The 54,057-nt window shown below is 67.2% G+C and carries 60 protein-coding genes and 2 tRNA genes (1 of these 62 only partly in view); 30 read left to right on the plus strand and 32 right to left on the minus strand.

Annotated elements, in window-relative coordinates; translation table 11 throughout:
- The first annotated feature begins 141 nt into the window (after positions 1-141).
- From IAE41_RS05990 to IAE41_RS06010, 5 genes are all read left to right on the plus strand, one after another.
- On the plus strand, positions 142-2,031 hold the full coding sequence (locus IAE41_RS05990; RefSeq protein WP_200732455.1) for an MFS transporter: 1,890 nt from the start codon (positions 142-144) through the stop codon (positions 2,029-2,031).
- Between the two features lie 182 nt (positions 2,032-2,213).
- On the plus strand, positions 2,214-2,501 hold the full coding sequence (locus IAE41_RS05995) for a CD225/dispanin family protein (RefSeq protein WP_200732456.1): 288 nt from the start codon (positions 2,214-2,216) through the stop codon (positions 2,499-2,501).
- Positions 2,502-2,534: 33 nt separating this feature from the next.
- Positions 2,535-2,816, plus strand: coding sequence for a CD225/dispanin family protein (locus IAE41_RS06000; protein WP_079223850.1), 282 nt, complete (start codon positions 2,535-2,537; stop codon positions 2,814-2,816).
- 47 nt (positions 2,817-2,863) lie between these two features.
- The gene (locus IAE41_RS06005) at positions 2,864-3,289 is read left to right on the plus strand and encodes a DUF2752 domain-containing protein (RefSeq protein WP_079223852.1); all 426 of its coding nucleotides are present in this window, start codon (positions 2,864-2,866) and stop codon (positions 3,287-3,289) included.
- 130 nt (positions 3,290-3,419) lie between these two features.
- Positions 3,420-3,860: a hypothetical protein gene (locus IAE41_RS06010; protein ID WP_159095384.1), complete on the plus strand. Its 441-nt coding sequence runs from the start codon at positions 3,420-3,422 to the stop codon at positions 3,858-3,860.
- Positions 3,861-3,898: 38 nt separating this feature from the next.
- Here the strand turns inward: IAE41_RS06010 and ampE are convergent, their stop codons facing one another.
- The 5 genes from ampE to IAE41_RS06035 all read right to left on the minus strand — a co-directional run bounded on the left by ampE (position 3,899) and on the right by IAE41_RS06035 (position 7,582).
- The gene (ampE, locus tag IAE41_RS06015) at positions 3,899-4,786 is read right to left on the minus strand and encodes a regulatory signaling modulator protein AmpE (RefSeq protein ID WP_079223855.1); all 888 of its coding nucleotides are present in this window, start codon (positions 4,784-4,786) and stop codon (positions 3,899-3,901) included.
- A 144-nt stretch (positions 4,787-4,930) separates the two neighbouring features.
- Positions 4,931-5,836 carry an NAD(+) diphosphatase gene (nudC, locus tag IAE41_RS06020; RefSeq protein WP_200732457.1) on the minus strand — a complete coding sequence of 302 codons (906 nt, stop codon included), beginning with the start codon at positions 5,834-5,836 and terminating at the stop codon, positions 4,931-4,933.
- Between the two features lie 106 nt (positions 5,837-5,942).
- Positions 5,943-6,335 (minus strand): iron-sulfur cluster insertion protein ErpA, encoded by a 393-nt coding sequence (gene erpA, locus IAE41_RS06025; RefSeq protein WP_108747525.1) that lies wholly within the window; start codon positions 6,333-6,335, stop codon positions 5,943-5,945.
- A gap of 31 nt (positions 6,336-6,366) precedes the next feature.
- Entirely contained in the window at positions 6,367-6,834 is a 468-nt protein-coding gene (locus IAE41_RS06030) for a polymer-forming cytoskeletal protein (protein WP_200732458.1), read from the minus strand.
- A gap of 4 nt (positions 6,835-6,838) precedes the next feature.
- Entirely contained in the window at positions 6,839-7,582 is a 744-nt protein-coding gene (locus IAE41_RS06035) for a DUF6776 family protein (RefSeq protein WP_108747527.1), read from the minus strand.
- Positions 7,583-7,761: 179 nt separating this feature from the next.
- Between IAE41_RS06035 and IAE41_RS06040 the strand changes: the two genes are divergently transcribed.
- From IAE41_RS06040 to IAE41_RS06050, 3 genes are read left to right on the plus strand one after another with little or no spacing between them, the layout of a single operon-like run.
- On the plus strand, positions 7,762-8,379 hold the full coding sequence (locus IAE41_RS06040; RefSeq protein WP_200732459.1) for a DUF4126 domain-containing protein: 618 nt from the start codon (positions 7,762-7,764) through the stop codon (positions 8,377-8,379).
- A 44-nt stretch (positions 8,380-8,423) separates the two neighbouring features.
- Positions 8,424-10,295: an EAL domain-containing protein gene (locus IAE41_RS06045; protein ID WP_200732460.1), complete on the plus strand. Its 1,872-nt coding sequence runs from the start codon at positions 8,424-8,426 to the stop codon at positions 10,293-10,295.
- A complete protein-coding gene (locus IAE41_RS06050; RefSeq protein WP_200732461.1) occupies positions 10,296-12,509 on the plus strand; it encodes an ATP-binding protein in 2,214 nt (737 codons plus the stop codon).
- A gap of 60 nt (positions 12,510-12,569) precedes the next feature.
- Here the strand turns inward: IAE41_RS06050 and bfr are convergent, their stop codons facing one another.
- From bfr to IAE41_RS06065, 3 genes are all read right to left on the minus strand, one after another.
- Positions 12,570-13,040: a bacterioferritin gene (gene bfr, locus IAE41_RS06055; RefSeq protein WP_200732462.1), complete on the minus strand. Its 471-nt coding sequence runs from the start codon at positions 13,038-13,040 to the stop codon at positions 12,570-12,572.
- A 141-nt stretch (positions 13,041-13,181) separates the two neighbouring features.
- Positions 13,182-13,388: a bacterioferritin-associated ferredoxin gene (locus tag IAE41_RS06060; protein WP_200732463.1), complete on the minus strand. Its 207-nt coding sequence runs from the start codon at positions 13,386-13,388 to the stop codon at positions 13,182-13,184.
- 108 nt (positions 13,389-13,496) lie between these two features.
- A complete protein-coding gene (locus tag IAE41_RS06065; RefSeq protein ID WP_200732464.1) occupies positions 13,497-14,117 on the minus strand; it encodes an RNA pyrophosphohydrolase in 621 nt (206 codons plus the stop codon).
- A gap of 121 nt (positions 14,118-14,238) precedes the next feature.
- Here IAE41_RS06065 and IAE41_RS06070 point away from each other — a divergent pair.
- Positions 14,239-14,315 (plus strand) — tRNA-Met (locus IAE41_RS06070).
- Positions 14,316-14,373: 58 nt separating this feature from the next.
- Positions 14,374-14,447: transfer RNA gene (locus tag IAE41_RS06075), tRNA-Gln, on the plus strand.
- Between the two features lie 249 nt (positions 14,448-14,696).
- Here IAE41_RS06075 and rpsI read toward each other — a convergent pair.
- Positions 14,697-15,089, minus strand: coding sequence for a 30S ribosomal protein S9 (gene rpsI, locus IAE41_RS06080; RefSeq protein WP_079223875.1), 393 nt, complete (start codon positions 15,087-15,089; stop codon positions 14,697-14,699).
- Between the two features lie 2 nt (positions 15,090-15,091).
- Complete coding sequence (rplM, locus tag IAE41_RS06085; RefSeq protein ID WP_079223878.1) at positions 15,092-15,520, minus strand: 50S ribosomal protein L13; 429 nt, start codon at positions 15,518-15,520, stop codon at positions 15,092-15,094.
- A gap of 196 nt (positions 15,521-15,716) precedes the next feature.
- Here rplM and coq7 point away from each other — a divergent pair, with 196 nt between their 5' ends.
- The gene (gene coq7 / locus IAE41_RS06090; protein WP_200732465.1) at positions 15,717-16,361 is read left to right on the plus strand and encodes a 2-polyprenyl-3-methyl-6-methoxy-1,4-benzoquinone monooxygenase; all 645 of its coding nucleotides are present in this window, start codon (positions 15,717-15,719) and stop codon (positions 16,359-16,361) included.
- A 77-nt stretch (positions 16,362-16,438) separates the two neighbouring features.
- Here the strand turns inward: coq7 and sugE are convergent, their stop codons facing one another.
- Complete coding sequence (gene sugE / locus IAE41_RS06095; RefSeq protein WP_108747533.1) at positions 16,439-16,759, minus strand: quaternary ammonium compound efflux SMR transporter SugE; 321 nt, start codon at positions 16,757-16,759, stop codon at positions 16,439-16,441.
- 168 nt (positions 16,760-16,927) lie between these two features.
- Complete coding sequence (gene speD, locus IAE41_RS06100) at positions 16,928-17,722, minus strand: adenosylmethionine decarboxylase (RefSeq protein WP_006473908.1); 795 nt, start codon at positions 17,720-17,722, stop codon at positions 16,928-16,930.
- Positions 17,723-17,871: 149 nt separating this feature from the next.
- Here speD and crp point away from each other — a divergent pair, with 149 nt between their 5' ends.
- Positions 17,872-18,561 carry a cAMP-activated global transcriptional regulator CRP gene (gene crp, locus IAE41_RS06105; RefSeq protein WP_079225401.1) on the plus strand — a complete coding sequence of 230 codons (690 nt, stop codon included), beginning with the start codon at positions 17,872-17,874 and terminating at the stop codon, positions 18,559-18,561.
- A 117-nt stretch (positions 18,562-18,678) separates the two neighbouring features.
- Positions 18,679-19,440: a sulfite exporter TauE/SafE family protein gene (locus tag IAE41_RS06110; protein ID WP_200732466.1), complete on the plus strand. Its 762-nt coding sequence runs from the start codon at positions 18,679-18,681 to the stop codon at positions 19,438-19,440.
- 87 nt (positions 19,441-19,527) lie between these two features.
- On the opposite strand, the gene IAE41_RS06115 is transcribed toward IAE41_RS06110, so the two are convergent.
- The 5 genes from IAE41_RS06115 to IAE41_RS06135 all read right to left on the minus strand — a co-directional run bounded on the left by IAE41_RS06115 (position 19,528) and on the right by IAE41_RS06135 (position 23,527).
- Entirely contained in the window at positions 19,528-20,244 is a 717-nt protein-coding gene (locus IAE41_RS06115; protein ID WP_079223887.1) for a haloacid dehalogenase-like hydrolase, read from the minus strand.
- A complete protein-coding gene (gene trpC / locus IAE41_RS06120; protein WP_200732467.1) occupies positions 20,241-21,035 on the minus strand; it encodes an indole-3-glycerol phosphate synthase TrpC in 795 nt (264 codons plus the stop codon). Before trpC ends, IAE41_RS06115 begins: the two co-directional genes overlap by 4 nt.
- A 74-nt stretch (positions 21,036-21,109) precedes the next feature.
- Positions 21,110-22,141 carry an anthranilate phosphoribosyltransferase gene (gene trpD, locus IAE41_RS06125; RefSeq protein WP_200732468.1) on the minus strand — a complete coding sequence of 344 codons (1,032 nt, stop codon included), beginning with the start codon at positions 22,139-22,141 and terminating at the stop codon, positions 21,110-21,112.
- 16 nt (positions 22,142-22,157) lie between these two features.
- The gene (locus IAE41_RS06130; protein WP_046983686.1) at positions 22,158-22,745 is read right to left on the minus strand and encodes an aminodeoxychorismate/anthranilate synthase component II; all 588 of its coding nucleotides are present in this window, start codon (positions 22,743-22,745) and stop codon (positions 22,158-22,160) included.
- A 2-nt stretch (positions 22,746-22,747) separates the two neighbouring features.
- Positions 22,748-23,527 carry an SIMPL domain-containing protein gene (locus IAE41_RS06135; protein WP_200732469.1) on the minus strand — a complete coding sequence of 260 codons (780 nt, stop codon included), beginning with the start codon at positions 23,525-23,527 and terminating at the stop codon, positions 22,748-22,750.
- An 823-nt stretch (positions 23,528-24,350) separates the two neighbouring features.
- On the opposite strand from IAE41_RS06135, the gene IAE41_RS06140 reads away from it, so the two are divergent.
- Positions 24,351-24,857: a hypothetical protein gene (locus tag IAE41_RS06140; RefSeq protein ID WP_200732470.1), complete on the plus strand. Its 507-nt coding sequence runs from the start codon at positions 24,351-24,353 to the stop codon at positions 24,855-24,857.
- A gap of 35 nt (positions 24,858-24,892) precedes the next feature.
- Complete coding sequence (locus IAE41_RS06145) at positions 24,893-25,378, plus strand: hypothetical protein (protein WP_200732471.1); 486 nt, start codon at positions 24,893-24,895, stop codon at positions 25,376-25,378.
- Positions 25,379-25,464: 86 nt separating this feature from the next.
- Here IAE41_RS06145 and trpE read toward each other — a convergent pair whose 3' ends face one another.
- From trpE to IAE41_RS06170, 5 genes are all read right to left on the minus strand, one after another.
- Positions 25,465-26,940, minus strand: a complete 1,476-nt coding sequence (gene trpE / locus IAE41_RS06150; RefSeq protein WP_200732472.1) for an anthranilate synthase component I — start codon at positions 26,938-26,940, stop codon at positions 25,465-25,467.
- A 315-nt stretch (positions 26,941-27,255) separates the two neighbouring features.
- On the minus strand, positions 27,256-28,191 hold the full coding sequence (gene yegS, locus IAE41_RS06155; protein WP_200732473.1) for a lipid kinase YegS: 936 nt from the start codon (positions 28,189-28,191) through the stop codon (positions 27,256-27,258).
- A gap of 194 nt (positions 28,192-28,385) precedes the next feature.
- Positions 28,386-28,868, minus strand: coding sequence for a GNAT family N-acetyltransferase (locus IAE41_RS06160; RefSeq protein WP_108759048.1), 483 nt, complete (start codon positions 28,866-28,868; stop codon positions 28,386-28,388).
- 12 nt (positions 28,869-28,880) lie between these two features.
- The gene (rpe, locus tag IAE41_RS06165) at positions 28,881-29,558 is read right to left on the minus strand and encodes a ribulose-phosphate 3-epimerase (protein ID WP_200732474.1); all 678 of its coding nucleotides are present in this window, start codon (positions 29,556-29,558) and stop codon (positions 28,881-28,883) included.
- Between the two features lie 30 nt (positions 29,559-29,588).
- Positions 29,589-29,918, minus strand: coding sequence for a DnaJ domain-containing protein (locus IAE41_RS06170; protein WP_079223907.1), 330 nt, complete (start codon positions 29,916-29,918; stop codon positions 29,589-29,591).
- 141 nt (positions 29,919-30,059) lie between these two features.
- Here IAE41_RS06170 and IAE41_RS06175 point away from each other — a divergent pair, with 141 nt between their 5' ends.
- The 8 genes from IAE41_RS06175 to IAE41_RS06210 all read left to right on the plus strand — a co-directional run bounded on the left by IAE41_RS06175 (position 30,060) and on the right by IAE41_RS06210 (position 38,016).
- Complete coding sequence (locus tag IAE41_RS06175) at positions 30,060-30,986, plus strand: phosphoribosylaminoimidazolesuccinocarboxamide synthase (protein WP_079223909.1); 927 nt, start codon at positions 30,060-30,062, stop codon at positions 30,984-30,986.
- Between the two features lie 283 nt (positions 30,987-31,269).
- Positions 31,270-31,755, plus strand: coding sequence for an Mpo1-like protein (locus IAE41_RS06180; RefSeq protein ID WP_079225412.1), 486 nt, complete (start codon positions 31,270-31,272; stop codon positions 31,753-31,755).
- Between the two features lie 353 nt (positions 31,756-32,108).
- Positions 32,109-34,937, plus strand: coding sequence for a monovalent cation/H+ antiporter subunit A (locus IAE41_RS06185; protein ID WP_200732475.1), 2,829 nt, complete (start codon positions 32,109-32,111; stop codon positions 34,935-34,937).
- Positions 34,937-35,314: a Na+/H+ antiporter subunit C gene (locus tag IAE41_RS06190; protein ID WP_108770255.1), complete on the plus strand. Its 378-nt coding sequence runs from the start codon at positions 34,937-34,939 to the stop codon at positions 35,312-35,314. Before IAE41_RS06185 ends, IAE41_RS06190 begins: the two co-directional genes overlap by 1 nt.
- Positions 35,311-36,846, plus strand: a complete 1,536-nt coding sequence (locus IAE41_RS06195) for a monovalent cation/H+ antiporter subunit D (RefSeq protein WP_200732476.1) — start codon at positions 35,311-35,313, stop codon at positions 36,844-36,846. Before IAE41_RS06190 ends, IAE41_RS06195 begins: the two co-directional genes overlap by 4 nt.
- Positions 36,843-37,349 (plus strand): Na+/H+ antiporter subunit E, encoded by a 507-nt coding sequence (locus tag IAE41_RS06200; RefSeq protein WP_200732477.1) that lies wholly within the window; start codon positions 36,843-36,845, stop codon positions 37,347-37,349. Before IAE41_RS06195 ends, IAE41_RS06200 begins: the two co-directional genes overlap by 4 nt.
- The gene (locus tag IAE41_RS06205; protein WP_079223917.1) at positions 37,346-37,630 is read left to right on the plus strand and encodes a K+/H+ antiporter subunit F; all 285 of its coding nucleotides are present in this window, start codon (positions 37,346-37,348) and stop codon (positions 37,628-37,630) included. Before IAE41_RS06200 ends, IAE41_RS06205 begins: the two co-directional genes overlap by 4 nt.
- Positions 37,627-38,016: a Na+/H+ antiporter subunit G gene (locus IAE41_RS06210; RefSeq protein ID WP_200732478.1), complete on the plus strand. Its 390-nt coding sequence runs from the start codon at positions 37,627-37,629 to the stop codon at positions 38,014-38,016. Before IAE41_RS06205 ends, IAE41_RS06210 begins: the two co-directional genes overlap by 4 nt.
- 85 nt (positions 38,017-38,101) lie before the next feature.
- On the opposite strand, the gene IAE41_RS06215 is transcribed toward IAE41_RS06210, so the two are convergent.
- Both IAE41_RS06215 and IAE41_RS06220 read right to left on the minus strand, forming a co-directional pair.
- On the minus strand, positions 38,102-39,055 hold the full coding sequence (locus IAE41_RS06215) for a sodium:calcium antiporter (RefSeq protein ID WP_200732479.1): 954 nt from the start codon (positions 39,053-39,055) through the stop codon (positions 38,102-38,104).
- Between the two features lie 74 nt (positions 39,056-39,129).
- On the minus strand, positions 39,130-39,768 hold the full coding sequence (locus IAE41_RS06220) for a hypothetical protein (protein WP_200732480.1): 639 nt from the start codon (positions 39,766-39,768) through the stop codon (positions 39,130-39,132).
- A 124-nt stretch (positions 39,769-39,892) separates the two neighbouring features.
- Here IAE41_RS06220 and IAE41_RS06225 point away from each other — a divergent pair, with 124 nt between their 5' ends.
- The gene (locus tag IAE41_RS06225; RefSeq protein ID WP_200732481.1) at positions 39,893-40,456 is read left to right on the plus strand and encodes a hypothetical protein; all 564 of its coding nucleotides are present in this window, start codon (positions 39,893-39,895) and stop codon (positions 40,454-40,456) included.
- A 127-nt stretch (positions 40,457-40,583) separates the two neighbouring features.
- Here IAE41_RS06225 and hmgA read toward each other — a convergent pair whose 3' ends face one another.
- Together hmgA and hppD are read right to left on the minus strand one after the other, a co-directional pair.
- Positions 40,584-41,882 carry a homogentisate 1,2-dioxygenase gene (gene hmgA, locus IAE41_RS06230; RefSeq protein WP_200732482.1) on the minus strand — a complete coding sequence of 433 codons (1,299 nt, stop codon included), beginning with the start codon at positions 41,880-41,882 and terminating at the stop codon, positions 40,584-40,586.
- Positions 41,883-41,967: 85 nt separating this feature from the next.
- Positions 41,968-43,080 carry a 4-hydroxyphenylpyruvate dioxygenase gene (hppD, locus tag IAE41_RS06235; RefSeq protein WP_200732483.1) on the minus strand — a complete coding sequence of 371 codons (1,113 nt, stop codon included), beginning with the start codon at positions 43,078-43,080 and terminating at the stop codon, positions 41,968-41,970.
- A gap of 129 nt (positions 43,081-43,209) precedes the next feature.
- Between hppD and IAE41_RS06240 the strand changes: the two genes are divergently transcribed.
- Both IAE41_RS06240 and IAE41_RS06245 read left to right on the plus strand, forming a co-directional pair.
- Complete coding sequence (locus IAE41_RS06240) at positions 43,210-43,704, plus strand: MarR family winged helix-turn-helix transcriptional regulator (protein ID WP_079223924.1); 495 nt, start codon at positions 43,210-43,212, stop codon at positions 43,702-43,704.
- A gap of 487 nt (positions 43,705-44,191) precedes the next feature.
- On the plus strand, positions 44,192-44,431 hold the full coding sequence (locus IAE41_RS06245; RefSeq protein WP_079223925.1) for a hypothetical protein: 240 nt from the start codon (positions 44,192-44,194) through the stop codon (positions 44,429-44,431).
- 27 nt (positions 44,432-44,458) lie between these two features.
- On the opposite strand, the gene IAE41_RS06250 is transcribed toward IAE41_RS06245, so the two are convergent.
- From IAE41_RS06250 to IAE41_RS06265, 4 genes are all read right to left on the minus strand, one after another.
- The gene (locus tag IAE41_RS06250) at positions 44,459-45,586 is read right to left on the minus strand and encodes a hypothetical protein (RefSeq protein WP_079223926.1); all 1,128 of its coding nucleotides are present in this window, start codon (positions 45,584-45,586) and stop codon (positions 44,459-44,461) included.
- Between the two features lie 137 nt (positions 45,587-45,723).
- Complete coding sequence (locus IAE41_RS06255; protein ID WP_200732484.1) at positions 45,724-46,335, minus strand: thioredoxin family protein; 612 nt, start codon at positions 46,333-46,335, stop codon at positions 45,724-45,726.
- A gap of 16 nt (positions 46,336-46,351) precedes the next feature.
- Complete coding sequence (locus IAE41_RS06260; RefSeq protein ID WP_079223928.1) at positions 46,352-47,851, minus strand: oligopeptide:H+ symporter; 1,500 nt, start codon at positions 47,849-47,851, stop codon at positions 46,352-46,354.
- Between the two features lie 181 nt (positions 47,852-48,032).
- Positions 48,033-48,908, minus strand: a complete 876-nt coding sequence (locus IAE41_RS06265) for a tryptophan 2,3-dioxygenase family protein (RefSeq protein WP_200732485.1) — start codon at positions 48,906-48,908, stop codon at positions 48,033-48,035.
- Positions 48,909-49,246: 338 nt separating this feature from the next.
- Here IAE41_RS06265 and pdhA point away from each other — a divergent pair, with 338 nt between their 5' ends.
- From pdhA to IAE41_RS06285, 4 genes are read left to right on the plus strand one after another with little or no spacing between them, the layout of a single operon-like run.
- Positions 49,247-50,329, plus strand: coding sequence for a pyruvate dehydrogenase (acetyl-transferring) E1 component subunit alpha (gene pdhA / locus IAE41_RS06270; protein ID WP_200732486.1), 1,083 nt, complete (start codon positions 49,247-49,249; stop codon positions 50,327-50,329).
- Positions 50,322-51,389 (plus strand): alpha-ketoacid dehydrogenase subunit beta, encoded by a 1,068-nt coding sequence (locus IAE41_RS06275; RefSeq protein ID WP_200732487.1) that lies wholly within the window; start codon positions 50,322-50,324, stop codon positions 51,387-51,389. The genes pdhA and IAE41_RS06275 overlap by 8 nt, the downstream gene beginning before the upstream one ends.
- A 1-nt stretch (position 51,390) precedes the next feature.
- The gene (locus IAE41_RS06280) at positions 51,391-51,744 is read left to right on the plus strand and encodes an SH3 domain-containing protein (protein WP_079223933.1); all 354 of its coding nucleotides are present in this window, start codon (positions 51,391-51,393) and stop codon (positions 51,742-51,744) included.
- On the plus strand, positions 51,741-53,120 hold the full coding sequence (locus IAE41_RS06285) for a dihydrolipoamide acetyltransferase family protein (protein WP_200732488.1): 1,380 nt from the start codon (positions 51,741-51,743) through the stop codon (positions 53,118-53,120). Before IAE41_RS06280 ends, IAE41_RS06285 begins: the two co-directional genes overlap by 4 nt.
- An 86-nt stretch (positions 53,121-53,206) precedes the next feature.
- Here IAE41_RS06285 and IAE41_RS06290 read toward each other — a convergent pair whose 3' ends face one another.
- Positions 53,207-53,593: a VOC family protein gene (locus IAE41_RS06290; RefSeq protein ID WP_200732489.1), complete on the minus strand. Its 387-nt coding sequence runs from the start codon at positions 53,591-53,593 to the stop codon at positions 53,207-53,209.
- A gap of 207 nt (positions 53,594-53,800) precedes the next feature.
- A protein-coding gene (locus IAE41_RS06295; protein ID WP_200732490.1) for a YafY family protein crosses the window boundary here: on the minus strand, positions 53,801-54,057 show its 3' end. Its footprint extends 451 nt past the window's final position; the window shows 257 of its 708 coding nt (coding positions 452-708); its start codon lies beyond the right edge, outside the window; the stop codon is at positions 53,801-53,803.

The following is a 54,057-nucleotide window of genomic DNA, read 5'->3' on the forward strand; positions in this document are numbered from 1 at the left end:
GGGGGGGGCGTAAGGGGTTTTGGGGGGGGGGGGGGGGGGGGGGGGGCGCCCCACGGGCCCGCACCCACCGTAGAGTCGAGCTTGCTCGACTGCCCTGCCTGATAGGCAGGAATGCTAGGCTGCGCCGGTCAAGGAGATTCCATGTCCGGTCACAGCCAGTTCGCCCTGCTCCGCCAGCGCCGCTTCCTGCCGTTCTTCATCGTGCAGGCGCTGGGCGCCTTCAATGACAATGTGTACCGGCAGGCCATCATCGGCCTGTTGTTCTACCTGGGCGTATCGGACGAGCAGCGCTCGCTGTACACCACGCTGGCGCCGGCCATCTTCATCCTGCCGTATTTCCTGTTCTCGGCCCTGGCCGGGCAGATCGCCGACAAACTGGAAAAATCGCGGCTGATCGTGATCACCACCACCATGGAGATCGTGATCATGTCGCTTGCGGCAATCGGGTTCATCACCGAGAACCTGCCGTTCCTGCTGGTGGCGCTGTTCTGCACCGGCATGCAGTCGACCCTGTTCGGCCCGGTGAAGTACTCGGTGCTGCCCTCGGTGCTGAAACCGGAGGAACTGACCGGTGGCAACGGCCTGGTCGAAATGGGCACCTCCATCTCGATCCTGTCGGGCATGATCATCGGCGGCTCGGTGTTCCTGCTGGCCGGCAGCCATGGTCCGATCGTGGCAGCAACGGCCGTCATCGCGCTGGCGATCTTCGGCAATCTCGCCGCGCGCATGATTCCCCGGGTCGACGCCGGCGATCCGGACCTGAAGATCAGCTGGAACCCGCTGCCCGAGTCGCTGGTGGTGCTGCGCATGGCGCGGCAGCAGAAGGCGGTGCGCAACGCCATCCTCGGCGTGTCCTGGTTCTGGTTCGTCGGCACCGTGCTGACCTCGCAGCTGCCCAACTACGCGCTGGTCAACCTGGGCGGCGAGCCCAAGCTGTACCTGTTCGCGCTGGCGCTGTTCTCGGTGGGCACCGGCGTCGGTTCGCTGCTGTGCGAGAAGCTGTCGGCGCGCACGGTGGAAATCGGCCTGGTGCCGCTGGGTGCGTTCGGCATGACCGCCTTCCTGCTGGACCTGTACTTCGCCCGCACCGGCGAAGCGACCGTGCAGAACCTGGGCGTGCTGGCGTTCCTGCAGCAGCCGGGCAGCGTGCGCATCGTCATCGATCTTGTAGGCATCGGCCTGTTTACCGGTGTGTTCGTGGTGCCACTGTTCGCGCTCATCCAGAGCCGCACGCCGAAGGCGCAGATGTCGCGCGTGTTCGCTGCACTCAACATCCAGAATTCCGGCTTCATCGTCGCCGCGGCACTGCTGTCGCTGGCCGCACACCAGCTGCTGCACTGGTCCATCCCGCAGCAGTTCCTGGCGCTGGCCATCGCCAATGCCATCGTGGCGATCTACATCTTCACCATCGTCCCCGAATTCCTGATGCGCTTCCTCAGCTGGCTGATGGTGCGCTCGCTGTACCGGCTGCGCCCGCATGGCATCGAGGCCAACGTCCCCGACGAGGGCGCCGCGCTGCTGGTCTGCAACCACGTCAGCTACATGGACGCGCTGATCCTGTCGGCGACGATCCCGCGCCCCGTGCGTTTCGTCATGTACTACAAGATCTTCAACATCCCGGTGATGCGCTGGATCTTCCGCACCGCCAAGGCGATTCCCATCGCCGGCGCGCGCGAAGACCCGGCGCTGATGCAGCGCGCGTTCGACGAGATCGATGCGGCCCTGGCCGAGGGCGAGCTGGTCTGCATCTTCCCGGAGGGCGCGCTGACCAAGGACGGCAGCATGGCGCCGTTCAAGTCCGGCGTAGAGAAGATCCTCGAACGGCGCCCGGTGCCGGTGGTGCCGATGGCCCTGCGTGGCATGTGGTCGAGCATGTGGAGCCGGCGCGACACGCGTCTGGGCCGCATGCGCGTGCCGCGGCGTTTCCGCGCCACGGTGCAGGTGGTGGCCGCTGCGCCCGTGGACGGCCACAGCGCCGATGCGCCCGCGCTGGAGGCGCAGGTGCGCGCCCTGCGCGGCGACCACGCCTGAGCGTTTGCACACCGAAGCAGGAACCCGGAAACCAATCCCGTACTCCCCCGTCTGCTGCCGAGCCAAGCGCGGCGGGCATGTAAACGCATACATGGGCCGCCGGTTGCGGTAGATTACGCACCCACAGGGGGGAGGTTCGGTCTGTTTGCGACAGATCGACCGCCAAGGAATGGAGTCTTGCTTTGAATCAACCACCACAACCCAGCCGCCCGGTCTACGTCCCCAACCATCTGGTCTGGGCGATCCTGACGACGCTGTTCTGCTGCCTGCCGCTGGGCGTGGTGTCAATCGTGTACGCCTCGCAGGTCGATGGTCGCCGCGCGGCCGGTGATCTGGCCGGGGCTTACGCTGCATCGCGCAAGGCGGGCTGGTGGGCGGCGGCTTCGGCCGTGGCGCTGCCGGTCCTGTTGCTGTTGTGGTTCGGGCTGTTCGGCGGCTTGGCCGTTCTGGGCGCTCTTTCCGACCATTGATTCACCACCACCACCCATCGAGGAGCTTGAACCATGAATACCGCTACCCCGCAGATCCCGAACCACCTGGTCTGGGCCATCCTGTCCACGCTGTTCTGCTGCCTGCCGGCCGGCATCGTGTCGATCGTCTACGCCGCACAGGTCAACGGCAAGCTGGCCGCCGGTGACATCGCCGGTGCTCAGGAATCGTCGGAGAAGGCCAAGAAGTGGGCCATCTGGTCGGCCATCGCGGCGCTGGTCGTCGGCGTGCTGTACTTCATCCTGATCATGGCCATCGGCGGCATGGGCGCCCTGAGCGGCGGCAGCAGCTACTGATGCCTGCTACGGGATCCGGCCGCGCGCCGGGTCCCGTATCTCCCTGCATGCCTCCACCTCCCGTTCCTTCCCGCCTGGGCCGCTGGTCCCCGCTGCTGGCCGCTTCCGGCCTGGCCGCCGGTGCTGCCGTGGTGCTGCGCCACGTCAACCCGTATGTGCCCGGCAATCCGCTGCCGAGCTGCCCGCTGTATGCGCTGACCGGCTTCTACTGCCCCGGCTGCGGCAGCACCCGCTGCCTGTACTCGCTGGTCCATTTCGACCTGCCCGGCGCGATGGCGATGAACCCCCTGCTGGTCATCAGCCTGCCCTTCCTGTTCCTGATGCTGCTGCACATGGCGGGCGTGCGCATGAAGGCGCTCGATCCGTTGATGCGGCTGCTGGCCAACCCGAAGTTCTGGCTGTGGGTGCTGCCGGGGTATGCGCTGCTGCGCAACCTGCCGTGGGCACCGTTCACTGCGCTGGCACCGGTGTAGGTAGCGTCGACTGTCAGTCGACTGGCACCGCGCCTGGCCCGGCCTCTGGCAGTTTCCGTGTGCGTCCACCACGGAAGAAAGAGAAGATCAAAAGCAGAAGCGGCTCGCTTCGCTCGGCTATGCTGGTGCGATGACTGATCGACGTGATGAATTGACCGCGGCCATGAAGGCTGCTGGCTGCACTGATCCGCGCAGCTGGGTGAACAGCGAACTGGGCGAGAACCTGCCGCAGTTCGCGCGCTTCCTGATGCTGCGCGATGTGCACACGCTGGCCGACGATGTGGACAGCGCGTTGTCCGAGGCGCTGTTTGATCGCCCGGAACTGGAGCAGACACTGGCGACGCTGCGCGGTGCGGTGGATCCGCAGGCCCTGCACGCGCTGCTGCGTGCGTACGGCAAGGCGCTGGGCAACAGCTTCGTGATGGCCGTGGATGAAGGTCCGGCGATGCGCGAAGACGGCATGCCCGGCTGGCTGCTGATGGAAACCGACGCCAACGACGAACCGACCGGACGCCTGGTGCAGGGCCTGCACGAGGATTACCTCGACTTCGACGATCGTTACACGCCGTAGCGCTGTGCAGCACCGCGCCATCCACGCATGGCGTGGATCTACGTCACCCAGCCGGCGATGACCAGCAGCGCCAGCACCGCCAGCCACAGCAGCAGCATCCGCCACACCAGGCTCATCGCATCGCGCAGGTCCGGCAGCCGCTGCCATACCGGCAACAGGCCCGCTTCGGTGTAGTCATGCGCCTCTTCGCGCAGCTCGGCATTCACGCTGGCCCGCGCCACTGCGCCGAGGAAGCCGATGCCACCGGCCAGGCGCTCGCCATGGGCCTGCCGCCACGCCTTCCACGCCGTATCGAAGTTGCCGACCAGCGCCATCGAGAACGCCATCAGCTGCGCCACCGGCCATTCGATCCAGGCCAGCAGGCGCTGTGCCAGCGCCAGTGGCTCCACCGGCACGCGTGCCCGCATCGGGCTCTCGGCCATCAGCGCCAGCAGGCGATAGGCCAATGCACCGACCGGGCCCAGCAGCAGGAACCAGAACAGCACCGCAAACCAGCGTCGCAGTGCATTGAGCACGGTCGCCTCGACCAGCGAGGGCACGTCCTCGCGCAGGCTGCCACCGGCGGCCTGCAGGTGGCGTACCGCCGCCTGGCGGCCCGCTGCGTCGTCGGCATCGATGATCGCTTCGATATCACGGTCGAGGTCGCGCGGGCCCCAGCACCAGGCCAGGACCGCCACGCCCAGCAGCAAGCCGGGCAGGCCGAACAGCACCCCGCGCAGCAACCAGGCCAGCAGTGCCATCAGCAGCAGCGGCGGCACGATCGCCAGCGCCACGCCGGCCGGCCCCTGCCAAGCCCGTCCGCCATGCCCGTCCAACCAGCCCAGCCAGCGCCGGAAGCCGTCGAAACGGCGCAGCGAGGCGGCAGCAGCCGGGGCAACGTGGCCCAGGGCCAGCGCCACCAGCACGGCGACCAGGGTGGTGAACATGGCAGGTCTCCCTACGAACAAGCGTTCTGCGCCGCTACCTTACCTGCCGCAGCGGCGCGTTCAGCGATGAACCCGACTGTAACCCGGCGCGTGTTCAGGTGGCGGCAATGCTGCCGCCGGCACCGGCCGGCACGGCCGCAGCGATCAGCCCTGCTGCTGCCGGTACCAGTGTTCGATCAGGCCGCGCGAGATCGAGATCGGCGGCGACAGGCGGATGCCTTCGCCATCGTCCTCGACGTCACGGGCCAGCGCCGCGCCCACCTCTTCAGCAGTGAACCAGCGTGCATCTTCCAGCTCGCCATTGACGGTCGGCACGTCGTCCTGCGCCTGCGCGCGGAACCCCACCATCAGCGCGCCGGGGAACGGCCACGGCTGCGAGCCGAGGTACTGGCAGGACGTCACCCGCACCTTGCTCTCTTCGTGCACCTCGCGCACCACGGTCTGCTCGAAGGTCTCGCCGGGCTCGACGAAGCCGGCCAGCACCGAATAGCGGCGCGGCGCCCAGTTGGACTGGCGGCCCAGCAGCAGGCGGCCCTGGTTTTCCACCGCCACGATCACCGCCGGGTCGACCCGCGGGTAATGCTCGGTGGAACACTGTGCGCAGCGGCCGACGAAGCCGCCGCGGGCGAAGGCCACCGCACCCCCGCACACACCGCAGAAGCGCGTGCGCGAATGCCAGTAGGACATGCCGCGGGCATAGCTGAAGGCGGTGGCATCGGCCACGCTCCACAACAGCGCCGCCTGGCGCAGGTCGAGCCGGCGCGGTGCGGCCTGGGCAACGCTGGCCGCTTCGACGGAGAAGCAGGCCTGGCCCGCGCGCAGGCCGAGGAAGATGGCCGTACCGGGGCCACCGCCGATATCGGCGCCGGTCAGGGCGACCGGCTGGTCGTCCTCACCGGTGAAGGCGGTGCCGTCCTGGTCCAGGACAAGAATGCGCGCATCCGGCCACAGGCGTGCCAGGGCATCGGCATCATCGCGCAGGGCATCGGCGCGCTCCAGCGGCTCGGCCACGAAGGCGAAACCGGAAAGCGGCGAAGGAGTATTGGGCATCCGACAAGCCTGCCGCCAATTGCCGCAGGTGGCAAGGTCGGCGCTGTGCGCAATCAGTCGGTCTTGCGCGCAACGGCAGCGCGAGGCCTCGGCCCCGCGCCCGGCATCACATGCTGAAGCTGCTGCCGCAGCCGCAGGTGGTCTTCGCGTTCGGGTTGCGGATCACGAACTGCGCACCGGTCAGGCTCTCGGTGTAATCCACCTCGGCGCCCATCAGGTACTGCAGGCTGAGCGGATCGACCAGCAGGGTGACCCCGCTGGTCTGCACCGCCAGGTCGTCCTCGGCGCGGTTCTCGTCGAACTCGAAGCCGTACTGGAACCCGGAACAGCCACCGCCCTCGATGTACACGCGCAGGGCCAGGTCGGGGTTGCCCTCGTCCTGGATCAGTTCCTTCACCTTGGCCGCAGCCGATTCGGTGAAGTTCAGCGGCCGCTCCAGCGACTGGTAGTCGGGAGCGGCGGCCGGCGTAGCGCCGGGCAGGGAAACTAGCGTGCTCATGGCCTCAGCATGGGGGCGCCGGGGATGGCTTTCAAGCCATCGCCTCGGCCAGCTTGCGGCGCGCGGCGGTGCCGCCCTTGCCTTCCACCGCTTCGCCTTCGCCTTCCGGCGCCGGCAGGGCCGCCACCGGGCTGCTGGCGTGGATCAGGCGGCCATTCAGCTGGGCACCGGCGTTCATTTCCACCACCTGGTAGTGGACGTTGCCGTTCACCCGCGCGCTCGGGGTCAGTTCGACCTTCTCGCTGGCGTGCACGTCACCGTCGAGGCGGCCACTGATGACCACCACCTGGGCGCGGATCTCGCCTTCGATCACGCCGTGCTCGGCCACCGTCAGGGTCGCGCCGCTGGCGCCTTCCTGGGCGATCACCTTGCCATGGATGCGGCCTTCCACGTACAGGCCACCGCTGAATTCCACATCACCGCGGATCACCACCTGGTTGCCGATCAGGGCATCCACCACCAACTGGCCATCACGGCTGGATTTGCTGTTTCCGAACATCTGCCTACTCCCCTTTGCTGGCCGGTGCGCCGGCCTGTTTCCAGTCGAATACCTGCGTGGTGCCCCCTGCACCACTCCCCAGTGTCACCCTCACCCGTTGCGGGGTGAAGTCCGTCGGCAGCATCACACTGCCGGTGAGCTGCTGGAAGTACCGGAACGAGTAATCCTGTCCCGGCACCTTGCTGCGCTGGTGCAGCTCATCCCAGCTGATCGTGGCCAGCTTGCCGTTCTTCACGCCTTCCACGGTGAAGCGCATCTGCCCCTGGCTGATGGCCCCGCGGTTGAGGTTCTGGGTCAGCACCACGGCGTACTGCCAGGTGCCGGCCGATTCGGGGCTGAACTCGATCGAATGGGTGTTCAGGCCCTTGCGCTGGCTGGTCGAGCCGACCAGGCGCTCGTAGAAGGCCACGTCGGCACGCAGGCCGGCGATCTCTTCGTCGCGCTCGGCCAGCGAGGACTGCACCTCGGTGTTGGCGGCGCGGCTGATGCGGTCGGAGGCTTCCAGCGTGGCCTGCTTCTGGCGCAGCTCGGTCAGCTGCGCCTGCACCGTGTCGGCGCGCTTCTCGGCCGCCTGCAGGCGCTGCCCCTGGGCATCGCGCGGCGCGCCCAGCCAGCAGCCGCCCAGCACCGCCAGCACCAGGCTCAGCAGCCAGATGCCGGCGATGACCAGCAGGCGGCGACGGTCGACCGGCGGCGGCTTGGCACCGGGCAGGCGGACCTGTACGCGCACGGGTGGGCGGTTGTTCATGGGTAGTCTCCGTGGACTCGCAATGGCGACACCAGCACGGCCCCTGTAGCAAACGACGGGCTAGTGTATGACAGGAACGGGGGCTTTCCCCGGTGCCGGCCGTCAGGGGCCGGTGGTGTTCAGCCACGTCATCGCCGATAGTGTGGCACCCCGCACAGTTCCGTCGCCGGAGCCCCGCCATGACCGAAGCCCACCTGTTCGTGATCGGCATCCTGCTGGCCTGGCTGGCCGGCATCCGCGTGTACCTCACCGTGTTCGGCGTCGGCCTGGCCGGCCTGCTCGGCTGGGTCGACCTGCCACCGGCCCTGCAGGCCACCGAATCGTGGTGGGTGCTGGGCACCTCGGCGGCCCTGGCCATCGCCGAATTCTTCGCCGACAAGATCCCTGGCGTCGATTCCATCTGGGATCTCGTGCATACCCTGGCGCGGGTACCGGCCGGCGCCTTCCTGGCCGCCGCCACGCTCTCGCCCGATGGCCAGCTGGGCACCGGCACCCTGCTGGCCGGCGCCGGCGTGGCCCTGGCCAGCCACGGCCTGAAGGCCGGCACCCGCGCCCTGCTCAACACGTCGCCGGAACCGGCCAGCAACTGGGTCGCCTCGGTCGCCGAGGACACCGTGGTGGTCGGCGGCCTGGCGCTGGCACTGGCCCATCCCTGGATCGCCCTGGTCGTGGTGCTGGCCTGCAGCCTGGCCGGCGCACTGCTGGTGTGGCTGGTCTGGCGCACCCTGTGGAAGGGCGTGCGATGGCTTGCATGTGCTGGCGGCACGGCCTCTGCAGGCCAACCACGCACCGGCTGACTGCCGGGCTTGGCGCATAATGGCGGCGAACACCAGGAGCTTTGATGTCCGCAAATGAATCCCCCGCGGGCGCACGCCCCGGACGCGCTGAAACCCCTCCGGCCGATCATTGGCAGCGCTGGGCCAGTGCCCCGGCCGCCGCCGCGCCCAGTCTTGCCGTGGTCCCCTCCGCACCGGCAGATGCGACCGACGGGCTGGCCACGCCGCCGCCGCTGCCGTCCGCGCCGATGGATGCAGACAACAGCAGTGATGCCCCGGCGCCGTCCGACTCGCCGTACCGCGTGCTGATCGTCGAAGACGACCGCGCCCAGGCCCTGTTCGCACAGAGCGTGCTGCACGGTGCCGGCATGCAGGCGGAGGTGCTGTCCGACGCCGATGGCGTACAGCAGGCGATCCGCGAACAGCGCCCCGACCTGATCCTGATGGACCTGCACCTGCCGGGCCTGGATGGCATGCGCCTGACCGCGATGATCCGCCAGCAGCCGGGCATGCAGCTGCTGCCGATCGTCTTCCTCAGTGGCGACCCGGACCCGGAGCGCCAGTTCGAAGTGCTCGACAGCGGCGCCGACGATTACCTGAGCAAGCCGATCCGCCCGCGCCACCTGATCGCAGCCGTGGCCAACCGCATCCGCCGCGCCCGCGCACAGGCCGCCACCCTGCCCGGCGCCAACGGTGCGCCGGCCACCAGCAACCCGGAAACCGGCCTGCCCACCCGCCACCACGTGCTGCAGCAACTCAACGCCGCGCTGGAACAGCGCGACCGTGGCGGCGTGTTCTTCGTGGAAATCTCCAGCGCGCTGGGCCTGCGCGAGCGCTATGGCTACGCCGCCTTCGAGCGGCTGATGGTGCAGGCCGGCCAGCGCCTGGCCGAGGCCGGCCACCCGCACCTGCTGGCACGCCTGAACGACAACAGCTTCCTGCTGCTGGCCCGCGGTGCCGACGAGGAAAGCCTGGAAGGCATCGCCGCCGCGCTGCGCGAACAGCTGTCCGCACGCGCCTTTGTCATCCGCGACGATGAATCGGTACACCTGCGTGGCGTGGTCGGCTATGCGCCGCTGTCGCCGGGCTTCGACGATGCCAACAGCGCGCTGGAAGCCATCGAACGCACCACCCTGCAGGCGCGCCTGCTCACCGCCGGCGTGGCCGGCCACGTGCATCGCCAGGCGATGACCGAGCAGGAACACCTGGCCCTGCTGGAAGGCCAGCTGGAACTGGCCTATCAGCCGATCGTGGCCGTGGCCGGTGGTGATACCGCGCAGTACCAGCTGCTGCTGCGCCTGCGCCAGGCCGATGGCACCGTGCTCACCGCCGGCCAGGTCATTCCGGCGGCCGAAGCGGCCGGCCGCATCGCCGATCTGGACCAGCAGGTGCTGGAGCATGCGATGGGCCTGCTCGACCTGTACCGCCACGCGACGCAGCCGCTGAACCTGTTCGTCTCGCAGTCGCTGCGCACGCTGCAGCGCGATGCCTTCACCGATTGGCTGCTGGAATCGCTGCAGCAGCGCGACCTGCCCGGCAGCGCGCTGGTGATCGACGTGCGCCTGCCCGACGCGCTCATCCATACCGTGCCGCTGCAGCAGTTCTGCCAGCGCATGGCCAGTGCCGGCGTGCGCTTCTGCCTGAGCCAGTTCGAGCCCGGCAGCGAAGCCGATGCCCTGCTCACCCAGCTGCCGCTGTCGTTCGTGCGCATGGCCGCGCGCTTCTCCAGCAGCCATTCCAACCCGGGCACGCGCGAGGAACTGCGCCGGGCGATCGATCGCGCGCATGCCGCAGGCCTGCAGATCATCGGCCAGCAGATCGAGGATCCGCAGGCAGCCGCGGCGATGTGGGTCGGTGGCGTGGACTACATTCAGGGCAACATGGTGCAGTCGGCGGGCAGCGACCTGAACTTCGACTTCCACAACGCGGTGCTCTGAGTGCCGCTGACGGTCACGCTGCTGGCGGCACTGGTGCTGGCCATCGGCGTGGCACTGGCCCTTGGCCTGCGCCTGCGGCAACGCGGACAGGCGCTGGCGGCACTGCAGCGCGAACGCACGGTGCTGGCCAGCGAACGCGACCAGCTGCGTCGCACCACCGAGCGCCAGGGCCAGCTGGAACAACAGCTGCTGCAGGCCAAGCAGGCCGCCGAAGCGGCCGCGCTGGCCAAGGGCGAATTCCTGGCCACCATGAGCCACGAGATCCGCACGCCGCTCAACGGCATCCTGCCGATGCTGGAGCTGATCGCACGCGGGCCGCTGGGCGACGACCAGCGGCAGATGCTGGCCACCGCATCGGTCAGCTCGCAGCAGCTGCTGCGCATCGTCGATGACATCCTCGACTACTCGCGCCTGGAAGCGCAGGCGCTGGAGCTGGAGATCACCAGCTTCAACCTGCGCGAACTGCTTGATGGCGTGGTGCAGCTGCTGCAGCGCGCCGCCGAATCGAAGGGCCTGGTGCTCGGCCTGCAGCTGGACCCTGCCGTGCGCCTGCCGGTGCGTGGCGATCCGGTGCGCCTGCGCCAGGTGCTGACCAACCTGCTGGCCAACGCCATCAAGTTCACCGCACGCGGCCAGGTCCAGCTGCGCGTGCAGCGCCTGGGCGAAGGCCCGGCCCAGCACCAGCTGCGTTTCGAAGTGGCCGACACCGGCATCGGCATCGACGCCCCGCTGCAGTCACGGCTGTTCCAGTCCTTCAGCCAGGCCGATGCGTCGACCACCCGCCTGTATGGCGGCACCGGCCTGGGCCTGGCCATCTGCAAGCGCATCATCGACCTGATGCACGGCCAGATCGGCGTGCAGTCCACGCCCGGCCAGGGCGCCACGTTCTGGTTCGAGATCCCGCTGCTGAAGATTCCCGGCGACCTGCCGGCACTGGCGCGCGCGCCCTCGCCGCTGCTGCTGCACAGTGCCGATGTGGCGCTGCAGGCGCGCGTGGAACGCATTGCCGCCCACCACGGGCTGCCGGTGCAGGTGCTGGCCGAACGCGATCTGCTGCTGGAGCGCCTGCGTGCGGCGCCACGCCCCGGCCAACCGCCGCCGGCGTGGCTGCTGGTGGACGCCCGCCAGCGCCGCGGCGGCGAAGCGACGCTGCTGCGCACGCTGGCCGAGCGCGGCACGGAAGACACGCTGCAGGTGCTGTGGCTGCAGGACGAGCCCGCGCCCACGCAGGCCCGCCAGCAGCAGTTGCCGGGCGGCTTCAGCGACGCCACCCTGCACGCCCTGCTGGCCACGCCCACCGCCAGCGTACGGCCGGCGGCCCTGCTGGCCACGGCCGAGCATGGCCAGGCACCGGCGATGCTGCCGCCCCTGGGCCTGCGCGTGCTGCTGGTGGAGGACAACGCGGTCAACCGCATGGTGGCCGAACAGCTGCTGCGGGTGTTCCAGTGCGAGGTGCGCAACGCCGCCGACGGCGAGCAGGCCCTCGTGGCGCTGCGCCAGGGCGGTATCGACGTGGTGCTGATGGATTGCCAGATGCCGGTACTGGATGGCTATGCCGCCACCGGCCAATGGCGGAGCGAGGAAGCGGCACAGGGCCGCGTGCGGCTGCCGATCATCGCCATGACCGCCAACGCCATGGCCGGCGACCGCGAACGCTGCCTGCAGGCCGGCATGGATGATTACCTGTCCAAGCCGATCAACCGCGAAACCCTGCATGCGCTGCTGCAGCGCTGGGGCGAAGCGCCTGTGGTTGTCGACCGTTGCGATGCTCCCGAAACCGTAGAGTCGAGCTTGCTCGACTGCCACCATACCCAAAACAGTCGAGCAGGCTCGACTCCACCTCCGCCGCCTGAAGCAGACACGCCGCCGCAGCCGGTGCTCGACCACAGCGTGCTCGAGGAACTGCAGGCGGTGATCGGAGCGGCCGCACTGCAGATCGTGGCCGTGTTCCTCGAAGATGCTCCCGCGATGGTGCAGGCCCTGCAGCAGGCCGCGCAGGGCAACGACATCGAGCGCCTGCAGGCGCTGTCGCACAGCCTCAAGTCATCCAGCGCCAATGTCGGCGCACTGTCACTGTCGGCCGTCGCCCGGCGCATCGAGCACGAAGCCCGCGCCGGCAGCCTGCAGCGCCCCGCCGTGGCAGTGGCGCTGCTGGTGGCCGAGTTCGCCCGCGCACGCGTGGCGCTGACCGGCTACCTGGCCCAGGAACGGTAGCGCCGAGCCGCTCGACTACCGCTTTGTAGAGTCGAGCCATGCTCGACTCCACATGTTGAATCAGTCTTCCAGCTTGCTCAGCAGGTACTTCGGCTCGCCGATGCGCTCGACCAGGTCCAGCTGGGTTTCCAGCCAGTCGATGTGCTCTTCCTCGGCATCGAGGATGCTGGTGAACAACGAACGGCTCACGTAGTCACCCACCGAATCGGCGTAAGCCACGGCGTTGCGCAGCACCACCACGCCGTCCTGTTCCAGCGACAGGTCACACTGCAGCATTTCCGGCGGGTTCTCGCCGATGCGCAGCTTGCCCAGCGCCTGGAAGTTCGGCAGGCCTTCAAGGAACAGGATTCGGTCGGACAGCGCGTCGGCGCGCTTCATCGCGTGGATCGATTCCTTGTACTCGTACTCCGCCAGTTCCTTGATGCCCCAGTTCTTGAACATCTTGGCGTGCAGGAAGTACTGGTTGATCGCGGTCAGCTCGTTGAAGAGGACCTTGTTGAGGAATTCGATGACCTTGGTGTCGCCCTTCATGGGAATGCTCCTGCACGCTGAAAACGCAGGCACTGTATCGCTTTGAAGGCGCGCGTGAAGGAACGCGAATCGTGCGCATTGGCCTGTGCGGCCAGCGGCGGAACGTCAGGGACGCGGCGTCATGGCGCCGCGGGGTACGGCTCAGGCAGCCTGCAGGCCCAGCACGGGCAGCGGCAGGTCGTGGGTGGCCATGGCCTTGGCCAGCAGGTCACCGGCCATGTCCAGGCAGGAACCGCAGGTCGCGCCACAACCGGTACGCATGGTCAGCTCGCCCACCGTGGTGACGCCATGGCTGGCGGCCTCGCGGATCTGGTGGTCGGTGACTCCGTTGCAGATGCAGACGTACACAGGCGGGAACCGGGCTGACAGGCCAGAAGCGGCCTGGTGCCCATTCCAATGGAAACGAGAATGGTTGTCAATCAGAGACCTGAACCATTCTCGCTACCGTTCATCCACTCAGCTGGCGGGCGCGTCGCCCTGCGCCTTGCGTGGCCAGTAACCCTTGCTGCGCGGGCGCTTGCGGGGGCGGTCGTGGCCTGCGGTATTGCCCGGCATCCAGGCCTCGGCCGCGGTCTTGGGCATGGCGGTCACCCCCTGCCCGGCCACCCCGCGCGCCAACGGCGCCAAGTGGCGCAAGGCACGCGCATAGACCCCCCGCTTGAACATCACCACGTGCTCGACCGGGTACCAGAAATCGACCCAGCGCCAGTTGTCGAACTCGGGCGAGTCGGTATGGTCCAGCCGCACATGCGATTCATCGCCGGTGAGGCGCAGCAGGAACCAGACCTGCTTCTGGCCGATGCAGACCTGCCGCTCGTTACGGCGGATGGCCCGGGCCGGCAGCTTGTAGCGCAGCCAGCCCGGTGTCGCCCCCAGCACTTCTACGTGCTCGGGCAGCAGGCCGGTCTCTTCCTGCAGTTCACGATACATGGCCTCGACCGGGGTCTCGTCGGTGTTCATGCCACCCTGCGGGAACTGCCAGCCATCCCGGCGCACGCGTCGTGCCCAGAACACCTGCCCGTCCTGCCGCATCAGCACGATGCCGACGTTCGGTCGATAGCCGTCCGGATCGATCACGATGCGGACTCCTAAGAAAATCTACTGGTCGGGACTATCCCATGCCGTCTGTCGGCCCACAAGCTCGGCACAAAAGTGTTGACAGGCCCGATACACATGAGCAGAATAGCTGGCTCACCGAGGCTATGTAGCTCAGCCGGTTAGAGCACAGCACTCATAATGCTGGGGTCGGTGGTTCGAGTCCACCCATAGCCACCACACTGAAAATCAAGTTGTTTTTCAGCGTGAAAAGTGACAAAATAGTTTTTCGTTACATTGCCCCTTAGCCAAGCGGTAAGGCACCTGACTCTGACTCAGGCATCGGTGGTTCGAATCCATCAGGGGCAGCCAAATTAAAAAGAAAAAGGCCTGATCGAAAGATCAGGCCTTTTTCTTTTTAATTTGGTCACGCATTCCACCTGATCCCCGCGCCTCTCTGGAGAGGAGTCCAGGGTCGGACATGCAAAAAGACGGGTAGTGCCGGCCGCTGGCCGGCAACCAGGGAATGCACTCCCCCGAAACGACAAAAGCCCGGCCGAAGCCGGGCTTTTGCTTTTCCAACCAGCGGGCTCCCGAAGGAGCCCAACCAGGCGCGGTAAATCAGCGCTTGGAGAACTGGGTGGCGCGGCGGGCCTTGTGCAGACCGACCTTCTTACGCTCGACTTCACGGGCGTCACGGGTCACGAAGCCAGCCTTGCGCAGCTCGGACTTCAGGGTTTCGTCGTACTCGACCAGAGCACGGGCGATGCCCAGACGGATCGCACCGGCCTGGCCGGTGGTGCCGCCGCCAGCGGCGGTGACCAGAATGTCGAAGCTTTCGGTGTTCTTGGTCAGCTCGAGCGGCTGGCGCACGATCATGCGCGCGGTCTCACGACCGAAGAACTCGTCCAGCGGACGGCCATTGACGGTGATGTTGCCCGTACCCTTGCGCAGGAACACGCGAGCGGTGGAGGACTTGCGGCGGCCAGTGCCGTAGTTTTGAGTGATAGCCATGATTAGATATCCAGAACCTGCGGCTGCTGTGCGGCGTGCGGATGCTCAGTGCCGGCGTAGACCTTGAGCTTGCGGTACATCTGGCGACCCAGCGGGCCCTTCGGCAGCATGCCCTTGACGGCAGTCTCGATGACGCGCTCCGGGTGACGCTCCAGCGCCTGGGCCAGGGATTCGGTCTTCAGGTTGCCGATGTAACCGGTGAAACGGTGATACATCTTGTCCTGCAGCTTCTTGCCGGTGACGGCAATCTTTTCTGCATTGATGACGACCAGGTAGTCGCCGGTATCAACGTGGGGGGTGTAGACCGGCTTGTGCTTGCCACGCAGACGGCGGGCCAGCTCGGTGCAGAGACGGCCCAGGGTCTTGCCCTCGGCGTCGACGAGGTACCAGTCGCGCTGGACGGTCTCGTTCTTGGCAGTGAAAGTGCTCATGAAGAACTCTAGGTTAGGTCGGGCTCATTGCGGCGAAAGGCTCGCCGGAACTCTGCCACGCGTTGTGAAAAGGTGAAGCGTAAGAGGCGGGATTGTACTCACCCCGGCGCCCCGGCGCAAGCCGCCCCCTGTACCGGGTTGGCAGGGGACCGGGGCCGGGCGAGAATCGGGGATCCCCCGCCCCACCCATGCCGCCATGACCGTGCTCCGCCAGACCACCCCGCTGGACCATCTGCTGACCGAGGCGCAGCGCGCCCTGGACACCGTGTTCGGCAACCCGCCGGCATCGCGCCCCTACCCGGCGGCCGAAACCGGCGAGCCGGGCATGGACACGGCGCAGCGCCGCCATGCCGCTGGCCTGATGCGGATCAACCACGTCGGCGAGGTCTGCGCGCAGGGCCTGTATTTCGGCCAGGCCGCGGTCGCCCTTGACCCCTCCACCCGCGAGCACCTGCTGGAAGCGGCGCAGGAAGAAACCGACCACCTGGCCTGGTGCGCCACCCGGCTGGCCGAGCTGGACAGCCGCCCCAGCCTGTTCAACCCGCTGTGGTACGCCGGCAGCTACACCATCGGCACCCTGGCCGGGCTGCGCGGCGATGGCTGGAACCTCGGCTTCGTGGTCGAGACCGAGCGCCAGGTGGAAGCCCACCTGGACGAGCACCTGGTCGACCTGCCGGCCGGCGACCTGCGCAGCCGCGCGGTCATCCGGGTGATGAAGGAAGACGAGGCCCGCCATGCCGAGCACGCCGAGCAGGCCGGCGCCCGCCGCCTGCCGTTCCCGATCCCGGGCGCGATGGCCCTGGCGTCGAAGGTGATGAAGCACATCGCCTACCGCATTTGAACGGCCGCCCCCACCAACGGTGAGGGCCTACCAAAGGTGCTGTGGGGCCCGACCGTTGGTCGGGCCGTCGGGTCGCCTTAATTGGGCGACACCAGCTTCAGGCCGATCACGCCTGCCACGATCAGGCCCACGCAGGCCAGGCGCGCCGGCGACGCGCTGTCGTTGAACAGGAAAATGCCCAGCACCGCCACGCCCATGGCGCCGATGCCGGTCCAGATGGCGTAGGCCGTGCCGACCGGAATCGACTTCATTGCCTGGCTCATCAGGTACAGGCTGATCAGAGCCGACACCACGGTGGCAGCGGTGGGCAGCGGCTTGCTGAAGCCTTCGGAGTACTTCATCCCGAGCGCGAAGCCGATTTCGAACAGGCCGGCCAGCAGCAGGTAGATCCAGGGCATGGGTGGGGGCTCCTCACCTTGTTGAAGAAAAACAAAACGGCCCGGTGTTTTCACACCGGGCCGTGGGTCGGTACATCACCGTGGAACTGCAAACTGCGCGAAAAGCGCGTTCCACGGGGCGGGTCGTCCCGCCTGGGTGGCGATGCCGGAGGGCATCGCGCACGGGTCTTACTCGGACAGGTTGCGGCCGTGGAACAGCTCTTCGATCTCGCGCTTGAGCAGCGCTTCGATCTTCATGCGTTCCTTGAACGACAGGTTCTTGGCCTTTTCCTCGAACAGGTACTGGTCCAGGTCGAAGTCCTTCAGGTGCATCTTCGTGTGGAAGATGTTTTCCTGGTAGACGTTGACGTCGAACATCTCGTAACGCGACTTGATGTTCTTGGCCAGGAAGTTCTGGATCGAGTTGATCTTGTGATCGATGTAGTGCTTCTTGCCCTTCACATCGCGGGTGAAGCCACGGACACGGTAGTCCATGATCACGATGTCCGATTCCAGGCTCTCGATCAGGTAGTTCAGGGCCTTCAGCGGCGAAATGACGCCACAGGTGGCCACGTCGATGTCGGCACGGAACGTCGCGATACCTTCCTGCGGATGGGTCTCCGGGTAGGTGTGGACAGTGATGTGGCTCTTGTCCATGTGCGCGACCACGGCATCGGAGATCAGCTCCTTGCCGGCCTGCTTCTTGTCGATCACCGGCTCTTCGGAGATCAGGATCGTCACCGAGGCACCCTGCGGATCGTAGTCCTGGCGGGCCACGTTCAGGATGTTCGCGCCGATGATCTCGGCGACATCGGTCAAGATTTGAGTCAGCCTGTCGGCGTTGTACTCTTCATCGATGTATTCAATGTAACGCTGACGCTCCTCTTCGGTGCGCGCGTAACACACGTCATAGATGTTGAAGCTCAGCGCCTTGGTGAGGTTGTTGAAACCCTGCAACCTCAGGCGAGGCAACGGCTTGACCACGGCGGTCGATTCCTGTGTAAGAAGGGAAAGGGTGAATTATGGGGCAAAGTGCCCCCGGGGGGAACGTGAAGAGCTCACGACTCTGGCACACTATTTGCCCTTAACAGGTGCGCTGGTTAAGCTCCGCCATCGAACCTGTGAATCCGTTCATGCGCAGAGGGAGCGCCCCTATCGTGTCAACCGTGCGCCTAGCTAGCAGCCCATTGGCCTTGGACATCGCCACAATCGACCGTTTCCTGGCTCACAGCCATCGGCGGCGATACCCCACCCGGACCGACGTCTTCCGCCCTGGAGACCCGGCGGGGACCCTGTATTACGTCATCAGCGGCTCGGTTTCGATCATGGCCGAGGAAGATGACGACCGCGAGCTGGTGCTGGGCTATTTCGGCGCAGGCGAGTTCGTCGGTGAGATGGGCCTGTTCGTGGAGTCGGACCGCCGCGAGGTGATCCTGCGCACGCGCACCGCCTGTGAACTGGCCGAGATCAGCTACGAGCGCCTGCATCAGCTGTTCCTGGGTCCGCTCTCGGCCGATGCCCCGCGCCTGCTGTACGCGCTGGGCCAGCAGATCTCCAAGCGCCTGCTCGATACCAGCCGCAAGGCCAGCCGCCTGGCGTTCCTGGACGTGACCGACCGCATCGTGCGCACCCTGCACGATCTGGCCCAGGAGCCGGAATCGATGAGCCACCCGCAGGGCAGCCAGCTGCGCGTCTCGCGCCAGGAACTGGCGCGCCTGGTCGGCTGCTCGCGCGAAATGGCCGGCCGCGTGCTGAAGAAGCTGCAGACCGACGGCCTGCTGCATGCCCGCGGCAAGACCGTGGTGCTGTACGGCACCCGTTGATTGCTGGGACAACCGTGTAGAGCCGAGCCCATGCTCGGCTGCTGTGTGCCAACGGCAGCCGAGCATGGGCTCGGCTCTACACGGCTCCTGCGCAACCTGCTGGGCTAGGCTCGGTGCATGGAACTGAGCAGCGAATTCTGGTGGTTCATCCTCATCGGCCTGGGCGCACAGCTGGTCGATGGCGCATTGGGCATGGCCTTCGGCCTGGTGTCCTCGTCGGTGATGCTGGCCATGGGCATCCCGCCGGCACAGGCCAGTGCGGCCATCCACACCGCCGAAGTGTTCACCACCGGCGCCTCCGGTGTGTCGCACCTCGTCGCCGGCAATGTCGATAAACGCCTGTTCTTCCGCCTCGCCATTCCCGGCGCGATAGGCGGCGCGGTGGGCGCCTACGGCCTGACCCAGCTGCCCGGCGACGTGATCCGCCCGCTGATCTATCTCTACCTGCTGGTGCTGGCCATCATCATCCTGGCCCGGGCCGCTGGCCGGCTGATGCCCAAGGGCGAGGTCAAGCGCGTGCCCGTGCTGGGCTTCGCGGCCGGCTTCCTCGATGCCAGCGGCGGCGGTGGCTGGGGCCCGGTGGCCACCTCCACCCTGCTCGCCCGCGGCGGCCAGGCACGCACCACCATCGGCACGGTGAATGCGTCCGAGTTCGTGGTGACCCTGACGGTTTCAGCCACTTTCCTGATGTCGATGGGGCTGCATCACCTGCAGATCGTGGCCGGCCTGCTGATCGGCGGCATGATGGCCGCCCCGGTGGCGGCGCTGCTGGTGAAGCGGCTGAAGGAACGCTGGGTGCTGATCGCCGTGGGCGTGCTGGTGCTGGCCATCAGCCTGTTCCAGATCGGCCACGCGCTGTTCGGGTATCTGGGGCGCTGATTGATCGCCGGGCATGGCCCGGCGCTACCCCTGGCCGCATTGGTAGCGCCGGGCCACGCCCGGCGAATCCATCACCGTGCGATGGGCTCAGGCCTTCTCGCCGCCGCGGTCCACGCAGCCCCAGTTGAGGATGCGGGTACCGGCCGGCAGCACGCGGCGGAAGAAGTCCACCTTGCCCGGCTTCGGGTTCACCACCACCGGGGCCTTGGCCGCCAGCAGCAGCGGCAGGTCGGCGGTGCTGTCGGAATAGGCAATGTCGATCTGCCCATAGCCGCGCTCGCGCAGCATGCGCATCTTCTCTTCGTTGTGGCAGTGCCGGGTCGGGCCAACACCGCCCAGCCGCGGGCCGACCTCGGTGCCGATCACCGGCACGTCCTGGTGGGCCACGAAGGCCAGGATGGCGCGGGCCAGCTCCGGCGGCGCGCCGGTGGCAACCACCACGCGGTCGCCCTTGGCCCGGTGCGCGGCGAACACCTCCAGCGCCTGCGGCAGCAGCTTGGCGCGCATCTGCGCCTCGTTGCGCAGCACGTAGGCGTCGATGACCTTGTTGAAGTCACGCGCGCGGTGCAGGCCGAAGCTGCCGATCCACACATAGACCGAAATGCCGGCACGGCGGGTCGGCAGCATCGCCACCATCGGCCCGGCGATCGGCGTGACCAGCAGCGCGGCGAGCATGCGCAGCGGGTTGCGCTTGATCAGCGAGGCGAACAGGTGGGTGCCCGAATCGCCGTCGTAGAGGGTGTGGTCGAAATCGAAGACCACCAGCGGCGCATCCTCGCGCGGCGTTGGATAGTGCGTTGTCATGCCGCGAAGAATAGCTGACGCAGGCCCTCGCCCGGCTCTTCCACGCGCATGAAGGCCTCGCCGACCAGGAAAGCGTGAATGCCGGCGTCGCGCATCAGGGCCACGTCCTGCGGGCCGAGGATGCCGCTTTCGGTCACCAGCAGGCGGTCACGCGGCACCGCTTTCTGCATGTCCAGGGTGGTCTGCAGCGAGACTTCGAAGGTGCGCAGGTTGCGGTTGTTGATGCCGATCATCGGCGCCGGCACCTGCAGCGCGCGCTCCAGCTCGTCGATGTCGTGCACTTCCACCAGCACGTCCATGCCCAGCGACAGCGCCAGTTCGGACAGGGTGGCCAGCTGGGTATCGTCCAGCGCGGCGACGATCAGCAGGATGCAGTCGGCGCCCAGCACGCGCGCCTCGTACACCTGGTAGGCGTCGATCACGAAGTCCTTGCGCAGCACCGGCAGCGTGCAGGCCTCGCGGGCCTGCTGCAGGTAGGCGTCGGCGCCCTGGAAGAAGTCCACGTCGGTCAGCACCGACAGGCAGCTGGCACCGCCGAATTCGTAGCTGACGGCGATGTCGGCCGGGCGGAAGTCCGGGCGGATCACGCCCTTGGAGGGGCTGGCCTTCTTCACCTCGGCGATGACCGCCGGGTCGCCGTTGGCCACCGCCGCCTGCAGGGCGCGCACGAAGCCACGGACCGACGGGGCGCTGGCCAGGGCGGCCTGCAACGCCTCGAGCGGGCGCTGGGCGCGGCGCTGGGCCACTTCTTCGGCCTTGCGGGCCAGGATCGTCTGCAGGATGTCGCTCATCGTCGTCGGTTCAATGCGGGGGCGGTGAGGACGGCCATTATCGGCCATCGGGTGGGTCAGGCTGAACCGCGCGCTCAGGCAACCAGCGCGCGGGTGGTATCAACGTACTGCTGCAGGCGCTGGCGGGCGCTGCCGTTGGCGATGGCGGCACGGGCGCGGGCCAGGCCGTCGCCGATGTCGCTGGCCACGCCGGCCACGTACAGGGCGGCGCCGGCATTGAGGGCCACGATGTCCAGCGCCGGCCCCGGGGTGTTGTCCAGCACCGTGCGCAGCATCTGGATGGACTGCTCCGGGCTGTCCACGCGCAGGTTGCGGCTGGCCGACATGGCGATGCCGAAGTCTTCCGGGTGGATCTCGTACTCGCGCACCTTGCCGTCGCGCAGCTCGCCCACCAGGGTGCCGGCACCCAGCGAGATCTCGTCCATGTTGTCGCGGCCCCAGACCACCATGGCGCGCTCGGTGCCCAGCTCGCGCAGCACGCGCGCCTGGATGCCCACCAGATCGGGGTGGAACACGCCCATCAGCACCGACGGTGCGCTGGCCGGGTTGGTCAGCGGGCCGAGGATGTTGAAGATGGTGCGCACGCCCATCTCGCGGCGCACGGGCGCGACGACCTTCATCGACGGGTGATGGATCGGCGCGAACATGAAGCCGATGCCCGTCTTTTCGATGGCCGCCGCCACCTGGGCCGGCTGCAGTTCGATGGCCGCACCCAGCGCTTCCACCGCATCGGCGCTGCCGGACTTGGACGACACGCTGCGGTTGCCGTGCTTGGCCACGCGCGCACCGGCGGCGGCGGCGACGAACATCGCGCAGGTGGAGATGTTGAAGGTGTGCGAGCCATCGCCACCGGTGCCGACGATGTCGACCAGGTGGGTGTTGTCGGCCACCGGCACCGCCAGCGCGAACTCGCGCATGACCGTGGCCGCCGCAGCGATCTCGTCGATGGTTTCCTTCTTCACCCGCAGGCCGGTGAGGATGGCGGCGGTCATCATCGGCGAGACGTCGCCGCGCATGATCTGCCGCATCAGATCGACCATTTCGTCGAAGAAGATTTCGCGGTGTTCGATGGTGCGTTGCAGGGCTTCCTGGGGGGAGAAGCTCATGGGAATGCTCCTTGGATCAGGCCGCCGGGCGCTGCAGGAAATTGCGCAGCAGGGCGTGGCCGTGTTCGGTGAGGATGGATTCGGGGTGGAACTGCACGCCTTCCACCGGGAACTGGCGATGGCGCAGGCCCATGATCTCTTCGATCGAGCCGTCCTCGTTCTCGGTCCAGGCGGTCACTTCCAGCGCGTCGGGCAGGCTGTGCTTGTCCACCACCAGCGAGTGGTAGCGGGTGGCCTGGTAACGGTCCGGCAGGCCGGCGAACACGCCCTTGCCTTCATGGCGGATGGGCGAGGTCTTGCCATGCATGATGTTGCCGGCGCGGATGACCGTGCCGCCGTAGACCTGGCCGATGCCCTGGTGGCCCAGGCACACGCCAAGGATGGGCGTGGTCGGGCCCAGGCGCTCGATCAGTGCCAGCGACACGCCCGCTTCGTTGGGCGTGCACGGGCCGGGCGAGATGACGATGCGCTCGGGTTTCTGCGCGGCGATCTCGTCCACGCTCATCGCATCGTTGCGCACCACCTTCACCTCGGCGCCCAGCGTCTGCAGGTACTGCACGAGGTTGTAGGTGAAGCTGTCGTAGTTGTCGATCATCCACAACATGGTCAGGTTCCGTCGCTTATCAGGAAGATGGCGTACACGTTTTCGGTGTAGGTGATGGGGCCGGCCTCGAGGGATTCCCGCGCCCTGGGCGCGGCACTGCCGGTTACGGTGATGTCGTTCGCGCGCGGCTCGGGAACATCGACCTCATCCCCTTCGTCCGACGCCGGCCATCGACCCGCCTGGATGCCGTAGGCGAAGTTCGGCGCCACATCGGAAATGCTGTACAGCCCGCGCAGCTGGGTGCCGTAGGCCTTGGCCAGGCCCTGCGCGGACTGGCGCGTCTGTGCCGCCGCCTCACCCTTGAGTTCGCGTCGCAGCGCCACTTCGCCCGAATAGGAGGGGGCGACGCTGCTGACCTGCACGTTCTCGTTGGCTTTCAGCGCCCCCAGCACGTCCTGCATCGCCTTCACGCTGGCGAAGCTGGCACGCAGCTGGCGCGACACGCGGGTGCCGATGAATACCTGCCGGCTCTGCTCATAGCGGGTCGCCGGGCCAATGCGCAGGTTGTCCGCGCGCACGCTGCCTTCCACCGCATTGTTCTGCTTGAACAGCGCCAGCGCGCGGGCGACGTGGTCCTGCACGCGGCGGCGCGCGGCGTCGGCGTCCATGTCGGTTTCTTCGATGTTCAACTGCAGGCCGAACCGGTCGGGCATCACCGTGCGGGTACCCTGCCCCTTCACCAGCAGATGCGGCTGCGAGGGGATGGTGTTGGCCTGCGCCCATGCAGAGGGGGCCATCGTGGCCAGCAGCGACGACCACAGCAATGCGCTCAGCAGCTTCATGCGGTACTCCTTGTCGGGAGGTGGGGAGGGCGGGAGACGCGTTGCTGCAGGCAATACGCACGGCCAGGCAAGGCGCCCACTCCAGGTGGCCGCCGCGTCGCATCAGTATGTCGGGGGTACGCTTTGTGCAGCAAGCAACCAGCTCCTGTTGGGGGAGCCGCCGTGCCGGGGAGCGTTCTATTGGATCTTGCCCGCCGATACGGCGGCAAGGTGCGGTCCGGGACCGCGACGACCTGCCGCTTCCTATTGGAAGCGCCACCACTTGGCTACGTTGTTCAGCAGGGTGCGGGTCATCGGGCAACTCTGGGGGCGATTACCGGAAGCAGCGGTCTGGAAGCGCCGTTGCGGTGTATGGGTCCAAGCGTATCAGATCCCGAACGCCCCGGGGCGGGGAGATTTATCTGCCTGATCAGGGAGCAGAACCGGGGCCACCTCGTGTATGACGCAATTGCCTTGGTGCGGAAAGGGCTCCGTCCTGGTTTTTCAGACTTTTACCTGGCCCTATGTGACCGCCCTTGCAGTTGCGTACCAGTGCAATTGAGGCGGCGTTCCCTCCCGCTCATCCTCCTTCGCACTCTCCAGCAGCACAGGAGCGCCAGGATGGCGCGATTGTTCATTGTCGTGGGCGACAGACTCAGTAGTGGCGGCAGCGTTCTCACCGGATCACCGTTCACCGATATCGAGGGGCGGCAAAACCAGAATCTGATCCAACGGCCACCATCATGTCGACTTCAGGTTCCACCACCACAGAATCAAGGCACGCCTGGCCGATCGCTCTGGAAGCACAGACTTCGCTGAGCCTCGCGATAGGGAGGGCAGTAACATGCGCCATCAGTTGATCATCCATGCCGCCATCCTCTTGAGCAGCAGCGCCAGCGCCGAGACCCAACCCATGAGTTCGAATCCCGACTTCGAGATAAGTGCGGCATGCGCCGGAAGCTCTCGATGCATCTTTGAGCGTGACGATGTTGATTTCATTGTCACGGTAAAGAATGTCAGCAACACCACGATCAAGTTCCCACTGGAGTTCATTCGACGCGGCGGCCCGTACATCACGCTGCACGACAACAGGCGCAATTACTCGGAGTCCGTGCCGTCTGGCATGCGGGACGAGAAGCTGCTGAATGATTTCACTCTGTTAGAGGCAGGACAGTCTGTTTCGGTGCCTGGATCCATCAATGCCTCACGGCTTGAGGAATGGGGCGGCTCGTCCGCGGACGTCACAGCGCAGATAAGGATATCCGCACCACTGGACGGAACTTTCACGTTCCGCCTGATTGGTGAAACGACGCTTCGCATCATTGGCAAGGATGTAAAAGAGAACCCTTGATTGGTGCCTGTGACATGCGTCGGCTAGCGCTTTTCATGGCCATGGGATTGAGCAGCGATATAAACGCGGAGAGCCGCTCCACGGACAGCAATCCTGACTTTGAAATCACTGCCAGCTGCAAGGGGCAGACTCCCTGCATCTTTGATGGCGACAGAATCGCCTTCGATATCAGCGTCAGGAACGTCAAGGACACGCCCATCAATCTGCCATTGGAATTCATTCGCTACGGTGGCCCTTACATTGTTCTTCATGACAACCGGACGCAGCGCCAGCTGACGCTTCCCTCGCACATGCTCGATGGCGCCCTTCTGTCCAACGTGACCGCAGTAGCACCAGGCCAGTCGGTGTCCGTATCCGGTTCCATCGATGCATCCTATCTGGATGCGTGGGGAGGTGAGGATGCAGATGTGACTGCCATGATAAAGCTCGCCGCACCTTTGGACGGATCCAAACAGTTCCAGTCGATTGGAACGACGGCGCTTCGAATCGTCGGAAGCAAGGCATTCACAGGTAAGGGGTGAATCGTACGGCCGTGCCGGGAGGCGACGGCCGGTCACATCAGCGGACATGCCCATGCCGACCGGGCGCCCAACAGGGCGCCCAGCAACTACAACCCCTTGGCGGCCTGGGCGACGGCGCGGAACAGCGCGCGGCCCTTGTTCATCGTCTCGTCCCATTCCTTGTCCGGGTCCGAGTCGTAGACGATGCCGGCGCCGGCCTGCACGTACAGGCGGCCATCCTTGATCACCGCGGTGCGGATCGCGATCGCGGTATCGGCATCGCCGTGCCAGCCGATGTAGCCGATGCTGCCGGCGTAGACATTCCGCTTGATCGGCTCCAGCTCGCGGATCACTTCCAGCGCGCGGATCTTCGGCGCGCCGCTGACCGTACCGGCCGGGAAGGTGGCGCGCAGCACGTCCGCATAGCTCAGGCCCGGCTGCAGCTGCCCGGTCACTTCGCTGACGATGTGCATGACGTGGCTGTAGCGTTCGATCACGAACTGCTCGCCCACTTCCACGGTGCCGGCCTTGGACACGCGGCCGGCATCGTTGCGGCCGAGGTCGATCAGCATCAGGTGCTCGGCACGTTCCTTCGGGTCGGCCAGCAGCTCGGCTTCCAGCGCCTGGTCCAGCTCGGGCGTTGCGCCGCGCGGGCGGGTGCCGGCAATCGGCCGCACGGTCACTTCGCCACCCTGTAGGCGCACCAGGATTTCCGGCGAGGAACCGACCACCTGCAGGTCGCCCACGTCGAGGAAGTACATGTACGGCGACGGATTCAGTGCACGCAGCGCGCGGTACACATCCACCGGGCGCGCCTTGAACGGCACGCTCAGGCGCTGGCTGAGCACCACCTGGAAGATGTCGCCGGCGCGGATGTATTCCTTGCTGCGCTGGACCGCATCGACGAAGCCTTCGCGGGTGAAACCGGAAACGAAATCGGATTCGTCCAGCACATCACTGTTGAGCGGGGCGGGATAGCCCGCACCCGGCGCACGCAGCTTGGCGGTCAGGGCATCCAGGCGGGCCTGGGCCTGCTCGAAGGCACCTTCGACACGCGGGTCGGCATGCACGATCAGGTACAGGCGGCCCTTGAGGTTGTCGAACACCGCCAGCTCGTTGGAATCCAGCAGCAGGATGTCCGGCGTGCCCAGCTCATCGCGGCCGGCCGGCGGCGCCAGGCGCGGTTCGATGTAGCCGATGCATTCGAAGCCGAACCAGCCGACCAGGCCGCCGGTGAATCCCGGCAGGCCGTCCAGCTTGGGCACCGAGTGGGCGCTGCGCAGCGCCTCGACCTCGGCGAAGGGATCGGCGACCTCGCGGGTGTCCACCACCTGGCCATCCTCGCGCACGGTCAGGGTGTGGCCGTGGAAGGCGTACACGCGACGTGCCGGCAGGCCGATGATCGAGTAACGACCAAAGCGCTCGCCGCCTTCGACGGATTCAAACAGGTAGGTATTGGGGCCGTCGGCGAGCTTCAGGTAGACCGAAAGCGGCGTGTCCAGGTCGGACAGCACTTCACGGACGACGGGAATGTGGGTGTGGCCTTCAGCGGCCTGCTGCTGAAACTGAGCGAGCGAATTCAAGACGACTTTCCTTCCGGGACACAGCGTTATGGGGGCGGACGACGGCAACGGGCCACCATCGCCACCAACGGCGTGCGGAAGAAAGAGTATGCGGGGTCGTCAGGCTGGACACCCCTTGACTGTAACGCAGCTTGCCCGGGAGGGAAACCCTGTGAAACTGAACCAGGCGTTGGGGTGATGGCCGGACGGACGAGGGGCTTGGGGGCGTTGGGGCGCCGGTAGAGTCGACTGTCAGTCGACTGCTCTTCCATCAGTGGCGGAAATGCACGCGCCACGCGCGCAAGTCGACTAACAGTCGACTCTACCCGGTCGGCTCTACCCTTGCCCCGCCAGCAGCGCGCAGTCGGCCGGCAGGTGCATGCGCACCCGCCCGGCCACGCAGTCGATGCGGAAACGTTGCGCCTGCACCGGCTCGCCATCCAGGTTCAGGGTCAACGCCTGCGGGGCGTCGATCTGCAGCCACGGCAGCTGCGCGCGGGTCGCCACCCGCTCCAGTGCCGCCTCCTTGCCACCGGTCAGCATCTGGCCCAGGGTCGCGGCCACCTCGCCGTCCAGTTCGGGCACCACGGTGACGTCCAGCAGGCCGTCGTCGATGAGCGCCTGCGGGCACAGCTGCTGGCCGCCACCGGCCTGGCGACCGTTGCCGATGCCCAGCGCGATGAATCCGCCCTCCCAGCTGAAATCCGGGCCGGACAGGCGCGCAGTGATCGGCTCGATGCGGCCCAGCTTGGCAATGCCGGTGATGACGTAGGCCAGTCCGCCGAGCATTTTCTTCAGGCCGGCATCGGTTTCCACGGTGACCTGGGTCCCGAAGCCGCCGCTGGCCAGGTTGGCGCACCACCAGGGCGTGCCATCGGCCTCCACGCGCAGCAGGTCGATGGGCCGGGCCGGCACCTGCCCGATCAGGGCGAAGGCCTCCGAAGGTTCGGTGGGAATGCCGGCCGACGTGGCGAAGTCGTTGGCCGTGCCCATCGGCACCAGGGCCAGCGATGGCAGTGCGTCGGCCGGTTCATCGCGATGGGCGAGGGTTTCGGCGACCGCACTGAGCGTGCCGTCACCGCCGGCCGCCACGATCACATCCACGCCATGGCCGATGGCTTCAGCCACGTAGCGTTCGGCGTCGCCCTCCTCCCACGTCACCCGCACTTCCAGCTGCACGCCCTGCCCGCGCCAGTGGCCGACGGCACTGCGCAGATCGTCATTGCCAGCGGATTTTCCGTTGAGTATCAGGCGCCAGCGCGGGGTGGTCATGCAGGTGCTTCCGGTGGGGGTGGCACAGGCTAGCAACCGCGCGTTCGCGGCCGGTGAAGCCTCCGTGTCATGCGGGTGTCATCGCCGGCCCGGAACATGGGAGGCCATAGCAGGGACGACGGATGGAGGCAGGATCAGCCTCCCACGAATGCAGCAGGGCCGCGCCAGTGTTTGGCGCGGCCTTTTTTTTTGCCTCAACCGTTGGCGAAATCGTGCAGCGCCTGGCCCTGCAGCCGGTACACGGTCCACTCGTCCTGCGGCTTCGCACCGGCAGCGGTGTAGAACTCGATGGCCGGGGTATTCCAGTCCAGCACCGACCATTCGAAGCGGCCGCAACCTTCGGCCACCGCCTGGCGCGCGATGTACTTCAGCAGCGCCTTGCCGGCGCCGGCACCGCGCTTTTCCTGGCTGACGTACAGGTCTTCCAGGTAGATGCCCTTGCGGCCCAGCCAGGTCGAGTAATTGTAGAAATACACTGCATAGCCGATGGCCTCGCCGCCGGCTTCGCAGATCAGCGCGCGGGCGGTGGCATCGGCGCCGAACAGGCTCTCGGCGATGCCGATCTCATCGGTCTGCACCGAATGCTCGGCCTTCTCGTAGATGGCCAGCTCGCGGATGAAATGCAGGATCAGGCCGGCATCGGCCACGGTGGCCGGGCGGATGTTCAACACGGCCACCATACTCATGGCTCAGCCCCGCGCCGCAGTGACATTCGCGCGCATCTGCGCGATCACGTCCTGGTAGCTGGTCCTGGCGTTGAAGATGGCCGAACCTGCGACGAAGGTGTCGGCGCCGGCAGCGGCGATCGCACCGATGTTGTCGGCCTTCACGCCGCCGTCGATCTCCAGGCGGATGTCCTTGCCGCTGGCGTCGATCTTCTGGCGGACCACGCGCAGCTTGTCCAGCGCCGAGGGAATGAAGGCCTGGCCGCCGAAGCCCGGGTTGACCGACATCAGCAGCACCAGGTCCAGGTCATCCAGCACCCAGTCCAGGATGTCCACCGGGGTGGCCGGGTTCAGCACGATGCCCGGCTTGCAGCCCAGCGAGCGGATCAGCTGGATGGTGCGGTGCGGGTGGCGGCTGGCCTCCGGGTGGAAGCTGATGTAGGTGGCGCCGGCCTCGGCGAAGTCCGGGATGATGCGGTCCACCGGCTCGACCATCAGGTGCACGTCGATCGGCGCGGTCACGCCGTGCTTGCGCAGGGCCTGGCAGACCATCGGGCCGATGGTCAGGTTGGGCACGTAATGGTTGTCCATCACGTCGAAGTGGACCCAGTCCGCACCGGCGGCCAGGACGTTGTCCACTTCCTCGCCCAGGCGGGCGAAATCGGCGGACAGGATGGACGGGGCGATGAGGCAGTTGGACATGGCCGGGGCCTTGGGGACGAGGGAAAGGGGTCAGCGCTTGCGCAGCGTCTTGATGCGGTCGTAGGCGGCGTTGATCCGCCGCGACTTCTGCTCGGCCTGCTGCTGCAGCTCGGGGGCCGCGCCGCCGAGCTTGTCGGGGTGGTACTGGGAAATGAGCTTGCGGTAGGCCCGCTCGACCTCGGCGTCGGTGGCCTCGGAGGTCAGCCCCAGCTCGCGGTACGGGTTTTCCTTGTTCAGGCGGAACCAGTCCGAATCGAAGGCATGGCCGAGCAGCAGGCCGATGACCGCCCCGAACAGCGGATTGGGCCGGAACAGCAGGGCACCGGCGATGAAACCGAGCAGTTTTCCGTACCAGCGCATGGCGCTCCGGGGGCGGCCGACGAAATGGACGCTCATTTTACGTCACAGCGGGCCCGGACCGCTTTACACTAGGCCGCCCGCTGGTCAGCGGGCCCGCCGGGTCCGCTGGGCAGCCGTATCGACAACGCCCCAGGAGTGCCCGTGCCAACCACGCTGTTGCAATCCGATCTCCCCGGCCTGCCCTTGCGCCATCGCGGCAAGGTGCGTGATGTGTTCGATATCCCGCGCGAGCGGCTGCCTGCAGGGACCCCGCCGGGCGACTACCTGCTGATGGTGGCCACCGATCGCCTGTCGGCGTTCGATGTGGTCCTGCCCGACCCGATCCCGGGCAAGGGCGAGATGCTCTGCCAGGTCTCCAACTTCTGGTTCGCCAAGACCGCGCACCTGATGCCCAACCACCTGACCGGCATCGACGTGGCCAGCGTGCTGCCCGAGGGCGTGGACCCGGCCCTGTACGCCAAGCGCGCGGTGGTCACCCGCAAGCTGAAGCCGGTGCCGGTGGAAGCGATCGCCCGCGGCTACCTGATCGGCAGCGGCTGGAAGGACTACCAGCGCACCGGCAAAGTCAGCGGCATCGACCTGCCCGATGGCCTGCGCCAGGCCGAGCAGCTGCCCGAGCCGATCTTCACCCCGTCCACCAAGGCCGCCGTCGGCGACCATGACGAGAACATCGATTTCGATGCGATGGTCAAGCAGGTGGGCGCGGACCTGGCCGAGCGCGTGCGCGATGCCACCCTGCGCATCTACAAGTTCGCCGCGGACTATGCCCGCGAGCGCGGCATCATCCTGGCCGACACCAAGTTCGAGTTCGGCACCGATGCCGATGGCCGCCTGTACATCATGGACGAGATGCTGACGCCGGATTCCTCGCGTTACTGGCCGGCCGACGAGTACGAAGTGGGCACCAGCCCGCCGAGCTACGACAAGCAGTTCGTGCGTGATTACCTGGAGACGCTGGACTGGGGCAAGACCGCCCCGGGCCCGGCCATCCCGGCCGAAATCATCGAGCGCACCCGCGCCAAGTACGCCGAGGCGCTGCAGCGCCTGGCCGGCATCAGCGTCGACTGATGCCCCTGCGCCCCCGGCCGGTCTGGCCGGGGGCGTTCGCGCAGCCAGGCATGGCCTGGCTCTACTGCGGGCGTGGCGGGAGATGCGCCCGATGAATTGGGCCCGGTAGAGTCGACCGTTGGTCGACTATCGCGCGCAGCGCGGGAATTTCGCGATCTGATGGTAGAGCAGTCGACTGACAGTCGACTCTACCAAGTCGACTCTACCAAGTCGGCCCCACCCCGTCGGCCCACCATTTTGCGCCCCCCATGATCGCGCGGTGCTGCGGGAGTATGCTGGCAGCATGCAGACCACCACCCAGCTTGCGCGGCCGATCGACCGCTACTTCGCCAGCTACTCCGACGACCACCGCAATGTGATCAACCAGCGCATCCACGTGGTGGCGGTACCGGCGATCCTGTGGTCGGTGGTGGCCCTGCTGTGGTGCGTACCGCCGCTGATCACCTGGTTCCAGTACGGCATCTGGGCCGCCTTTGCGATGTTCAGCGCCTGGTGCTTCTACAACAAGCTGTCGCGCCCGCTGGGCATCGGCATGCTCATCCAGTTCTTCGTGTTCGGCTGCCTGTGCCGCCTGCTGGAGGCCGAGATCGGCCTGCACAACCTGTTCTGGCTGGCGGTGGGCGTGTTCGTGGTGGCCTGGGTGGCGCAGTTCATCGGCCACAAGTTCGAAGGCCGCAAACCCAGCTTCCTGACCGACCTGACCTACCTGCTGATCGGACCGGCCTGGGTGATGGCCAAGGCCTACCGCAAGCTCGACTGGCGCTACTGACACCTCCCGCCGCGCCCTCCGGCCATCGTTTCCTGAACGGGCGCGGCCCGTCACCCCTGCTGCACGATCGACCTGCCAGCCTGCGATGCACGGGCGGCGCAGGCCTGCCTGCTGGTTCCCCGTGTGGCCCCCAGCCGTTGCCACGCGGGGCGCAGCCCCCCATGCGCGGGCGTAGGGAGCCGATCCGGCAAAGCCGGCGACCACACCCTGCAAGGCACGGAAAAGGGCATGCCGCACCGCAAAAAAGATGAATAGCGCACGTTACATGCCGTTTGTAGCCGTTACATGGGTTTCGGCGACATTTGACTGACTGTTAGACTCAATGACCTGCTCGTGAATCATGGATTCCCTGCATGCTCCCCAGCCTGCCCCTGCTGCTGGCCCTGCCGTTCCTGATGGCAGTGGCTGTTGCGGCCTTCCCCCGTAGTTCCCGCTCGACAGCCGCCTGGCTGGCGGCGCTGGCGCCGTTGGGCGGCCTGGCCATCCTCGGCTGGCTGACCCCGGCGGTGATGGACGGGCAGGTGGTCCGCACCCTGGTGCCCTGGCTGCCGCAGATCGGGCTGGATTTCGCCCTGCGCCTGGACGGCCTGGCCTGGATGTTCGCCGGCATGGTGCTGGGCATCGGTGCGCTGGTGGTGCTGTATGCGCGCTACTACCTCAGCAGCCAGGACAACGCGCACCGCTTCTACTGCTACCTGCTGCTGTTCATGGGCGCCATGCTGGGCATGGTGCTGTCGGGCAACCTGCTGCTGCTGATGGTGTTCTGGGAAATGACCAGCATCAGCTCGTTCCTGCTGATCGGCTTCTGGTCGCACCGCAAGGATGCCCGCGAGGGTGCGCGGATGGCGCTGGTGATCACCGGCGGCGGCGGCCTGGCCCTGCTCGGCGGCGTGCTGCTGATCGGCCGCATCGTCGGCAGCTTCGACCTGGACGTGGTGCTGGCCGCTGGCGAGCAGATCCGCTCCAGCGCGCTCTACCCCTATGCCCTGTTCCTGGTGCTGGCCGGCATCTTCACCAAGAGCGCGCAGTTCCCGTTCCACTTCTGGCTGCCGCACGCCATGGCCGCGCCCACCCCGGTGTCGGCCTACCTGCATTCGGCCACCATGGTGAAGGCCGGCGTATTCCTGCTGGCGCGCCTGCACCCGGCCCTGGCCGGCAGCGACCTGTTCTTCTACACCGTCAGCGGCATTGGCGCGCTCACCCTGCTGATCGGCGCCTGGAACGCGATCTTCCAGCACGATCTGAAAGGGCTGCTGGCCTACTCGACCATTTCCCACCTGGGCCTGATCACCCTGCTGTTCGGCCTGTCCACGCCGATGGCGGTGGTGGCCGGCGTGTTCCATATCCTCAACCACGCCACCTTCAAGGCCTCGCTGTTCATGGCCGCCGGCATCATCGACCACGAGACCGGCACCCGCGACATGCGCAAGCTGGGTGGGCTGCGCAGGCTGATGCCCTTCACCAGCGCGCTGGCGATCATCGCTTCGCTGGCGATGGCCGGCATTCCGCTGCTCAACGGCTTCCTGTCCAAGGAAATGCTGTTTGCCGAGGCGCTGACCGCCGGCGGGCCAGGCACCATGCGCACGGCCGTGTCGATCGCCGCGCTGCTGGCCGGTGTGTTCGGCGTGGCCTACAGCCTGCGCTTCGTCCACGACACGTTCTTCGGCCCCGGCCCGCATGGCCTGGACCGCGTACCGCACGAGCCGCCGCGCTGGATGAAGGTGCCGGTGGAGATCCTGGTGGTGATCTGCGTGGCAGTAGGCATCGCCCCGGCGCTGACCGTGGCACCGGTGCTGCACGCCGCGGCCGGTTCCATCCTCGGCAGCGCCATGCCCGAATACAGCCTGTCGGTCTGGCACGGCTTCAACCTGCCGCTGGCGATGAGTGCGATCGGCGTGGTCGGCGGCGTGGCCCTGTACTTCGGCCTGCGCAGGTTGATCAACCTGCACGGCGTGCAGAACACCGCCACCGGCCGCAACGTCTTCCACGCCCAGCTGGACACGGTGTCCGCGCTGGCCATGCGCCTGACCAACGGCATCGCCAACGGCAGCCTGCAGCGCATGCTGCTGGGCCTGGTGCTGGTGGCGATCACCGTGGCCGCCGCGCCCTACATCGCCAACCCGGCCTCGCCCAACTGGACCCGGCCGCAGTCGATGCCGCTGCTGGGCTGGGCGCTGTGGCTGGTGATGATGGCCTGCGCTGTGGCCACCCTGCGCGTCTACAAGCAGCGCCTGCTGGCCGTGCTGCTGGTCGGTGGCGTCGGCCTGATGGTCTCGCTCACCTTCGTGTTCCTGTCCGCCCCGGACCTGGCCCTGACCCAGCTGCTGGTGGAGATGGTGACGCTGGTGCTGATGCTGCTCGGCATGAACTACCTGCCCGCCCAGTCCGGGCCGGAACGCCCGCGCTGGCGCAAGCGCCGCGATGCGGTCATCGCGATCATCGCCGGTGCCGGCCTCGGCGCGCTGGCCTACAGCGCGATGACCCTGCCGCCCAACACCATGGCCGGCGAGATGCTCGCCCGCGCCCTGCCCGAGGCCTATGGGCAGAACGTGGTCAACGTGATCCTGGTCGACTTCCGCGGCTTCGATACCTTCGGCGAGATCACCGTGTTCGGCATCGCCGCGCTGGTGGTGCATGCCCTGCTGCGGCGCACGCGCATGGCCCCGGAACAGATCATGCCCGGCCCGCCGATCAAGCTGCCGGTGCCGGCCGATCTGGCCCAGATCATGTTCCCGCTCACCCTGACGGTCTCGATCTTCCTGTTCCTGCGCGGCCACAACGCGCCCGGCGGCGGCTTCATCGCCGGCCTGGTGCTGGCGGTACCGCTGCTGATCCAGTACGTGATCCAGGGCACCGCGTCGGTCGAATCGCGCTTCGGCTTCGACTACATCCGCTGCATCGGCATGGGCCTGCTGATCGCCCTGCTCAGCGGCAGCGCCTCGATGCTGTTCGGCGTGCCGTTCCTGACCAGCGGCCACCTCGACCTGCACCTGCCACTGATCGGTGAGGTGCCGCTGGCCAGCGCCATTGGTTTTGACATCGGCGTCTACCTGGTGGTGTTCGGCGGCGCCATGCTGATGCTGTCGATGATGGGCACGGTCAAGCCGTCGCGCACGCGCACCGCGCGCCGCGGCGAGATCGACCTGCAACGCCGTTCGGCCCGCACCGGGGAGATGCACTGATGGAACTGGCCCTGGCCACCGCGATCGGCGTGCTGACCGCCATCGGCGTCTACCTGCTGCTGCGCGCGCGCAGCTTCGATGTGATCCTCGGCATGACCTTCCTGTCCTACGCCACCAACCTGCTGATCTTCGCCGGTGGCCGCGTGGTGCTGGGCAAGGCGCCGGTACTGAAGGAAGGCGTGGACAGCAACCTGGGCAACTACACCGACCCGCTGCCGCAGGCGCTGGTGCTGACCGCCATCGTCATCGCCTTTGCGATGACCGCGGTGACCATCGTGCTGGCGATGCGCAGCCGCAGCGACAACCACAGCGACCACGTGGATGCGCACGAGCCGGATGAAGACGCACCGCCGCGTCGGGGCGAGGACCAGGCATGAACCATCTGGTGATCCTGCCGATCCTGATTCCGCTGCTCGGCGCCGCGCTGTCGCTGTTCGTCGAACACCGCCGTTACGGCCCGAAGGTGCAGCGCAGCGTGGCCTGGACCGCACTGGGTGCGCTGGCGCTGGCCGTCGGCCTGCTGTTCGCGCAGACCGCCGACGGTGACATCAACGTCTACCTGCTGGGTGACTGGCCCTCGCGGCTGGGCATCGCGCTGGTGGCCGACCGCCTGTCAGCGTGGATGCTGCTGACCACGTTGCTGCTGGCCATACCCTGCCTGATGCATGCGTGCTCGGGCTGGGACCGGCGCGCGCCGCACTTCCACGCGCTGTTCCAGTTCCAGCTGGTGGGCCTGAACGGTGCGTTCCTGACCGGCGACATCTTCAACCTGTTCGTGTTCTTCGAGGTGATGCTGATCGCCTCCTACGGCCTGCTGCTGAGTGGCGGCCGCGGCCTGCGCATGCGCATCGGCCTGCATTACGTGGTGTTCAACGTCACCGCCTCGACCTTGTTCCTGATCGCGCTGGGCCTGCTGTACGCCTCGCTGGGGTCGCTGAACATGGCCGAGCTGTCGCAGCGCATCGCCGAAGTGCCGGCCTCGCAGCTGACCCTGGTGAAGGCGACCATCGGCCTGTTGCTGCTGGTGTTCTGCGCCAAGGCCGCGCTGATGCCGCTGTACCTGTGGCTGCCCGAATCCTATGCGCGTGCACCGGCTGCGGTGGCGGCACTGTTCGCGATCATGACCAAGGTCGGCCTGTACGCGGTGCTGCGCGTGCAGATGCTGTGGTTCGGCGAGGACGCCGGCGCGCTGGCCGGCTACGGCCGCGACTGGCTGCTGTGGGCCGGCGTGGCCACCCTGGTGCTGGGCGGCCTGGGCGCACTGGCGGCTGCGCGCCTGCGCGTGCTGATCTCCTACCTGGTCGTCGTCTCGGCGGCGACGCTGTTCATCGCCTTCGCGGTGGGCACGCCGAAGGTGCTGTCGGCCGGCCTCTACTACCTGCCGCACAGCAGCTTCGTTGCGGCGGCGCTGTTCCTCATCGCCGACCTGATCCGCCGCCGCCGTGGCGGTGCCAGTGATCGCAAGGAAGTGGTGGCACCGATGCCGGGCAAGGAAACGCCGGCCGTGCTGTTCCTGATCGGCGCGGTCTCGGTGGCCGGCCTGCCGCCGCTGTCCGGCTTCCTGGCCAAGGCCGCGCTGCTGGCGGGCATGCCCGCGCAGTACACCGGTGCGGTGTGGACGGCGGTGCTGGCCAGCAGCCTGCTGGTCATCATGGGCCTGACCCGCGGTGGCATCCGCCTGTTCTGGCGCGTGCCGCTGCCCGACCCGGAGGCACCGCCGCCGCGCAAGGCACCGCTGCGCCGCATCGAGCTGTACGCCGCCTGCCTGCTGCTGGCCTACGGCATCGGCATGACCCTGGGTGCCGCACCGCTGATGCGCCACACCGATGCCATCGCCGCCCAGCTGCTGCAGCCGGGTGACTACGTGCAGCAGTTGCGCGCGACCACGCCGGAGATCCGCCAGCCATGACCGCCAAGCGCTCCTTCCGCCGCCGCGTGTTCCCCTCGCCCGCCCTGAGCATGATGGTGGTGGCGTTCTGGCTGCTGATGTCCGACAGCTTCACCCTCGGCCAGATCGTACTGGGCCTGGTGCTGGGCGTGGTGGTGCCGCTGTTCGCCGCGCGCCTGGACCGCGAGTTCGCCCGCATCGGCACGCTGCGGCCGGTGCCCAAGCTGCTGGTAGTCACCCTGTGGGACATCCTGATGTCCAACATCCGCGTGGCCATCCAGGTGCTCGGCCCGGAGCGCAACATCCACCCCGGTTTCATCTGGTTGCCGCTGGATATCGCCAACATCCATGGCATCGCCGCGCTGACCAGCATGATCACCCTGACCCCGGGCACCGTGTCGGCCGCGCTGAGCGATGACCGCAAGTACCTGCTGGTGCACGTGCTGCACCTGGAAGACCCGCAGGAGCTGATCGACACGATCAAGCGACGTTACGAAGCCCCGTTGATGGAGATCTTCCCATGACTGGATTCCAGATCATCCAGACCACCCTGGTGGTGTGCATGCACGTGGTCGGCCTGGCCATGCTGCTGGGCACCTGGCGCCTGCTGCGCGGCCCGACCGTGCCCGACCGCATCCTCGCGCTGGACACGCTGTCGGTGACCGCCATCGCCGAGCTGATGCTGTTCGGCATGTACCTCAACTCGGCGATCTACTTCGAAGCGGCGCTGGTCATTGCCATGCTCGGCTTCGGCAGCACCGTGGTGCTGAGCAAGTTCGTGCTGCGCCGGGACATCGTCGAATGATCACCTTCATCCAGATCGCCCTGTCGGTGCTGCTGCTGTTTGGCTGCTTCTTCATCCTGGTCGGTGCGCTGGGGCTGGTGAAGCTGTCGACCTTCTTCAAGCGCTTGCACGCGCCGACCAAGGCCAGCACGCTGGGCGTGGGCTGCGTGCTGGCGTGTTCGGTCTGCTACCACATCTTCCTGGGCCAGGACCCGCAGCCGCGCGAGCTGCTGATCACCGTGTTCCTGTTCATCACCGCGCCGATCAGCGCGCACATGATGGCCAAGGCCGCGCTGTCGCTGCTGATGGAAACCCGGCCCAGCCTGCCCGGCAACGAACGCGCCAAGGAAGAACAGCTGCCGCCGCCGGAACCGGCGCGGGAAGAGGACACGCTGCAGAACCGGTAGGTGCCGGCCGCTGGCCGGCACGGCTCATTGAGGGTGGGTGCCGACCGTTGGTCGGCACGGTCCGTCATCCACGCATGGCGTGGATCTACAGGACCAGGGCGATCTCAAGCCCCACCCACGCGACGAACGTCCCCAGAAGGATCGCGCCTTCCACCCGGCTGATGCACAGGTCGCCGCGCAGCATCGGGTACAGCACCAGGGCGAAAGCCAGCAGCGCCGGCAGTTCCAGGCGCACGAACGAGGCCGGCAGCGCCAGCGGCTGCAGCAGGCCCATCGCACCGATCACCAGCAGCAGGTTCACCACGCTGGAACCCAGCACGTGGCCCAGCACCATGTCGCCGTGGCCGCGCCGCGCCGCCGCGATCGCCGCGGCCACTTCCGGCAGCGCGGTGCCGATGGCCACCGGCAACAGGCCCACCAGCAGCGGGGTCCAGCCCAGCGCCGTGCCGAAATCCGCCGCAGCGCCTACCACCAGGCGCGCGCCCCAGTAGAGCGTGAGCGCGGCGATCAGCACGCGCAGCACGTTCAGCGGCAGGCTGGTGCGGCTCAGCGCGGATTCGGCGATGACCGCCTGCACGTCCGGCGCTTCCAGGCGCCCGCGACGCAGCAGCACGATCTGCACCAGCACGAAGCCCGCCACCAGCACGCCGGCTTCCCAGCGCTGCAGGCGCCCATCCAGGCCGAACACGATCAGCAGCAGGCCGGCGGCCAGCAGCGACCACCACAGCACACCCTGCAGCCGCGCGCGCAGCAGCAGCGGCGCGGCGATGGCAGCCACGGCCAGGGTCAGGCCGAGATTGGCGATGCTGCTGCCGATGGCGTTGCCCAGGGCCAGTTCGGGCTGGCCAACCCACAGCGCGCGCGCATTGACCGCCAGTTCCGGCAGCGACGTGGCGACGCCCAGCAGCAGCAGGCCGGCAGTGAAGGCACTGGCGCCGAAGCGCTGGGCGAGGCCGGCGACGGCCTTGACGATGGAATCCCCGCCCAGCGCCAGCAGCAGCAGGCCAAGCAGGAACCAGGCAATTGAAATGGCGATCATCGAGCACTCCCCAGCGGTCGTGGCGCGATTCTACGCGTGGCCCACCCTTGGCGGGTGAGCCACGGCGGCCGTGGTCAGCCGCAGCCTTCCACGTAATCCACCTGCGGGGTCTGGCCGACCCGCCAGCTGCCGACCTTGCCGTCGGCGCCCAGCGCGAAATCGATGATGGCCGCGCCGTCCTGGGCCGGGCGCACGCGCAGGTGCTGGGCCTTCTCGTCGTACTTGTCCGGGCCGACGTCAGCGCGCTCGGGGTACAGCAGCTGCAGTTCGCCCAGGGTCATGCCGACCTTGCCGCCGCCCGGGGCGACGATGCCGGTGCTGCGTACGTCGTAGCGCACCAGCTTGCGGCCCTCGATCATCAGGCGCGGGTCCTCGGCATCCTGCGGGCGCAGGAAGTAGCAGCCGTCATTGTTGTCATCGGCCGGCAGCGGCTTGCCTGCCGCATCGGTGCCCAGTCCCTGCAGCGGTGCGCCGTAGCCACTGCGCACCTCGGCGATGGGCGCGCCCAGGCGGGCACCGCCGAAGCCCTCCAGCCGCGCCGGGCTGTCGCTGCGCGGGTCGGCCGGCGAGGTGGTGGCGAGGTCGGCATCGGCTGGGGCGGTGGCGGTCGCCGTGTCCTTGGCCGGGGCAGAGGCCTCGGCGGGGGCCTCGGCGGTGCGGTTGCAGGCGGCCAGCGACAACAGCAGCAGGCCGGCGATGGGCAGGTGTTTCATGGGTGCGGATCCTTGGCACGGGGTGCTGGCACGCTAGCGCAGCGCGCGTGCAGGCGCTGCATTGTCATCGCCGTTTCATGGCCCTCGTTCAGGCTCGGCGTGCACCGACTTGGCTGTCCTTTCCATGCAACCGCGCAAGACCGACCTCGCCCGAACCGCGCTGCAGGCCCACCGCGCGCCGCTGGACATGCGCCAGCGCCGGCTGCTGATCCTGTGTGACGGCCAGCGCAGCATCGCCGACCTGACCGGCTTGATCGGCCAGGAGGCGCCCGCCATGGTGATCCAGCTGGTCCAGGGCGGCTACCTGGAAACCGGCGCGCCCGCGTCACCACCGCCGGCACCGTCACCGCCCGTGGCTCCCGGCCCGACGGCGGCGGTGGCACCCGCAGTGGCCCCTGCAGTTGCGCCTGCGCCTGCACCCGCCGCCCCGGTGGAGCGCCGCCGCTCGCTGGTGGCCGCGCGCATCTACCTGCTGGGCATCCTGGAAATGCAGCGCAATCCGATGGCCGCCGCCCTGTTCCGCGACCTGCAGCAGGCCCGCGCCGAAGAGGATGTGGTGAAGGTGCTGCAGGCAGCGTTGCAGGCGTTGCCGGGCATGACCTCCGACGGGTACTGCGAGCGCGTGCGGCAGCGCCTGCTGGAAGCGCTGCCGGTCGAGCATTGCGACGCCTTCGCGGCAACGGCGTAGGGTCGCGAAAACATCCACGCATGGCGTGGATCTACAACATCACCGGTCGGATTGACCACGTGGATCCACACCATGCGTGGATCCCGCATCCCGCCAGTAGATCCACGCCATGCGTGGATGCAATGGATCAACGGAAATTGTTGCGCAGGCCGTTCCAGCACTGCTGGTAATCGCCCTGGCGGTGGCCGGCGGCCACGGCCTGCGCGCTCGGGCGGATCACCGCGCGGGTCTCGAACATGAAGGCCATCGTGTCCTTGATGACATCGGCCTTGGACAGGTCGGCGTTGGACGCCTTGTCGAAGGTCGGCGCATCCGGGCCGTGCCCGCTCATGCAGTTGTGCAGCGATGCGCCACCCGGCACGAAGCCTTCGGCCTTGGCGTCGTAGGCACCGTGTACCAAACCCATGAATTCGCTGGCGATGTTGCGGTGGAACCACGGCGGGCGGAACGTGTTCTGCGCCACCAGCCAGCGCGGCGGGAAGATGGCGAAATCCATGTTGCTGGTGCCCGGTGTGTCGCTGGGCGAATGCAGCACCAGGAAGATCGACGGGTCCGGGTGGTCGTAGCTGATCGAGCCGATGGTGTTGAAGCGGCGCAGGTCGTAGCGGTACGGCGCGTAGTTGCCGTGCCAGGCCACCACGTCCAGCGGCGAATGATCGATGGGCGCGCGCCACAGGCGGCCCTCGAACTTGGCGATCAGTTCGAAATCACCGTCCACGTCCTCGAACGCGGCGTGCGGCGTTTCGAAGTCACGCGGGTTGGCCAGGCCGTTGGCACCGATCGGGCCCAGGTCCGGCAGCTTCAGCAGCGCGCCGTAGTTCTCGCAGATGTAGCCGCGGCTGGGGCCGTCGGGCAGCTCGACGCGGAAACGCACGCCACGCGGGATCACCGCGATCTGCTGCGGCTCGACCTCGACCACGCCCAGTTCGGTCAGCAGGCGCAGCGCGCCCAGCTGCGGCACGATCAGCAGTTCGCCATCGGCGTTGTAGAAGTAGCGGCCGACCATGTCCCGGTTGGCGGCGTACAGATGGATGCCGACGCCGGCATGCGCATCGGGCGAGCCGTTGCCGCCCATCGTGTACAGGCCTTCGACGAAATCAGTCGGCAGTTCCGGCAGCGGCAGCGGGCTCCAGCGCATCTGGTTGGGCGAGGCCGGCTGCGCGCCGAAATCACACTGCAGCTGCGACTGCGCGAACGGGGTGAATTCGCCGTGGGTCACCGCCGGGCGGATGCGGTACAGCCAGCTGCGGCGGTTGCTGCCGCGCGGTGCGGTGAACGCGGTACCCGAGAGCTGTTCGGCGTACAGCCCGTGGGCCACTTTCTGCGGTGAGTTCTGCCCGACCGGCAGCGCGCCGGCGACGGCCTCGGTGGCGAATTCGTTGCCGAAACCGGACTGGTAGCTGCGGGCGGTGATGGCGGTGGACATGGAAACTCCAGAGATTGCCGGCCAGCGGCCGGCACTACCATTCGGACAGGCAATGCCGGCGGGCCGCCAACATTGCCTGCAGACGTTACAGCACGCCGCGGCGGATCTGGTCGCGCTCGATGCTTTCGAACAGCGCGGTGAAGTTGCCTTCGCCGAAGCCTTCGTTGCCCTTGCGCTGGATGATCTCGAAGAAGATCGGGCCGATGCAGTTCTGGGTGAAGATCTGCAGCAGCTTGCGCTGGTGGGTTTCCGGGTCGGCGTCGATGAGGATCTTGTTCTTCGCCAGGCGCGCCACGTCTTCACCGTGGTTGGGCACGCGCTGGTCGATCACATCGAAGTAGGTCTCCGGCGTGTCGAGGAAGTCCACGCCCTGCGCGCGCATGGCTTCGACGGTCTCGTAGATGTTGTCGGTGAAGCAGGCGATGTGCTGGATGCCCTCGCCCTTGTACGCGTCCAGATACTCGTTGATCTGGCTCTTCGGGTCGGACGACTCGTTCAGCGGGATGCGCACGATGCCGTCCGGGGCGGTCATCGCCTTGGACACCAGGCCGGTCTTCAGGCCCTTGATGTCGAAGTAGCGGATCTCGCGGAAGTTGAACAGGCGCTCGTAGTAATCCGACCACTGCTGCATGTTGCCGAAGTACAGGTTGTGGGTCAGGTGGTCGATGAAGGTCAGGCCGAAGCCGAACGGACGCAGGTCGGCGCCGTCGACCACCTCGTAGTCGCCATCGAAGACGCTGCCGGCGCTGCCGTAGCGGTCGACCAGGTACAGCATGCAATCGCCGATGCCCTTGATGACCGGGGCGTTGACCGCCTTGCTGTCCGGCTTGAAGGCGATGGCCTCGGCGCCGTTGCCCAGGGCGGTCTGGTAGACCTCCTGGCCCGGCTTCTTGAAGCGGATGGCAAAGCCGCAGGCGCAGGGGCCGTGCTTTTCAGCGAAGTCGGCGGCGAAGGAATCGGGGTCTTCGTTGACGAGGAAGTTGACGTCGCCCTGGCGATAGACGGTAATCGGACGCTGCTTGTGCTTGAGCACCGCGCTGAAGCCCATCTTGCGGAAGTACTCGTGCAGCTCCTGGCCACGGCCGGCCGGGGCGGCAAATTCGACGAACTCGAAGCCGTCGATGCCCATCGGGTTTTCGAAGGTGGTGACCTGCATGCCGGGGTTCGGGTGCGAGGCGGTCGGGACTGCGGTATTCATGGCGTGGCTCCGAATCGGTACCGCATCGGTACAAACCAGGTGCGGGCTAGGGTGGACCCGGCGAGAATGCAGGGTCCGGACATACCACTTATAGTTACACTTGAAACCACCAGCAAGGTGCACCGCAGCATGAGCCCAGCCGACCCCGCCTCCACCCGCGTGCGTGCCTCGCACGTCCTGCTCGACCTGGAACAGTTCCTGCCGTATCGGCTGAGCGTGCTGTCCAACCGCGTGAGCGGCAACATCGCCAAGCTCTATGGCGACCGCTACGGCCTGGCCATTCCCGAGTGGCGGGTGATCACCATCCTGGCGCTGTACCCGGGTTCGTCGGCCAGCGAGGTTTCCGACCGGACGGCGATGGACAAGGTCGCGGTCAGCCGCGCGGTGGCGCGCCTGCTGGAGCGTGGTTTTATCAAGCGTGAGACGCATGGCGATGACCGCCGGCGCTCGGTGCTGGCGCTGTCGGCGGCCGGTTTCGAGGTGTACGAGACGATCGCGCCGCTGGTGATCGAGATCACCCGCAAGCTGATGTCGGTGCTGAGCGAGGAAGAGGAGCAGGTGCTGGAGAAGCTGATCCTGCGGCTGGCCGGCGATGGCCTGGAGCGGATGGGCGAAGGCGTCTGAGGGAAGGCTTCCGGGGCCCCTGCCCCGGTCCCCGGTGGTGCCGACCGTTGGTCGGCACATCTGTCAGATATCGAAATCAATTGTGGGTCAGAACCGGTGCCGACCAACGGTCGGCACCCACCCGTGCCGGACGCCGTTCCAGTAGATCCACGCCATGCGTGGATGGCGTTGCCTGCCTCGCCCGGCGTGTCGTCGGCAACCCTTCAAGGGTGCATCGGGCCGTCGTTGATGACGTTCATCGCGCGCAATTGGGTGTCCGCCGACGAGCGGCACCCGGGCCTCACGCGTCACTGGCTGTCGGCGTTGCCACCTGATGTTTCGGGATTGGCCCGGTAGCATCGTCTTGGACAGATCAGGCCTATCCAACGGCTTCAATCGAGTGGTTTTGCCTATTGGACGAACGCTCCGGTCGAGGCGAGGTTGGGCGCGCAGCGGAGCACCGCTGCCGGGGTTGAACGCCCGTTGATCCAGGCCCAGGAATCCCGCCATGTCCCGATCCGCCCGCCGCAAAGACCCGGCGCCCTCCCCCATCACCCTCGATCATGAGGCCGACCTGCAGTGTATCGATGAGGCGCTGGCGACGGTGGAGTCCATCGCCGATGCCTGGTTTGAACACCATCGCCTGAAGCCCTGCCCGCCCGGGTTCCTGCTGTCACTGAACCGGCTGCGCGACTTCACCAGCTTCGCCAAGGCCTACGCGACCGCGCTGCGGCTCGTGCGGGAGTAGATCCACGCCATGCGTGGATGCTCCTGCTCAGCTCAGGTGCTTGCGCCGCGCATGGATCCACGGCACGGCCAACGCGGCGATGGCACCGCCGGCAAAGCCCAGCGAGGCGGCAACCGTAGCCGCTTCGATCGCACCGGGCAGCGCCAGCGCGGCAGCGACCAGCAGCAACGATGGCAGGCCGACGAAGGTGCCGAGGAAGAAGGTCCAGCGCGGCGACCAGGTGTTGAGCTGCAGCAGGCTGACCGGCTGCCAGGCCTCCGAGGCGGTGTCTTCGGCGATCTTCGCCACCACCTTGCCCAGGTCCACTTCCGGCACCAGCCGGCCCGGGCGGGCGGCGGCGATGGCCTCGGCCACGGCCTCCACCGGCGGGAAGCTGGCCGGCCACGCGCCCGGCGCGGCCACGCCATAGGCGGTCAGCAGCGGCACGCTCAGCCACGGCGCCACCAGCGGGCGTACCTTGCGCCGGCCGTACACGCACCAGATCTGCGCCTGGCCGTGCGCGGTCACGTTGTACAGGGCAAGCTCGCCCGGCGGCGGGTAGCCCAGCATGGTCACCCGTGCGGCCATGCTGTCCTGGTCCATCGCGCGCAGGAACCCGGGGCGGCTGCGCCCTTCCTGCATCCAGGCCAGGCCGAGCGCGCCGACCAGCCAGGCTTCGGCGACGTCCTTGCTGCCAGCAGTGGCGCGCTCATCCGCGGCCAGGTACCAGGCCAGCGATTTCGGTTCGGCCACGTCGTCCACGCCCCAGCGGCTGTCGTCGCCCAGCACGTGGCGCACCGGCAGGCGTGCCGGCGCGGTCTCGCCGCGTTCGCCGGTGTGCAGGAACGGCAATACGCCCTGCACGAAACTGGGCAGATCAATCGCGCGCAGGCCATTGCCCTGCCATTCCGGCGGCAGCAGGCCAGCCAACTGGCCCTCGGCAGCCAGGCGGTCCAGGCGGGACTTCTGTTCAACCAGCTTCTGCACCGCGCCCTTCAGCACGACGTTGTCCGGCAGGGCGATCTGCGGCAGGCGGTGGCGCGGCGGCGCCAGCTCCACGGTGTCCTCGCCGGTGCCTGCGTCATCCAGCAGGGCATCCTGCGGCGGCAGGCTCACCCCCTCGGGGGCGGCGTCACTGGCCGCTTCGGGCAGGCGTTGGGCGTGGTCGGTGTGCATGGGCGCTCCGGTAGGGGCAGCCGACGATCCTGTCGACTGACGTCCTTGCCGTTAGCGGCCATGGGGTGGGTTTCTGTAGGTGAGCAGGCACGGCAGCCGAGCGTGGGCTCGGCTCTACAGAGGCAGGGCAGCCGGGGTCAGCGCTGCGGCGCCCACCTCTTCAGGAAGGCCATGAACCTGCTGCGGTTGTAGCCCTTGCCTTCGTTCTTGGCTTTTTCCAGCTCGCCGGTGAACTGCGACTGCAGCAGGGTGCCATCCGAATCGAGCACGAACAGGTGCGGGTACCCCTTCACCTGCGGGTATTGCGAGAGAAACGCCGCGTTCTCGTTCTCTTCGCTGTAGTTCACCTTCATCCAGACGTAGTTCGCATCGCGGAAGCGGCGGATTTCGGCATCGCCTTCCACGAACTGGTCCATCAGGTGGCACCAGGGGCACCACTCGCCGCCCACGTCCAGGATGATGTGCTTGTTGCCGCGCTGGGCTTCGACCTTGGCCGTTTCCAGATCGGCGGCCGGGTCGCGGGCCGGGTCGAAGCTGGCATTGAGGCCGGCGATGGCGGCGATATCGGCCGCCGCCGGGGTGTTGCCCGAGGCCACCGGCGCGCTGGGATCAGCGGCCGGTGGCTCGGTGGGACGGGTGTCGAGCGGCTGCGTCGGTTCGGCCGGTGCCGGCGGCGGTTGCTGGGAACAGGCGCCGATCAGCGCCGCACACACCACTGCCACCACTGCACTGCCGAACGTTGTACGCATGCCCACTACCCTCTGTTTACTTGACGCCGTGCATCAGCTTGTTGATCAGCGGGGCCACCAGGAACAGCACCACGCCGGAGCCGATCAGGGCCCAGAAACCGAAGGTATACCCCTTCAGTGCCGATTCGATCGTCATGCCACCTTCACCGGACACCGCGCCGGCGAAGATGCCCGACAGGTTGTTGCCGATGCCGGTGGACAGGAACCAGCCACCCATGCCGAAGCCGACCAGGCGCACCGGGGCCAGCTTGGTCACCATCGACAGGCCGATCGGCGACAGGCACAGCTCACCCACCGACTGGATGACGTAGACCATGAACAGGGTCCAGAACGGAATCTTGCCGTCCACGACCATTTGCGACAGGGCGAACATCAGCAGGGCGAAGGCGGCGCCGTTGAACAGCAGGCCCAGGCCGAACTTGCGCGGGATGGACGGATTGGCGCTGCCCATGGCCACCCAGATCCAGGCGATGATCGGCGCCAGGGTGATGATGGCCACCGAGTTGACCGACTGGAACCACGCGGTCGGGAAGGTCCAGTCACCGAACTTGCGGTTGACGATGTTGTCGGCCAGGAAGGTGAAGGAGCTGCCCGCCTGTTCGAAGAACATCCAGAACATCACGTTGAAGGCGAAGATGATCAGCATGGCGATCACGCGGTCGCGCTGCACCTTGCCCTCGCGGATGCCTTCCACCAGCAGCAGGATGGCCAGGACGGTGAACATCGCGCCCAGGATCCAGGCCAGCGCAGCGGCGCCGGTGGCCAGCAGGAAGTACGACACCGGAATGGCGACGATCGCACCCACCACCACCTTGATGATCGGCCCGATGCCTTCGGCGCCGGCCGGCGGTGCACCAATGCCCTTCAGGCCGGCGCGACCGATGTAGAACCACACCAGCGAAATCAGCATGCCCACGCCGGAGGCGATGAACACGATCTTGTAGGACGGCATCTCGGCGGTGCCGAAGATCTTGCGGGCCAGGTACTCGGTCAGCACCGGGGCGATCATCGCGCCGATGTTGATGCCCATGTAGAAGATGGTGAAGCCCGAATCGCGGCGCTCATCCTTCAGGCCGTACAGCTTGCCGACCATGGTGGAGATGTTGGGCTTGAACATGCCGTTGCCGACGATGATCGTGGCCAGGCCGAGCTTGAAGATGTGCTCCTGCGGCAGGGCGATCATGAACAGGCCTGCGGCCATGATGACCGCGCCGGTCAGGATCGACCGCTGGTAGCCCAGCACCCGGTCGGCCACGTAGCCACCGAAGATCGCTGCGGCGTACACCAGGGCCAGGTAGGCGCCGTAGATGCGGCTGGCGTCGGCTTCGCCGGCGGCACTGCCGTTGCGGAACTGGGCAACGATGTACAGCACCAAGGCCCAGCGGATGCCGTAGAACGCAAAGCGCTCCCAGAACTCGGTCATGAACAGCATCCACAACGGGCGCGGGTGGCCCATCAGGGTCTTGAATTCCGGCACGGCCGGCTCTGGGGTGTTCGCAGTGGCGTTTAGGCTCATGCGGGTTTCCTGGTTCGGTGGATGGACGGCACATCCGATGTGCGCTTGGAGCAACGCGCGAGGATCACCGACTTCTGGCGTTCACGTCAAATACACGCCGTTTGAGGCAGGTCACGGCCTGCTCGCTGAACTTGCATCTGAAACGATCCAGCCCATCGCCGGTGGCCTTGCTGAATGGGGCTCAGGCCGGGTCGGCTGGCGGTGGCACCTGCAGGCTGGTGCGCACCTGGAACAGCTCGGGGAAGAAGGTCAGCTCCAATGCCTGTCGCAAAAAGCCCACTCCGGAGGAGCCGCCAGTGCCGCGCTTGAAGCCGATCACCCGCATCACGGTACGCATGTGGCGGAAGCGCCACAGCTGGAAGGCGGTTTCCAGGTCCACCAGGTCCTCGCACAGCGAGTACTCGCGCCAGTAGCGGTCGGTGTCCTGGTAGATGCGGGCGAACACCGGCTGCAGGCTGTCGTCGGACACGTGTGGCAGGGTCCAGTCACGGTCGGTGTAGAGGTCGGGGATGGCGTGGCCGAAGCGCGCCAGGTACTTCAGGAATTCCTCGTACAGGCTCGGCGCTTCCAGCACGCTGCGCAGCTGCGCCTGGCCTTCCACGTCATGCTCGAACACCTGCAGCATCTGCGCGTTCTTGTTGCCCAGCAGGAACTCGATGTAGCGGTACTGCAGCGACTGGAAACCCGAGGACGGGCCAAGCACGTCGCGGAAGCCCATGTACTCGGACGGGGTCAGCGTTTCCAGCACCGACCACTGCTCGGTCAGCTGGCGCAGCACCTGCTTGCTGCGCGCCAGCACCTTGCGGCACTGCCAGACTTCATCGCGCTGCAGGAAGCCGATCGCCGCCCGCAGCTCGTGGCCCAGCAGCTTCAGCCACAGCTCCGAGGTCTGGTGCTGGATGATGAAGAGCATCTCGTCGTGGTGCGGCGGGTTGGACAGCGGCTGCTGCGCGGTCAGCAGCTGGTCCAGCCGCAGGTAGCCGCCGTAGGTCAGGCGCCCGTGCAGGTCGGTGTGGATGCCGGCTTCGAGATCGCGTTGGTTGTTGTCGACGGACATGGGCGGGACCAGATCAGGGGCGGCAAGGGTAGCGCGTTGCCTGGCGTGCGGGCAGCGGGCAAGGGGCAGCGTGCGGACCATACCGGGGCGTGCAGTCGGCCTGTGGAACCGCCGTTGCGCGTGGAACCTTTCGCGCCGTTGCGCCGGCAGTCAGCCAAAGGCGTATTCTGATGCTTTGCAGCAACGACTGAATACGTTGTTGTTATTGGCCCCCGAGCCGTCGCCAGGTGTACAAAGGGGAATCCCCGTGTTGCGCCGCAGGAAGGCTATTTCGTACGCGTTCCTTAACATGGCGATTCATATCATTTGTAACTTCTCTGTCGAAGGTGCAGTACGCAATGACGGTTGCCGCTGAGTTCAAGATCGAATACCTGCAGTACCTGGACGCGGAGGGCAAGCTCGTCCGTGACGACCTGCCCGCATCCCTGAAGGATCCGGCCGTCCTGGTGCCGCTGTTCAAGCAGATGCTGTACGTACGCACGTTCGACAGCAAATCCATCGCGCTGCAGCGCACCGGCAAGCTCGGCACCTATGCCGCCTGCCTGGGCCACGAAGCCGCACACGTCGGCATCGGCGCTGCGATGAAGGCCGGCGACGTGTTCGCGCCCAGCTACCGCGAATACGGTGCGATGTTCATGCGCGGCGTGCGCCCGTACGACGTGCTGATGTACTGGGGCGGCGACGAGCGCGGCAACGACTACACCGGCAACGCGGTGAAGGACTTCCCGTTCTGCGTGCCGATCTCCACCCAGTGCCTGCATGCTGCCGGCGCTGCGCTGAAGTTCAAGCTCAACAACGAAGCGCAGATCGCAGTGGCGGTGTGCGGCGATGGCGGCAGCTCCAAGACCGACTTCTACGCCGCGCTCAATTCCGCCGGTGCCTACAAGCTCCCGCTGATCCTGTGCATCGTCAACAACGGCTGGGCGATCTCGGTGCCGCGTTCGGCCCAGACCGGTGCCGAAACCCTGGCCCAGAAGGGCCTGGCCGGTGGCCTGCACTGCCTGCAGGTGGACGGCAATGACCTCATCGCCGTGCTGGCCGCGATGGAACAGGCGCGCGAGCGCGGCCTGGCTGGCGACGGCGGCACCGTGCTGGAACTGCTGACCTACCGCCTGTCCGACCACACCACCGCCGACGACGCACGCCGTTACCGCGACGACGCCGAAGTGAAGGACGCCTGGACCCGTGAGCCGATGCTGCGCCTGCGCAAGTACCTCATCGCCCAGGGCGTGTGGAGCGAAGACGAAGAAAAGACCTGGGTCGAGCAGTGCGCGGCCAAGGTGGACGAGGAAGTGAACCAGTACCTCAATACCCCGGTGCAGCCGGTTGAGGCGATGTTCGACTACCTGTATGCCGATCCGCCGGCCGACCTGCTGGCCCAGCGCGCGGCCGCCATTGCCCTGGAGCAGCGCCATGGATGACATCAAGAGGGGCGCATCCGCTTCCCAGGCCAATGCCGCCGACAGCGCCGCTGTCGCCGGTGGAGATATCGCAATGACCGCTACCCCCATCACCCTGATCGAAGCCATCACCCAGGCCCTGGCCTGGGAGCTGGAACACGACCCGTCGGTGCTGGTGCTGGGCGAGGACGTGGGCGTCAACGGCGGCGTGTTCCGTGCCACCGCCGGCCTGCAGCAGCGCTTTGGTTCGCAGCGCATCCTCGACACCCCGCTGGATGAAACCACCATCGCCGGCCTGACCGTCGGCCTGGCCGCACAGGGCATGAAGCCGGTGGCCGAAGCCCAGTTCGACGGCTTCGTCTACCCGATGGTCGACCACATCATCTGCCACGCCGCGCGCCTGCGCACCCGTACCCGTGGCCGCCTGCACTGCCCGATGGTGCTGCGCGTGCCGTGGGGCGGTGGCATCCGCGCGCCGGAACACCACAGCGAAGCCAACGAATCGATCTTCACCAACGTGCCGGGCCTGCGCGTGGTGCTGCCGTCCAGCCCGCAGCGTGCCTACGGCCTGCTGCTGGCCGCCATGCGTGATCCCGACCCGGTGATCTACATGGAGCCCAAGCGCATCTACCGCCAGTACAAGGAAGTGGTCGTCAACGACGGCGAAGCGCTGCCGCTGGACGTGTGCTTCGTGCTGCGCGACGGCACCGACGTGACCCTGGTGGCCTGGGGCGCACAGGTGAAGGAAGCGCTGGAAGCGGCCGACAAGCTGGCCGGCGAAGGCATCAGTGCCGAAGTCATCGACGTGGCCACGCTGCGTCCGCTGGACTTCGCCACGATCGCCGAATCGGTGGCCAAGACCGGCCGCTGCGTGGTCGTGCAGGAAGCCCCGAAGACCGCGGGTTTCGGTGCCGAGATCGCCGCACGCCTGGCCGAGGAGTCCCTGTACGACCTGCTGGCCCCGGTCGAGCGCGTTACCGGCTACGACACCCACATTCCGCTGTTCCGCCTGGAAATGAAGTACCTGCCCAGCGTGGACCGGATCGTGACCGCGGCCAAGCGCGCGGTGGCGGCAGGCTGACATGCGGGCACGGCTCCTTGGGGCTTACCGCAGCCAGTATTCCAACCCGCTCCGGTTCCGCACCGGCCAGATCGTCGAAGTCGGTGTACGTGACGAGGAATGGCCGGCGTTTGCCTGGGTACGCACCAACGATGGGCGCGCTGGATGGGCGCCCGTCGCTTGGCTGCAGCTGCTGGACGATGGTCGCGCCGAAGCCCTGCGCGATTACGACGCCCGCGAGCTGGATGTGGAAAACGGCGAGATGGTGAAGCTGCATCACGAACATGGTGGGTGGTGGTGGTCCGAGCGCGCGAATGGCGCGACGGGCTGGCTGCCGGCCCGCGAACTGGAACTGCTGGAAGAGAACTGCACATGAGCCAGACCAAGAATTTCAACCTGCCCGACCTGGGTGAAGGCCTGCCGGACGCGACCATCGTCGAGTGGTTCGTCAAGGAAGGCGACGTGATCAAGCTGGACGCGCCGCTGGTGTCGATGGAGACCGCCAAGGCCGTCGTGGAAGTGCCCTCGCCGGTGTCCGGCAAGGTGCTGAAGCTGTCCGGCGCCGCCGGCGACATCATCCCGACCGGCGCGGTGCTGGCCAGCTTCGAGATCGACCCGAACCTGCCGCAGCGCGCCGATGGCCAGGACACCGGCCACAGCCACGGGCACGCCCCGGCGGCCCCGGCCGCACCGAACCCGCCGCCGATGCCGGCCGCCCCGGTGGCTGCCGCCGCTGAAGAAAAGGCCGAGCGTGATGACGCCGGCACCGTGGTCGGCGCGATGCAGAGCTCCAATGCCGTGCACACCGAACAGGCGCTGGCCGTCGGTGGCGTCAAGGCCGTGCCGGCCGTGCGTGCCACCGCGCGCAAGCTGGGCGTCGACCTGGCCCGCGTGCGCGCCACCGGCGCCGATGGCGCGGTGACCATGGCCGACGTCAAGCAGGCTGCGGCCGACGGCAGCGCCAAGCTGGGGGCTGCCCCGGCACCGGTGGCCGCCGCAGCCTATGCCGCCCCGGCTCCGGCCCAGGTGGCTGCGCCGGTGCAGAGCGAAGCCCGTACCCCGCTGTCCGCCGCCGGCAAGCCGATGCGCACCCAGCCGCCGGGCGTGGTCGCCAAGGGCCAGCCGGAGCCGCTGAAGGGCGTGCGCCGCAACATGGCGCGGGTGATGGCCGATGCGCACAGCAAGGTCGTGCCGACCACGCTGAACGACGACGCCGATATCCACGCCTGGCTGCCGGGCAACGACGTTACCGCCCGCCTGGTGCGCGCGATCGTGGTTGCCGCGCAGAAGGTGCCGGCCATGAACGCCTGGTTCGACGGCGAAGCGCTGACCCGCACCCTGCACGCGCAGGTGGACATCGGCATCGCCGTGGACACCGACGACGGCCTGTTCGTGCCGGCGCTGCGCAATGCCGACATGCTCGATGCCCGTGGCATCCGCGAAGGCGTCAACCGCCTGCGCGAACAGGTGGAAGCCCGTTCCATCGCGGCCTCCGAACTGAGTGGCTACACCATCTCGCTGTCCAACTTCGGCATGTTCGCCGGCCGCTATGCGACCCCGGTCGTGGTGCCGCCGTGCGTGGCCATCATCGGTGCCGGCCGTGCCCGCCACCAGATGACCCCGGTGATGGGCGGCGTGGAAGCACACAAGGTCATCCCGCTGTCGGTGACCTTCGACCACCGCGCCGCCACCGGCGGCGAAGCGGCCCGCTTCCTGCGCGCGATGATGGACGACCTGGCACTGGCCAGCTGATGGCTGGATGCCAACCCTTGGTTGGCACATGACCTGAAAAAACGCCGGGCATTGCCCGGCGTTTTTTTGTGGGCGCAGCGTGGCGATCAGTCGCGCGCGACCATGCCCTCGGCACGGCTGTACACCCGCAGGCGATGGCCATCGGGATCGACGCCAACGAAGGTGTGGCCGAATTCCAGGGTGACCGGCGCCTGGGTGATCTGCACGCCGAGCGCGCGCCAGGCGTCGTGCAGCTGCTGCACTTCTGCAACGTTGGCCACCACCATCGCCAGCTCGGCCGCGCCGGCTTCTGCGGTGACCGCTGGCAGCACGCCATCACGCTGCCACAGGCCCAGCGCCGCGCCATCGCCCAGCAGGAACAGGGCGAAGCCGGGCGACTGCTCGACCGGCGGCGTGCCGAGGATGCTGCTGTAGAACGTGGCACTGGCCGCGACATCACGCACGTACTGCAGCAGGGTGCTGGGCTTGAACATGGGGAACCTCTGTTGTTGGGAGTGCCCATGGTGGTGCGGCCCTGCTGACAGATCCTGTCAGCAGCGTGGCGGCACTGGCTTCTGTTTCTGCCTTGGTAGAGTCGACTGTCAGTCGACTGCTCTTGCCTCAGAAAGTCCCGCGCTGCGCGCGATAGTCGACTAGCAGTCGACTCTACCCCCGCTTCTCTACCTCCGCCGGCCGGCAACTCACGACTGGTCCAGCCAATCCGGGGCGATGCCCTGTGCTTTCTGCCAGCGCCGCAGCAACGTGGCGCGCGGCACAAGGTAGTGGTCCTGCAGCACGCGCACCTGGCGGATGCGGTCCAGCCTGAAATGGCGGAAGTCCTCGCGGCCCTCGCACCACGCCGCCAGCATCGGTACTTCATCGAAGTAGGCCAGCGCGAACGGCCACACAATGCGCTCGGTGCGCTGGCCGTGCGCGTCCTGATAGCCGAACTGCAGCC

Source organism: Stenotrophomonas sp. S39 (genome assembly GCF_016624665.1).
Lineage (GTDB): Bacteria > Pseudomonadota > Gammaproteobacteria > Xanthomonadales > Xanthomonadaceae > Stenotrophomonas.

Bases quoted from the DNA above. Each gene is read 5' to 3' on its own strand.
- ampE (WP_079223855.1), bottom strand. From the start codon at position 4,786: ATGTTCACCACCCTGGTCGCCGTGCTGGTGGCGCTGGCCCTGGGCCAC.
- IAE41_RS06045 (WP_200732460.1), top strand. From the start codon at position 8,424: ATGTCCGCAAATGAATCCCCCGCGGGCGCACGCCCCGGACGCGCTGAA.
- IAE41_RS06140 (WP_200732470.1), top strand. From the start codon at position 24,351: ATGCGCCATCAGTTGATCATCCATGCCGCCATCCTCTTGAGCAGCAGC.
- rplM (WP_079223878.1), bottom strand. From the start codon at position 15,520: ATGAGCACTTTCACTGCCAAGAACGAGACCGTCCAGCGCGACTGGTAC.
- hppD (WP_200732483.1), bottom strand. From the start codon at position 43,080: ATGAATACCGCAGTCCCGACCGCCTCGCACCCGAACCCCGGCATGCAG.
- IAE41_RS06030 (WP_200732458.1), bottom strand. From the start codon at position 6,834: ATGTTCGGAAACAGCAAATCCAGCCGTGATGGCCAGTTGGTGGTGGAT.
- IAE41_RS06285 (WP_200732488.1), top strand. From the start codon at position 51,741: ATGAGCCAGACCAAGAATTTCAACCTGCCCGACCTGGGTGAAGGCCTG.
- nudC (WP_200732457.1), bottom strand. From the start codon at position 5,836: ATGCCCAATACTCCTTCGCCGCTTTCCGGTTTCGCCTTCGTGGCCGAG.
- IAE41_RS06210 (WP_200732478.1), top strand. From the start codon at position 37,627: ATGATCACCTTCATCCAGATCGCCCTGTCGGTGCTGCTGCTGTTTGGC.
- IAE41_RS06000 (WP_079223850.1), top strand. From the start codon at position 2,535: ATGAATACCGCTACCCCGCAGATCCCGAACCACCTGGTCTGGGCCATC.
- yegS (WP_200732473.1), bottom strand. From the start codon at position 28,191: ATGACCACCCCGCGCTGGCGCCTGATACTCAACGGAAAATCCGCTGGC.
- IAE41_RS06110 (WP_200732466.1), top strand. From the start codon at position 18,679: ATGGAACTGAGCAGCGAATTCTGGTGGTTCATCCTCATCGGCCTGGGC.
- IAE41_RS06040 (WP_200732459.1), top strand. From the start codon at position 7,762: ATGACCGAAGCCCACCTGTTCGTGATCGGCATCCTGCTGGCCTGGCTG.
- IAE41_RS06255 (WP_200732484.1), bottom strand. From the start codon at position 46,335: ATGCGTACAACGTTCGGCAGTGCAGTGGTGGCAGTGGTGTGTGCGGCG.
- IAE41_RS06130 (WP_046983686.1), bottom strand. From the start codon at position 22,745: ATGTTGTGGATGATCGACAACTACGACAGCTTCACCTACAACCTCGTG.
- IAE41_RS06005 (WP_079223852.1), top strand. From the start codon at position 2,864: ATGCCTCCACCTCCCGTTCCTTCCCGCCTGGGCCGCTGGTCCCCGCTG.
- rpe (WP_200732474.1), bottom strand. From the start codon at position 29,558: ATGTCCAACTGCCTCATCGCCCCGTCCATCCTGTCCGCCGATTTCGCC.
- crp (WP_079225401.1), top strand. From the start codon at position 17,872: ATGCGCAGAGGGAGCGCCCCTATCGTGTCAACCGTGCGCCTAGCTAGC.
- IAE41_RS06035 (WP_108747527.1), bottom strand. From the start codon at position 7,582: ATGAACAACCGCCCACCCGTGCGCGTACAGGTCCGCCTGCCCGGTGCC.
- IAE41_RS06240 (WP_079223924.1), top strand. From the start codon at position 43,210: ATGAGCCCAGCCGACCCCGCCTCCACCCGCGTGCGTGCCTCGCACGTC.
- IAE41_RS05990 (WP_200732455.1), top strand. From the start codon at position 142: ATGTCCGGTCACAGCCAGTTCGCCCTGCTCCGCCAGCGCCGCTTCCTG.
- IAE41_RS06145 (WP_200732471.1), top strand. From the start codon at position 24,893: ATGGCCATGGGATTGAGCAGCGATATAAACGCGGAGAGCCGCTCCACG.
- IAE41_RS06115 (WP_079223887.1), bottom strand. From the start codon at position 20,244: ATGACAACGCACTATCCAACGCCGCGCGAGGATGCGCCGCTGGTGGTC.
- hmgA (WP_200732482.1), bottom strand. From the start codon at position 41,882: ATGTCCACCGCCATCACCGCCCGCAGCTACCAGTCCGGTTTCGGCAAC.
- IAE41_RS06245 (WP_079223925.1), top strand. From the start codon at position 44,192: ATGTCCCGATCCGCCCGCCGCAAAGACCCGGCGCCCTCCCCCATCACC.
- IAE41_RS06220 (WP_200732480.1), bottom strand. From the start codon at position 39,768: ATGAAACACCTGCCCATCGCCGGCCTGCTGCTGTTGTCGCTGGCCGCC.
- IAE41_RS06225 (WP_200732481.1), top strand. From the start codon at position 39,893: ATGCAACCGCGCAAGACCGACCTCGCCCGAACCGCGCTGCAGGCCCAC.
- IAE41_RS06185 (WP_200732475.1), top strand. From the start codon at position 32,109: ATGCTCCCCAGCCTGCCCCTGCTGCTGGCCCTGCCGTTCCTGATGGCA.
- IAE41_RS06290 (WP_200732489.1), bottom strand. From the start codon at position 53,593: ATGTTCAAGCCCAGCACCCTGCTGCAGTACGTGCGTGATGTCGCGGCC.
- rpsI (WP_079223875.1), bottom strand. From the start codon at position 15,089: ATGGCTATCACTCAAAACTACGGCACTGGCCGCCGCAAGTCCTCCACC.
- IAE41_RS06205 (WP_079223917.1), top strand. From the start codon at position 37,346: ATGACTGGATTCCAGATCATCCAGACCACCCTGGTGGTGTGCATGCAC.
- IAE41_RS06010 (WP_159095384.1), top strand. From the start codon at position 3,420: ATGACTGATCGACGTGATGAATTGACCGCGGCCATGAAGGCTGCTGGC.
- IAE41_RS06135 (WP_200732469.1), bottom strand. From the start codon at position 23,527: ATGAAGCTGCTGAGCGCATTGCTGTGGTCGTCGCTGCTGGCCACGATG.
- IAE41_RS06190 (WP_108770255.1), top strand. From the start codon at position 34,937: ATGGAACTGGCCCTGGCCACCGCGATCGGCGTGCTGACCGCCATCGGC.
- IAE41_RS06280 (WP_079223933.1), top strand. From the start codon at position 51,391: ATGCGGGCACGGCTCCTTGGGGCTTACCGCAGCCAGTATTCCAACCCG.
- bfr (WP_200732462.1), bottom strand. From the start codon at position 13,040: ATGAAGGGCGACACCAAGGTCATCGAATTCCTCAACAAGGTCCTCTTC.
- IAE41_RS06260 (WP_079223928.1), bottom strand. From the start codon at position 47,851: ATGAGCCTAAACGCCACTGCGAACACCCCAGAGCCGGCCGTGCCGGAA.
- erpA (WP_108747525.1), bottom strand. From the start codon at position 6,335: ATGAGCACGCTAGTTTCCCTGCCCGGCGCTACGCCGGCCGCCGCTCCC.
- IAE41_RS06170 (WP_079223907.1), bottom strand. From the start codon at position 29,918: ATGCGCTGGTACGGAAAACTGCTCGGTTTCATCGCCGGTGCCCTGCTG.
- sugE (WP_108747533.1), bottom strand. From the start codon at position 16,759: ATGCCCTGGATCTACCTGCTGCTGGCCGGCCTGTTCGAAATCGGCTTC.
- IAE41_RS06200 (WP_200732477.1), top strand. From the start codon at position 36,843: ATGACCGCCAAGCGCTCCTTCCGCCGCCGCGTGTTCCCCTCGCCCGCC.
- IAE41_RS06250 (WP_079223926.1), bottom strand. From the start codon at position 45,586: ATGCACACCGACCACGCCCAACGCCTGCCCGAAGCGGCCAGTGACGCC.
- IAE41_RS06215 (WP_200732479.1), bottom strand. From the start codon at position 39,055: ATGATCGCCATTTCAATTGCCTGGTTCCTGCTTGGCCTGCTGCTGCTG.
- IAE41_RS06275 (WP_200732487.1), top strand. From the start codon at position 50,322: ATGGATGACATCAAGAGGGGCGCATCCGCTTCCCAGGCCAATGCCGCC.
- IAE41_RS06195 (WP_200732476.1), top strand. From the start codon at position 35,311: ATGAACCATCTGGTGATCCTGCCGATCCTGATTCCGCTGCTCGGCGCC.
- trpD (WP_200732468.1), bottom strand. From the start codon at position 22,141: ATGAGCTTCTCCCCCCAGGAAGCCCTGCAACGCACCATCGAACACCGC.
- pdhA (WP_200732486.1), top strand. From the start codon at position 49,247: ATGACGGTTGCCGCTGAGTTCAAGATCGAATACCTGCAGTACCTGGAC.
- coq7 (WP_200732465.1), top strand. From the start codon at position 15,717: ATGACCGTGCTCCGCCAGACCACCCCGCTGGACCATCTGCTGACCGAG.
- IAE41_RS06180 (WP_079225412.1), top strand. From the start codon at position 31,270: ATGCAGACCACCACCCAGCTTGCGCGGCCGATCGACCGCTACTTCGCC.
- IAE41_RS06265 (WP_200732485.1), bottom strand. From the start codon at position 48,908: ATGTCCGTCGACAACAACCAACGCGATCTCGAAGCCGGCATCCACACC.
- trpC (WP_200732467.1), bottom strand. From the start codon at position 21,035: ATGAGCGACATCCTGCAGACGATCCTGGCCCGCAAGGCCGAAGAAGTG.